The sequence below is a fragment of the Salinicola sp. CR57 genome (assembly GCF_003206585.1).
GTDB classification, from domain to species: domain Bacteria; phylum Pseudomonadota; class Gammaproteobacteria; order Pseudomonadales; family Halomonadaceae; genus Salinicola; species Salinicola lusitanus.
Genome location: NZ_PZJL01000004.1, coordinates 218,217 through 274,544, shown reverse-complemented (window position 1 = coordinate 274,544; position 56,328 = coordinate 218,217). Strand labels below are relative to the sequence as shown.

The window sequence follows — 56,328 nt, the reverse complement described above, 5'->3', positions numbered from 1 at the left end:
ATTCTTCCGGGAACGCCGGCGGGCTGACCCGTAGCCGTGACCCGGATCAACTGGCGTCGGTGAGGATCACGCGATTGCGTCCGCCCTGTTTGGCGCGATAGAGCGACTCGTCGGCGGCCTGGAAGAGTCGATCGCGACGGATCGGAGGCTCGTCGGTGATACTGACGCCGATGCTGAGCGTCACCGGCACGTTGCCCGGCAGGAGCAGGCCGCTCTCGGCCACCGCCCGGCGCAGCGCCTCGGCAATCTCTCCGGCGGCCTGGCGATCGCAGTTCGGCAGGCAGGCCACGAACTCCTCGCCGCCATAACGGGCGAACAGCCCGCCCGCCCGCTCGACCGGTAGCCGACAGCGCTGGGCGATCGTCTTGAGATAGCGGTCGCCCTCCAGGTGTCCGAAGTGGTCGTTGACGCTTTTGAAGTGGTCCAGATCGCAGATCAGCAGTGCCAGCGGTAGCGGGTCCCGATGATCGTCCATCCAGCGCAGCAGTTCGCGACGATTGGGCAGTTGGGTCAACTCGTCGTGGCGGGCGATCCATTCGATCTCCTGCTGCAGGCGCTCGCGCTCCTTCATCTCCTCGCGCAGAGAGGCGTTGGCCCCGTTCGCCAAGCGATGCTGATGGGCCAGTCTCCTGTAGATATAGAGCACCATGTGCAGCAGGTAGGCCAGCAGTATGCCGAAGGCGAGCGTGATCTCCGGCAGCCGACTCCGTTGGACTTGTAACCAGTGCAGCGATGGCGCCACGCTCAGGGTCAGCCGGTCGGTACCCAGGGTGACCGGCTGTTGATAGCGCCAGTCCGCGAGATTGCCCAGCGGACCGTAGTGAAAGTAGAGCTGGCGGTCGCCGCTGAGCGTCACCGCGCGATCCTGGTTGGACGTCTGCGCCAGTAGCGAGTTGAGCAGCTTGTCCACGCTCACCACCATTCCCACGGCACCGCGCAGGGTTCCATCCACGACATCGCGTACCGGGAGATAGCTGATCACGCCGCGCCCGCCCTGGATGAAATCGACGATCCCGGTCTGCCCCTCGATGCCGTAGACCAGCGGATGATCCAGTGCCTCCCGGCTCTGTGCATCCGATAGGTAAAGGTTGGTGCCGAGAACCTTCTGATTGCCGCGTAGCGGATAGACGCGGATGACGGTGCCGTCGACATCGATGAAAGCGATGTTGCGGAAGTAGCCGAAATCGTCGTGGTACAGCCTGGCCTGTTGCTCCCATTCGGAGCGGGACGGGACATAGCCCAGCATGTTCCAGAAACTGGTGAAGCGTCGCATCGCCTTGAGATGGGAGGCCGTCTCCGAAGCCATCCTGGTGGCGATGTCGTTGCCCTCGCTGGCGGCAAGGTCATACAGGCGCAGGTTGTCGGTCTGGCGTTGCTCCTGCCAGCTGATCATCGCCAGCAGTGCGATCAACCCGCCGACCGCCAAGGGCGGCAGGATCCGCCGCCAGTAGCGGCGGAGCGTGGGCAGAAGCGCAAGGCACTGGGCGGACCAGAACAGCCATAACGCCGCCAGGATCGCCAGGGGCACCGCCGTCGTGCTGGAGGCGTATTCCGGCGGTGGAGCCAACGAGCGGTAGCCGAGCCAGACGCCGCCCATGACGACCAGCAGCAGCAGAATCGGTGAGCCCAGACCCAGGCGCGACAGCAACAGCACGTTGAGGGTCAGCCCGAAGATCATGCAGAGCGAGAGAACCGGAGGCCGGCTGCGGAAGAGCTCCCAGTTGCCCGGCAGATGATCGAGCCAGCGCTGCCAGATATCGACGCTGAGCCAGGTCTCTGCCACCAGATAACTGGCAAGGATGGTCAGGGTGAAAAGCCCGGTAGGAATCAGCAGCCAGCGGCTGGCCCGGATCCATTGGTGCAATGCGGAGATCTGGCCTAGCCAGAGCGCCCCCAGCAGTGGTATCAGCAGCCAGCGTTGATCCGGTCCGCCGGCGGGCCAGAGGGCAATTAACGCGACCGGAAACGCCAGGTACAGCGACAGACGAGACACCACCATAGGCATAGGCGTTATGGTTCTCCACGGCGCGGTCGCCGATTACAGCAGCGGGGCGACGATTTCGAAGGGGGTGCTCTCATCGTCCAGCGCGCGCTCGCCCAGCTGGTTGAACTGTTGCTGGCTGCGATTGACGTACTTCAGTATCTCGTAATAACGACGGACGTTACGGACGTAGATTACCGGTTCGCCGCCACGAGCGTAACCATGGTGCACCCGGGAGTACCACTCGCGCTCCTGCAGCAGCGGCAGCGCCTCGCGGACGTCGGCCCAGCGCTCGGGATCGCCGCCGCGCATGCGGACGATTTCCTGGGCGTCGAACAGGTGTCCCAGGCCGACATTGTAGGCGGCGAGCGCCATCCAGGTTCGATCGGGCTCAGGTATGTTATCGGCCAGGCGCTGTTTGACTTGAAGCAGGTATCTGGCGCCACCGTCGATACTCTGTCGCGGGTCGAGACGATTGTCGATGCCGACCTCTTCGGCAGTGGGGTGCGTCAGCATCATCAGCCCGCGAACACCGGTCGGCGATTCGGCATCGGCCTCCCAGTGCGACTCCTGAAAACCGAGCGCGGCCAGAAGATGCCAATCGAAGCCGGTCTGCCGGGCGGCCTCCTTGAAGTAAGGCACGAAGCGCGGCAGCCGCGTCCCGACATGGTGAATGAACAGTCGGGCGCCGACGTATTCGAGATAATCGTCGTGGCCGAAGTAGCGTCCCACGAGTTCATCGAGCTTGCCGTTGCGACGCTGGTCTTGCAGGAAATCGTTGGCGGCGCTGAGCAGATCGATCGGCTGGTTCGCCGAGAAGGCCCAGGCCAGGCTCACGGGCTTGCCCAGTGGGAAGCCGCGCTCGACATTGGGAAAGAACAACCGGTTGAGCCTGAATTGCTGGGTGTAGACCACTGCAGCATCGAGATCGTCACGCTCGACCATCTCCATCAGATCGGCGATGGTCAGGCCTTCGGCTTCCTTCCAGCCCAGTCCCGGCAGATTTCGCTGCTGCGTGCGCAGCGCCGCGGCATTGCCGGAATCGGCAATGACGCCGATCCGCAACCCCGGAAGATCGTCCAGCGTGCGAACCGGAGGGAGACCGCGGCGGTAGACCACCAGCGGCTGAAGCGTCAGGATCGGCTGGCTGTAGCGGATGCCTTCCCGGTCCAGGTCGAGTGCCAGGGCTGCGGCCCCCACGTCCGCGTCGCCATGTCTCACCTTGCCGATGACGCCTCCGATACTGGCTTCGGTATCGACCGACAGGCTGACTCCCAGCGACGCCGAGAAACGGCGCATCAGCTCGTACTCGAAGCCGGTCGGGCCATGGCCTCCGGAATAGAAGGTGATCGGCCCGCCGCGTGTCGCCACCTGCAGGAAACCGCGCTTCTGGATCGGCTCGAGTCCGTCGCTGAAACGCGGTATCCATTGAGCGGGGCAGAGGACGATCGTCAGCGCCAACAGCAGTACCAGTGCGCGCCGCAGACGTGTCAGGAGCTTGGCCATGCAGTCGGGTCGGTGAGAGCGTGACGGCACACCATAGCCGGCCGCCGTCCCGCTGTCATCTATTGGCTACCACGCTAAACGTCCCGCAAGGCGGGGGCGCGGCTTCGGTGGAAGGGGCGGCCTGACGCCCTGCAGGAGCATCGGCCGGCGCCGGTTCCGTTGCCTTAGCGAGCGTCGTCGCTTTCCAGTATCATGTCGCCCTGATCCCGGCATTGCTGCCCGTCTCGCACGAGACAAATGCGATCCTCGACCGTCCTGGAGGCTTTCCACGCCATGCTCGAATTGCAAGGCGCCCCCGCGCTATCTGCATTCCGTCACGCCAAACTGCTCGCCGATCTTCGCGCCGCCGTTCCCGAAGTCGAGTCCCTCAAGGCGCACTACGTTCATTTCGTCGACCACCATGACGAGCTCGACGATGGGGCACGTCGGGTGCTGGAGCGGCTGCTGGACTATGGCCACGGCGCCGAACCCGGACGTGACACTCCGCCCGAGGGGCATCTGTTCCTGGTCGTGCCCCGTATCGGCACCATCTCGCCGTGGTCATCCAAGGCGACCGACATCGCCCACAATTGCGGGCTCGAGCAGGTAGCGCGCATCGAGCGCGGCATCGCCTATCGGCTGACGCTGAAAAGTGCGCCGACCGCCGATGCCTACGACCTCCTGGTCTCGCGTCTGCATGACCGCATGACGGAAACCGTGCTGTACGACGCCAGCGATGCCGCCAAGCTGTTCTCCCATCACCAGCCGGCACCGCTGGCGACCATCGACGTGATCGAGGGCGGACGCCCGGCGCTGGCGGATGCCAATAGCCAGCTCGGCCTGGCACTGGCGGAAGACGAGATCGACTACCTGGTCGAAGCGTTCGAGGCGCTGGGCCGCAATCCGACGGACGTCGAGTTGATGATGTTCGCCCAGGCCAATTCCGAGCACTGCCGCCACAAGATCTTCAACGCCGACTGGGTCATCGACGGCGAGCCGCAGAGCCGCTCGCTGTTCAAGATGATCAAGAACACCTTCGAGCAGTCCGGCGACAAGGTGCTCTCGGCCTACAGCGACAACGCCGCCATCATCGAAGGGTCGACGGCGGGGCGCTTCTTCCCCTCGCCTGACGATCAGGTCTACGGCGCGACTCGGGAACCGATCCACATCCTGATGAAGGTGGAGACCCACAACCACCCGACGGCCATCGCGCCGCATCCGGGGGCGGCCACCGGTGCCGGCGGCGAGATTCGCGACGAGGGCGCCACCGGGCGTGGCGGCAAGCCCAAGGCGGGCCTGACCGGCTTCACCGTCTCCAACCTGCGCATCCCCGAGTTCGTGCAGCCGTGGGAAGCGTTCGACTACGGCAAGCCCGAGCGGATTCAATCGGCCCTCGACATCATGCTCGAAGGGCCGATCGGCGGCGCGGCGTTCAACAACGAATTCGGCCGGCCCAATCTCAACGGTTTCTTCCGGACGTTCGAGCTCGACGCCGTCGGCGCCGATGGCATCGAGCGCCGGGGCTATCACAAGCCGGTGATGCTGGCCGGCGGCTACGGCAACGTGCGCGACGCTCACGTGCTCAAGGGCGAGATTCCCGTTGGCGCCAAGCTGATCGTGATGGGCGGCCCGGCGATGCTGATCGGCCTCGGCGGCGGCGCGGCGTCGTCGATGGCGTCGGGAGCCTCCAGCGAGGATCTCGACTTCGCCTCGGTGCAGCGCGACAACCCGGAGATGGAGCGCCGCGCCCAGGAAGTGATCGATCGCTGCTGGGCGTTGGGCGACGACAACCCCATCGCCTTCATCCATGACGTGGGCGCGGGCGGACTCTCCAACGCCCTGCCTGAGCTGGTCAAGGATGGCGGCCGCGGCGGCCTGTTCGATCTGCGCGCGGTGCCCAACGCCGAACCGGGCATGAGCCCGCTGGAGATCTGGTGCAACGAGGCCCAGGAGCGCTACGTGCTGGCGGTGACGCCGGCGCAGCTCGAGCGCTTCGATGCGCTGTGTGCCCGCGAGCGCTGCCCCTACGCGGTGGTCGGCGAGGCGACCGAGTCTCATCACCTGGCGGTTCGCGACGGTCATTTCGAGGCCGATCCGGTCGACCTGCCGATGAGCGTACTGTTCGGCAAGCCGCCCAAGATGCAGCGCAGCTTCGAACGTCACACCCTCAACCTGCCCGGCCTCGGGCTCGACAATCTCGACCTGCGGGAAGCGCTGGATCGCGTGCTGCGCCTCCCGACCGTGGCCTCGAAGAGCTTCCTGATCACCATCGGCGACCGCTCGATTACCGGTCAGGTCGCCCGCGACCAGATGGTCGGCCCGTGGCAGGTGCCCGTCGCCGACTGTGCGGTCACCACCGCCAGCTTCGATACCCATGCCGGCGAAGCGATGGCGATGGGCGAGCGTCCTCCGGTGGCCTTGATCGACCCGGCGGCGAGCGCGCGTCTGGCGGTGGCGGAAGCGATCACCAACCTCGCCGCCGCGCCGATCGAACAGCTCTCCGACATCAAGCTCTCCGCCAACTGGATGAGCGCCGCCGATCACGTCGGCGAGAACCAGGCGCTCTACGATGCCGTGCACGCGGTGGGCATGGAGCTGTGCCCTCAGCTTGGCATCGCCGTGCCGGTGGGCAAGGACTCGATGTCGATGCGCACCGCCTGGCAGACGGAAGCGGGTGACGAGAAAAGCATTACCGCACCGCTGACGCTCAATATCACCGGCTTTGCCCTGGTCACCGACGCGCTGCGCACGCTCACCCCGCAGCTGCGCCTCGACCAGGACGAGAGCGACCTGATCCTGATCGATCTCGGTCGCGGCCAGCATCGGCTCGGCGGCTCCGCCCTGGCGCAGGTCTACGGCCAGGTCGGCAACGTCTGCCCGGATCTGGACGAAGCCGAGGATCTGGTGGCGTTCTTCAGCGTCATTCAGGGACTCAACGCCGACGGCAAGCTGCTCGCCTACCACGACCGCAGCGACGGCGGCCTGATCGTGACCCTGCTGGAGATGGCCTTCGCCGGCCGCGGCGGGCTCGAGATCAAGCTCGACTGGCTCACCGACGATGCCGTCGGCGCGGTGGATGCACTGTTCGCCGAAGAACTCGGCGCGGTGATCCAGGTCAACCGCCAGGACACCGAGTTCGTGCTGGCGCAGTTCGCCGCGGCCGGCCTCGAGACCTGTGGCGTCATCGCCCGTCCGCGCTATGACGACCAGGTCCGGGTGACGCTGTTCGAAGAGCCGCTGCTGGAAACCACCCGGGCCATGACCCAGCGTGTCTGGTCGGAAACCAGCTATCGGATGCAGGCGCTGCGCGACAACCCGGAGTCCGCCAAGAGCGAATTCGACGGGCTGCTCAACCTGCGCGATCCGGGGCTGTCGGCCAGTCCGACCTTCGATGTCGACGACGACATCACCGCGCCTTACCTCCAGACCGGTGTACGGCCACGCGTGGCGATCCTGCGCGAGCAGGGGGTCAACGGGCACGTGGAAATGGCGGCGGCGTTTGATCATGCCGGCTTCGAGGCTGTCGATGTGCACATGAGCGACATTCTCGCCGGGCGCATCACCCTCGACGACATGAAGGGCCTGGTCGGCTGCGGCGGCTTCTCCTACGGCGACGTGCTCGGTGCCGGTGGCGGCTGGGCCAAGTCGGCGCTCTACAATGCCGCTGCGCGTGATCAGTTCGCGGCGTTCTTCGAACGTGAAGACACCTTCGGCCTCGGCGTCTGCAACGGCTGTCAGATGTTCTCGCAGTTGAAGGAGCTGATCCCCGGCGCCGAGCGCTGGCCGCGCTTCGTCCGCAACGGCTCGGAGCAGTTCGAGGCCCGCGTGTCGATGGTCCAGGTCGAGGAGAGCCCGTCGATCCTGCTCGCCGGCATGGCCGGTTCGACCTTGCCGATCGCCGTCGCCCACGGCGAGGGCCAGGCGCTGTTCGAGGATAGCGGCCACCTGCGCAGCATGCAGACCAGCGGCCAGATCGCGATGCGCTACATCGACAACGAAGGCCAGGTGACGGCGCGCTATCCGGCCAACCCCAACGGCTCGCCGGCCGGCATCACTGGCCTGACCACGCCGAACGGCCGCGTCACCATCATGATGCCCCACCCGGAGCGGGTCGCCCGCGCGGTGACCAACTCCTGGCGGCCGCCGGAGTGGAAGCAGGACGGCGCGTGGATGCGGATGTTCCGCAATGCCCGTGTCTGGGTCGGATGATGTAAGGGATTGACGCCAGCGTTGGCGTGATGACGAAAACCGGCTTGTCCTGGGTTTTATAACCTCGGGGCAGGCTGGTTTTTTTATGGGTGGTTGGCCGGATGGCTGGCTCTATGTTGGCGAGGCTACGACTGACGGCAAATTGACTGTCCTTGTGCGCGTCATTACGAGGGGCAAGCCCCTCGCGCTCCCCTTTTTGACGCCACAGAACGATGAAGTCCCGAACGCCTGAGCACCAAACTCGGGTCGGCGCCTAGGGACATCCCTGTCCCAACGCGCCTCGCGCGACATCCATGTCGCGCGCCCCGGTTTGGATGCTCATCGTTCGGCATCGTCCTGAATAGGCGTCATTGGGGTGGAGACCTTCAGCATCACCGATTCGCCCAGCCTCATCGCTATCATCAAGAAATGATGCTGAAACGCTTATCCATAAAGCGCCCAGTGTCGCGCCCGTATCCGCTCCAGACAGAGCCGCAGTTCACCATCCAGGGCGCGATCCTCGGCCACCGGGGCGAAATCCTCACGCAGGCGTTCGACCATCGCCGCCAGCGGCGCGGGCAGCGGATCGCCGCGCAGGTGCACGCCCTGCAGCGCCGCCAGCAGGGTGGCGGCGGCGACCTGCTCACTGAGTTCGAGCACGCGCAGGGCGTCACGGGCGGCGATGGTCCCCATGCTCACCTTGTCCTGATTGTGGCACTCGGTGGAGCGCGAGAAGACGCTGGCGGGCAGGGTGCCCTTGAGCGCCTCGGCGGCCCAGGCGGAGGCGCCGATCTGCACCGCCTTGAAGCCGTGATTGATCATCGCCTTCGCCGCCGGCGCGCCGGAGAGATTGCCCGGTAGCCCGTGGTTGTAGCGGCTGTCGACCAGTAGCGCGAGCTGGCGGTCGAGCAGGTCGGCGACATTGGCGGTGAGGGTCTTGAGGCTATCCATGGCGAAGGCGATATGGCCACCGTAGAAGTGGCCGCCGTGCATCACCTCGCCCGAGTCGGGGTCGATCAGCGGGTTGTCGTTGGCGCTGTTGAGTTCGGTCTCGATGAAACCGCGCAGCCAGCCGAGGCTGTCGGCCAGTACCCCCAACACGTGGGGCGCGCAGCGCAGCGAGTAGCGATCCTGCAGGCGCTGCTGCGGTGCGGCGGACTCGCTCTCCAGATCCGCGCGCAGCCAGGCGGCGACCTGGCCCTGACCGGGGTGCGGCTTGGCCGCGAACAGGCGCGCGCCGAAATGGTCCGGATTGCCGCGCAGTGCGGCCACATTGAGGGCGGTGATGCGGGTGGCGAGCATCAGCAGGTACTCGGCGCGGACGAAGGCCTGGCACGCCAGCGCGGTCATCACCGCGGTGCCGTTCATCAGCGCCAGTGCCTCCTTGGGGCGCAGGGTCAGCGGTTCCCAGCCCAGCTCCGCGTGGACATCGGCCGCCATTCGGACGTCGCCGCGCCAGATCACCTCGCGCTCGCCGCAGAGCATGGCGGCGACGTAGGAGAGCGGTGTCAGGTCGCCGCTGGCTCCCACCGAGCCCTCTTCGGGGATTCTTGGCAGCAGATCTTCCTGTAGACAGGCGTGAAGCCGCTCGAGCAGCTCGAATCGCACCCCGGAGACGCCATGACACAGCGACTGCAGGCGTGCCGCGAGCACCGCCCGTGCCGCCTCGGGCTCGAGAAAGCGGCCCAGGCCGCAGCCGTGAAAGGTGTAGAGCTGACGCGGCAGCGCCGCCACTTGGGCCAGGGGAATCGCGGTGACGCAGGAGTCGCCGTAGCCGGTGGTGATGCCGTAGATCTGCCCCTCGCGGTCGAGCAGGCCGTCGACGACCGCCGCCCCCCGGTCGATTCGCTCGCGCCATTGCGGATCGGCATCGAGGCACGATGTCACTCGATGCTTCGAGAGCGCGTCGATCGCATCGATGGAGAGCGGCTCGGGGCCGAAGACGACAGGAGAGGCGGGGAGTGACATGAAAGCGACATCCGGGGTTCGAGGATCGCCGAGTCTAGCCCGGCGATCGGGCCACGAACCAGCGGATGACGTACGACAAAGGTCGAATGCATCGGGCTGTCACGGCAGGCTGGCGCAACCGCAGGCCGGGCGGTGGTCCTCGCGATCAGCCTGGCCGTACCGCCGTGTAAAAGAACCGAACCGAGGGGTCGGCCGCGAGCAACGGCGCGGAGCCTTCCTTGAACGGCTTGTAGTGCGGCATCTGGGTGTGGTGCTCGAAGGCGGCGCGATCGCGGTAGACCTCGTGCAGCACGACGATGTCCTCGCTGCCTTCCGGGGTCAGCACGTCGAAGGCGAAGCAGCCCTCTTCGTTGGCCAGCGACTCGCTGGCATCGTTGTGCGCCAGCGCCAGAAAGGCCGGTACTTGCCCAGCCTTTATCTGGAACTCGGCGATGACCACGAAGTGAGTGGTGTCGGCCATGGGAACCTCCTTGTGGGAATGGATGCGTTGCAGGCAGTCTAGGCGCGCGACGGCAAGGGCGAAAGCCGCCGGCCAGGTCAGTGGACGCGCGGTGCCTCGCCCATGCCGAGACGCTCCTGGAATTCGGCCACTGCACTCTTGAGGAGTTCCAGCAATCCGGGGATCAGCGCAACGCCTTGATCCGGCCCCTCGACGAACTGCTCGACACTGACGTGCACGGCTTCGTTGTGTACGACGAGTTTGGCGGCCTTCAAGGTATTCATCACCTCGTTGGCGGTTTCCAGTAACAGCGTCCGGGTGGTGGTCTCCGCGGCCTGCCACACGCCGGGCAGCATCAGTTGGAAGAACGCCGGCTCGTCGGCGGCGACGACCAGCACGAACTCCAGTTGGTCCTGGCGTATGCGTGCCGCGTGGGTGTCCATCGCCTCGATGTCGATCTCCATGGCACGCAGCTGTTCGATGTAACGCGCGAGTGGCGCGTTGGATTCCTGTGATGTATCGGTTTGCATGGGGGCGCTCCGGGCAAAGTCGGTCTGGGGCGCGGCGGCGCCAATGACATTCATTGTAATGTAGGAAAGCGTGGAAGGCGGCCAGGTGACCCGAGTGAGATTCAGACTGGCGTCCCGAGCGGGTTGATAATAGTCGCGCCGAGTCTCTCGAAAGGTTCGACTCTCTCATCGGTAGCATCGGTGATCAGCGTCCAGCGGGGCGGAAAGGCGGTCCAGTGCTGCTGGCTCGCACGACCCAATTTGGTGGCATCCGCCATGACGTACACCTCCGCGGCGCGAGCCATCATGGCCTCTTTCAGCCACGCCTGCTCGGGACTGGCCTCGCATAGCCCGAGTTCGGTCACCCCGTCGGCGCTGAGAAAAAGCCGATCGACGGTCAGTCTCGCTAACGCGGCATGAGCCAGGGGCCCGTAGACCGTCATGCTCGAGGCGCGCAGGTCGCCGCCCAGCACGGTGGTGTGCCCCTCCGGCAGATTGGTCAGCCACGTCAGTGCCGCCATGTTGTTGGTGACCACATGCAGGCCGCGTCGCTCGTTGAGCCGAGCGGCCAGTGCAGCGGTCGTGGTGCCGCCGTCCAGCAGCACGGTGTCGTTGTCCTCGATGCAATCCAGCGCGCGGGCTGCCAGGCGAGCCTTGATGTCGCCTTGACGTGTGCGCCGCTGCTCCAGTGTCAGCTCAGGCTCTCGACGGCCAATGTGCGCTGCCGCACCACCATAGGTACGCACCAGCAATCCCTGGTCGGAGAGCGCGCCCAGATCGCGTCGCGCGGTCGCTTCGGAAATCTCGAAATGCTGGCAGAGGGCTTCGATGCTGGTGATGCCGGAAAGGACGGCATCCAGCATGGCCTGGCGGCGTTTGGCGACTTTCATTGACGAATCTGCACCTATGGTCGGTGGTTAGTATGGCAGACGCCGATCTCGCCTGCAGCGCCAACTCTTATTGATCGAAACAATCATTTTAATTAGACATTGGTATATGTCATTTTTGGGTTGTCTGTTTAAAATCCTTTAAAAACATCATTTTGATAAATCTTAAGTGTTCACTGATCCCGTGCTAGTCAAGAGTCGTATTGCGAAAAAAGATTGAATCAATCATTTTGGCGCCACAAAGTCTCTTTTTTGATCGATTTAGCCTCGCTCGGACGATACATGGCTGACGAGCGAAGCCCAAGGTACGAGAAGGAAGATCGACATGATATTACGCAAAGCCGACTGCTGGCTGGCTCTCCTAATGCTGGCTTTCTGTGCCTTTGCCACTTGGCGAACGTTGCTGATCCCATCTTCCGGGGCTGGTGGTCAGGCTGGACCCGATTTTTTCCCGTGGTTGGCCATTGTTGGTATCACAGCATTGTCGGTCGCACTTTTCATTCGTGGGCTGTGCTCGAAAGTCGATGATGTGTCTGCCGAGTCAACGGCTGGAGGCACTGCTGAGTCGGGTGCCGGGCGTTACGCCACGGTGGCGCTAATCCTGTTCGTGGCGCTGATGGTGGGATATGCCGCGGCTTTCGAACGGATCGGCTACCTGCCCAGTACCTTAGTGACTTTTGTCGTTGGCATGTTGCTGCTTCGCGAACGACGTGTCCTCCAGTTTCTGATCGTACCGACGTTGATCGTGGCGGGTGTCTACTTCGGTTTCACCCATTTGCTCGACGTCTATCTGCCCTGAGCAAAGTATCCGGCGACAGCCGGTATAGAACAGGCAACCAAAGGGAATCTCATGAAAAAGACACTCTCGACTCTGGCCGTCCTCAGCGCTGGCGTGATGCTCGCGACAACACCGGTCCAGGCAGCCGACTATCCGGTTCGGCCTATTCAGGTCATCGTGCCCTATTCTGCCGGCGGCGGCACCGATCTCTCGGCGCGCATCATGGCCGATGCCATGAAAAAGTACCTCGACAAGTCCATGGTCGTGCGTAATCAGCCTGGCGGCGGCGGTTCGATCGGTACCAGTGCGGTCGCCCATGCGCGCCCCGATGGATACACGCTTGGGATGGGCGCTCAAGGGCCATTGGCGATGCTGCCTCACTACGGGGGTGTCGACTACAGCCTCGACGACTTCGAGTTTCTGGCGCTAATGGGACGTAACCTGATGGTCGTCGCCGGCTGTCAGGGAGCGCCTTTCGACGACGCCCAAGGTTTCGTTGACTACGCCGAAGAACACCCCGGCGAAGTGCGAGTGGGCAACTCGGGTGCTGGTGGTGCCAATCACATCGCGATGGAGGGCTTCGCTGACGCTGCCGGCATCGAAGTCAACAGCATGCCGTTCGGGGGCTCGTCGGCAGCAGTCACCGCGTGCGTGGGAGGGCATATCGATGCCGTTGTCGCGTCTCCTGCGGAAGTCCTTCCGCAGGCTCAGTCCGGCAGTATTCATCCGCTGCTGGTAATGGAAGACGAGCGCATTGATGTGCTACCAGACACCCCCGTGCCAAAGGAGCTGGGCGTGGATTTCACATGGTCTTCCTGGAAGGGCGTGATCGCTCCCAAAGGGTTGCCCGATAACGTCAAGCAGACGCTGGCAGAAGCACTTGAGAAAACTTTTAACGATGAAGACTTCCGCTCTCGCATGAAAGAGCTGGGAGAATTCGTCGATTACCGCCCGGGCGATGCCTATCGCGAGCTGGCCGAAAAGGATTCGGCCACGGCGGAGAAGATCATTCGCCAGCTCGGCATGTATGGCGTCAACCAATAAACGGAACTCACTGACTTGCCCGTGTTTGCTGCGCGGGCAAGTCATATCCAGCGTTTCTTAGAGCGAGCAGGTCGCTATGGATATTTCGACTCACGTATTGGCGGTCTTCGACTTCCAGATTCTCTGGACCATCGCCCTGGGCACTCTGGGGGGCATGATCATTGGCGCGCTTCCGGGGCTGACGGCCACGATGGGCGTCGCTTTGCTGATTCCGCTGACCTTCGGCATGGCTCCCGTAATGGGCCTCAATATGCTCATCGGCATCTACATCGGTGGTATTTATGGCGGGTGTGTGTCAGCCATACTGCTGCGCACACCGGGTACGCCTTCTTCCGCGGCGACAGTTCTCGACGGTTATCCACTGGCACAGAAGGGCGAGGCGGGCAAGGCGCTGGGAATGGCCACTATTGCTTCCTTCGTTGGCGGTATCATTGCTGCCGTGGTTCTCGCGGCGCTGGCTCCTCAACTCGCGTCACTGGCACTGAAATTCGGACCGGCGGAGTATTTCGCGCTGGCGGTCTTTGGCTTGACGATCATCGCCAGTCTCTCCGGCGACATTCTCAAGGGCGCGCTTGCCGGTCTCTTTGGGGTGTTGATCGGCTGCGTCGGTGCGGATCCGATCAGTGGTATTTCACGCTACACCTTCGGTGTCACGGGTTTTGCATCGGGGTTCGCCTTCACTCCAGCGCTGATTGGGTTGTTTGCGCTCTCCGAAGTGTTCGTGCAGATAGAGAAAATCCTCGGCGATCGCATCGAACGGATGAAAGTCTCGGGTATTTGGCCGAGCCGGGAGGAGCTAAAGACGACCGGGATGCCAATGCTGCGAGGATCGCTGATCGGCACTTTCATCGGAATCGTTCCCGGCACGGGATCGGGAACGGCTGCCTGGATCAGCTACAACGAGGCCCGGCGCACGTCGAAGACACCGGAGAAATTCGGCACCGGCCATCTGCCGGGAGTCGCGGCCACGGAGAGTGCCAATAATGCCGTATGTGCTGCTGCATTGATTCCGCTACTGGCGCTGGGGATTCCTGGAGACGTGGTCACGGCCGTGCTTATGGGCGGACTGATGATTCAGGGATTGGCACCAGGCCCGATGCTGTTCCAGCAACACCCGGACGTGGTCGTCGGCATATTCACCGGTGTTTTTGTGGCTACCGTATTCATGCTGATTTTCGGGCTGCTGGGGATTCGCTTCTTCACCCAGATTTTACGCGTACCGCGGCGCCTGCTGACATTGGCGATCGTAGTGTTCTGCTTCGTCGGCTCGTGGGCGATCAATCTCAATGTGGTCGATCTCTACACCATGGTCGGATTTGGCGTGCTGGGATTCTTCATGCAGAAATACGGCTTTTCACAGGCTGCACTGTGTATCGCGCTGATCCTTGGGCCAATGGCGGAATCCAATCTGCGCCTTGGGCTGATGAGTGCTCGCGACGACATCGGAGTTTTCCTGTCGGGGCCGCTGACGCTGTTCTTCCTGGGATTGGCTGCGCTGTCCCTGCTGTTGCCGGCGCTGCGAAGCTGGCGTCAGAAGCGCCAGGCGATGGCGGTTTGATAGCAAAATCGGCGCTGAGGAGATGACATGAAGCCAAGCTACGCGAAACTCGTCGAGGGCGTGGCGCTGCCTCCCATGGCGCTGGTCCGTCAGCACTTCGATGCCGAAGATGCAGGTGACCCGGTGTCTGCCGTGGTAGCGGCGATGGCGCAGGCCACCGTGGTTGGCGATACGATTCGACCGGGGATGTCCGTGGCGCTGACGGTGGGCAGTCGCGGGCTGGCCAGTCTCCCTGAGCTCGTCAAGGCTATCGTTGACGATCTGCTCGCCCGCGGTGCCAAGCCGTTCATCGTACCTTCCATGGGCAGTCATGGCGGCGCCACCGCGGAAGGGCAAGTCAGCGTGCTGGCGCACCTTGGTGTGACCGAGAAGAGCGTTGGCTGCGCGATTCGCTCAAGCATGGAGACGGTCGAAATCGGCCGGCTCGACAATGGCATGTCGGTGCAGATCGATAAGCTTGCTTCCGAAGCCGATGGCATCGTGCTGTTCAATCGCATCAAACCCCACAGTGCTTTCCGTTCCGACAACGAGAGCGGGTTGGTCAAGATGCTGTCCATCGGGCTGGGCAAGCAGTCGGGGGCGGACAACTGCCACGCCTGGGGGTTTCACTATGTCGGCCGTTTCATCGTCGAAATGGCGCGCATGAAACTCGAAAAATGTCGTGTCCTGTTCGGGGTCGGCACAATCGAGAATGCCTACGACCGTCTTGCCCGGGTTGTCGTGCTGCCGCCGCAGACGCTGATCGAGGACGAGCGAGTCTATCTTGGCGAAGCGATGCGCAACATGCCGCGGCTACCGCTCGGACCTCCGGAGGCGCCGCTTGCCTCCGGTCCGCTGGACGTGCTGATCGTAGATCATGTCGGCAAGGAGTTTTCGGGCAGCGGCATGGACCCCAATATCACCGGTCGGCCATCTTCTACGGCGATCAGCGGCGGCCCTAATGTTTCCCGCATCGCGGTATTGGATGTCACCGACAAGAGCGAAGGTAACGCCAACGGCGTCGCCCGGGCGGATGTCATTACCGAACGGCTGTTCCAGCGCTTCGACCGTGAAAAGGTTTATACCAACTCGCTCACCTCTGGCGTGCTGATTGCCGCCTCCATTCCCTTGGCGATGCCCGACGACCGTAGTGCCATTCAAGCCGCGGTCAAGACCTGCGGCTCGCATACCCCGGAGGCGATTGGCATCATGCGCATTCCCAACACCCTTCACCTCGAATATCTCTATGCCTCCGAGGCGTTACTGCCGGCACTTTGCGATAGGGACGGCGTCGAGATTCTTCACGAACCAAGACCGATGCGTTTTGACGACGACGGCCGGCTGCTCGACGACTGGCCTCACTGAAGTCTCGTTCCAAAGGTCTGGATCGAGATTTTGACCTCGAAGATATCTATACCGGTCATGCTTGGTAACGCGCCATCCCTAACGGGTGGCGCGAATCCTGTGGGTAGCGCGAGTCAGTTCATCAACGTGGTAACGCAACCGGATGGCGAGGCTCTTCGCCGTGCAGGACGGCGATGACGTCCTCGACACAGCTGAGGCTTAAGGTCGTCAGGGCATTCTCCGTGTAGCCGGCGATGTGCGAACTGACGATGACGTTGTCGAGAGTGAACAACGGGCTGGTCTCGAGTGGTTCCTGCTCGAACGCATCCAGCGCGGCCCCGGCAAGGCGTTTGGTCTCTAGCGCATCGAACAGGGCTTTTTCGTCGACGATGCCGCCACGAGCGGCATTGATCAGCATGGCTGTCGGCTTCATCAGTGCCAGGCGCTTGGCATCGATCAGGTGGCGCGTTTGCTCGGACAGGCCCACGTGTAGCGTCAAAAAGTCCGCCTCACGACATAGGGTGTCCAGATCGACCAGTTCCACGCCAAGCGTGGCGGCCGCAGCGGGATCGGCGAAAGGGTCGTGAGCGATGACTCGCATTTCGAATCCGGCTGCGCGTTTGGCTACCGCCTGCCCAATACTGCCGATGCCCACGATACCCAGGGTCATGCCATGGACATCGCGACCGAAACAGCGGGGCCAGTCGCCGGCGCGCGTGCCAGTGTCCACTCGCGGTATATCGCGTGCCAGTGAAAGCAGCAGGGCAAAGGTGAAGTCGGCGACGGCGTGGCGGTTGGCAGCGGGAACGTTGGTGACACGAACGTCGTGGCGCGCGGCGGCGGCGAGATCGATGTTGTCCACGCCGACGCCGTGCTTGGCAACCACTTTCAAATTCGGCAGCGCGGCGAAGACCGCTTCGTTCATCGGGTTGAAAGCGACGATGGCTCCGTCGGCATCGGCGGCACGCTCGATGAAGCCGGCCTCATCGATGTCCGCCGGGAGGCTCTCGAACGTCATACTCGCGGCATCGATGATTTGATAGGGCCGCTCCGAGTACTTGGCGAAAGAGGGAGAGGTGCAGACGATTTTCACAGGAATTCCTCTGGTCGGCGAATTAGAACAGCGACAGCTGATGCCGGGCGGCGACGATATCGGACAGTTCCGGGACGAATTTCTCTCCCTCGCCTTGATCCAAGGCGCTGGCGTAAAGATCACTCACGGCGTGAGCGACGTCGGCCTTGACGTCCAGCGCATCGGCCAGAGCAGCCACATAGCGGATATCCTTGCCAGCATTGGCAAGGGTAAAACGATGGGCGTCGCGATCCCGTTCCAACACATATTGAAAGAACGTCTGATAGAAGCCGCTATCCATGCGCGAGCCGCGAATGACGCTGTCGAAGGTCTGCGGCGAAATACCGGCTTTGGCGCCGATGGTGAGAGCTTCGGAAAATACGGCACCATAGCTCATGGCCAGAAACTGGTTGAGCAGTTTCATGGTATGCCCGGCGCCGACCGCGCCGCAGTGCAGAATCTTGCCGGCCCAGGTCTCGAGTACCGGGCGTAATCGCGCCAGCGTCTCCTCGTCGCTGCCCACGATCGCCTGAAGCTGCCCTGCTTCTGCCTGGGTCGGCGTGCCGCCAAGTGCTGCGTCGACCAGGGTGATGCCGTCGGACTCGAGCGATGCTGCCAGCCGCCGTGTCACCGTGGGCTCGGAAGTCGAACAGTCGACGATGATCAGCTTGTGTCCCGCCGCCTTGGCGCCGGCCCGCAGGCCTTTCTCGCCTTCGACGACCATCTCGACGTGCTCGGAGGTTGGCACGCAGACGAACACGATGTCGCATTGGGAGGCGAGGGCGGCGGCATCATCTGCTTCGCTGGCGCCACGGGCCGTCAATGCGTCGACAGTCCCGCGATTGCGATGGGCGACAACTGTCAGCGGGTAGCCGCCCCCGAGAATGTTCTGCGCCATGTAGCCGCCCATCAGACCAAGACCGACAAAACCGATGCGTTCCATAGTGTTTTCCTTCTATATCATCCGAGCCGTTCATTCGAACGATCGGCGTTTTGACATGGGTGAATGAGCCGATGGCTTTACGCCTGGGCTTTCGCGGGGCGGCTGGCAAGCTCCACTGCCTGGCGAAGCGCCTCGATCAGGCTGCGTTCGTCAGCGATACCCTTGCCTGCGATGTCGAAGGCGGTGCCGTGATCGACCGAGGTACGCACCACCGGCAAACCGACGGTGACGTTGACGCCGGCTTCTAAGCCCATCACCTTGACCGGGCCATGGCCCTGGTCGTGATACATTGCCACTACGCAATCGAAGTCTCCGCGACCCGCGCGGAAGAACAGTGTATCGGCGGGCAGCGGGCCTTCGACGTTCCAGCCGCGCTCGCGCAAGGCCTTGATCGCGGGGACGATCTTTTCCTCTTCCTCGCCATAACCGAACAGACCGTTTTCGCCGGCGTGAGGATTGATGCCGCAGACCGCGATGCGCGGATCGTGTTGACCTGCGCGCGCCAGCGTCTCGTGAGCGCGCTCAATCGTGCGAGTGACCAGACCGGGTTCGATGCGCGCGATGGCATCGATGATGCCGATATGAGTGGTGACGTGTATGACCTTCATTTTCGGTGTCACCAGCATCATCGAGACTTCTTCCGTGCCGGTGAGATGAGCCAATAGCTCGGTGTGACCGGGGAAGATATGACCGCCTGCGTGTAGCGCTTCCTTGTTGAGCGGTGCGGTACAGATCGCGTTCAGCTCGCCGGACTCGATCAGTTCGACGGTCTTGGCGATGTACTGATAGGCGGCATCACCGGCGACGCTGGAGACGGCGCCCCAAGGTAGATCGTCGGGAATCAGTCCGAGATCGATACACTCGAGCGTACCGCGCTCGAAGCGCGCTTCATGGGGCGAGTCGACGCTATGCAACTTGAGCTTCGACTCGACGATGGCCATTGCCTTGCGCAGGCGCCCGGCGTCGCCAATGACCAGCGGACAGCAGATATCGTGAACCGCATCTTGGGCGAGCGCGCGGACGATGACTTCAGGGCCGATGCCGGCGGCATCGCCCATGGTGATACCGATGACGGGACGGTCAGTCATGACATGGTCCTCTGGGTGGGCGAATGTGTGGATGAGGAAGCGGTAGCAGTGGGCCAATCGCTCCATACCCTTCGAAAGGCTTGGGTATCGCCGAAACCGCCGGCCTTGGTCACGACCTCCAATTGACGATGGCCGTGTTGGCAGCGCAGCCGTGCCATACCGGTATCGGGAGCGTCCAGCAGCGAGAGTTCGGTGATGTCGGCCGCTATCAGCAGTGCTCGGGCGGTAGCGCCGCCCGTGGCGATCAGGCAATCGATGGCTTCGAAGTGTGGCGCCAGCAACGCTCCCAACGCGAGACTGAGCCGTGCCCCTTCAGAAGCGTTGCGATCCTGGCTCTGATGGAGGCGCACCATCACGTCTTTCCCCTCTGCTAAGGCCTGGGCAACGCGCAGATTCAACGCGTCGACGGCGCCTTGCGGGGCTGCCGGGCGCAGTGTGGCGACTCCGATTTCGATCACCTCCAGCCCTTCGGCGTGATCGACAAGCGCGTCGGCTTGCGCATGAGAGATAGCGCTCATGCTGCCGATGACGATCATGGTCGGGCGTGAGCGAGGAAACGGCGCAGGATGGCCGACCACGCTTCCGGCGAGCTTCAGCGCTTCGGGGAGCATGTCGCCAAGACCGGCGGAACCGACCCAGAAGACATTTTTCAGCTCGGCACTGAGGGTCGCGAGGCGTCGCAAGTCGTCATCGGTCTCGGCATCGCAGACAACGGCCTGAACGCCCAGCCGCTGATGGTCGTGCAGGGTGGCGAGCACATCCTCCTCGCGGCCTTTGAGCGCATCGAGATCGAGATGGGCGGTGCTCAGCGCCGCACCCTGAAGCATTGCCACCAGGTTGGCCTGGCCGGTAATGCCTTCGTTGGTCCAGACCTCAGTCTCTTCCACCGGCTGGCCATGAAGCCACTGACGACCGCCGCGCGTGGTGCGGCCGGTGGCGGGGTAAGCCGGGGCGACGATCGCCATGCCGGCAACGTCCACCAAGCTCGCGATCTCGGCGGCGACGTTGCCACGTAGCGTCGAATCCACTTTCTTGTAGAGATGGCGATAACGCCCCTGCCAGGTGGCGAGCGCCTGGCGATGGCGTCGGGCCGCTTCGTCGGCAGCGCAACCACGGGAATCCATGTCGACGGCCACGGCTTCAGCGGTCGCGATTCCGTCGGGATCCAGGGCCACTGTGGTTTCGAGTCCTGCGTGGACGCAGCCGATGGCCGAATCGGCAGTGCCGGTCAGATCGTCGGCTAAAATCAGTAGATGCGCCCGTGAGGACCCGGCACTGGCAGGTCCGCTGATCGATCCTGCGTCAGCGTTCGACACGATCGTAGACCTTGATGGCTTGCTTGAGTTTCTCCAACGCATCCGGCTCCAGCGCCTGCACCGGAGAGCGGGCCGGGCCGGCCGGCATGCCGAGGAGCGCGGCTGCCGTCTTCAGTACGCTCGGCATAGTCCCCAGCGCAAAGGCGCTACGCAGAGGGCGGAGCTTCTCCTGAGCTTCGCGAGCCGTTTCGAAATCGCCGGCCTGCCAGGCATTCCATATCGTCATCACGACATCGGGTACGGCATTGGTGGTTGCGGCAACGGCGCCATCACCGCCGGCCATCAACGTCCACAGGATCATCGAGTCGGTGCCGGTGAAGACGGCGAAGTCATCGCGGCGCAGGCGGATCAATTGCACCAGGCGGTCGAAGTCGCCCCCACTGTCCTTGATGGCACGGATATTGGGTATTTCAGAGAGTTTCGCCACGCTGGGTACGGTTAGTGTTACCCCCGCTTTGGCCGGGATGGTGTAGAGCAAGATCGGCAGGTCGGTGGCCTCCGCGATACGCTCGTAGTGCGTGATCAGTTCGGCTTGGGTGGCGCCATTGAAGTAGGGGGTGATGATCGATAGGCCATCGATACCGACGTCTTCCATGCGGCGGTTCAGTTCGATCACGCCACGAGTGGTGTAGCCGCCGGTGCCGGCAAAGACCGGTAAACGTCCCGCGGCCTGATCCTTGACGATCGAGGCAACGCGCACTTTTTCGTCATCGGTGAGCGAGAAGAACTCGCCGTTGGTGCCCAGCGCGAAGAGCCCGTGAACGCCCTTGTTGATCAGGGTTTCGGTCAGATCACGCAGCCCTTGTTCGTCGATTTCCTCATGCTCGTCTAGCGGGGTGATCATGGCCGGCACGATGCCTCGAAATTGCGTGTTACTCATGAGGTGTCCTCGAGTGGTCAAGTTAACTGGCGACTCTCTGGATGGCGTCGACCAGGTTGGTGAGAATGGCGTAGAGCGACCACAGCCCGATGACTGAGATGATGCTCAGGATGAGCGTCTCCCACCATTTGTTGGCGTAGTCGTCGAGCATGAAGCGCTTGCTAGTCGTCAGTATCAGGATGCCGATCAGGATCGGCGGCAATACCGTGGCCGTGACCACGCTGGTGCCGAAGACGCTCAGATAAACGAGATTGGGTGCAAAAGGTAGGGTGATGAATAGTGGTGCGACGATGAATAGACCGATGAGCGTCGGCCGGTAGCGTGGATCTTGCTCGGGACGCATCTCACCGTCTTTCTTGCCGGTGGCCAGGTGCAACCCGTTGAACATGAGTTTGGCGAGCCCATGCGCCTGTGCCGGGAAGCTGGTGAATGCCGCCATGAACAGGCTGATCCAGAGCAGCGTGGGCCCCCATTCACCAACTGCCATCTGCATCATCGTGGCGAGATCAGATTCACTGGAGACGGTCACGCCCGTCCCACGAAGTGTTTCCGCCGCCACGATCCAGAACAGCGCGTTGATGATCAGCAGTGGCAGCATTCCGCCGATCAGATCGAGTCGCTGGATCTTACGATGAGCTGGTCGGTTCCAGCCGCGATCATCCATGAAGTAGGGATAGAGCAAATTGATCGCTGAGCCGCCGATGGTGCCGATCGTCGCCACGGCGATAAACAGTGCGTCGAACGGGCCGTTATCCTGCGGCACCGCAAACGTCAGCCCGCTGAGTAGAGCGGGGAAATCGATATGGCCGATCCGAAACAGGGCATAGACGAACGAGCCAATGATGACTACGGACGCAACTCGAGCCAGCCGTTCGAGCCAACGAAAGGCGTTGTGGCCTGACAGCATGACCAGTGAAAGCACCATGACGATGAGCCCCATCAGCGAAAGACCGATGTCGTCGGGCAGTGGTACGCCGGTGGACTCGACCAGATGAGCGAGGGCAACCGCGCAGGCGCGCATGAAACTCATCTGAATGATAAGGCCATAGATCAGCATCAGAATGGCGAAAAATGCTGGAAAACCCTTCCACAGGCGTTGATAGCCTGCCATCAGCGATGAGTCTTCGAATCGATTGGCCAGTTTGTATTTGGCGATGGCTGAAATCATGAAGTAGCGAGCGGTCAAGGCGACCACCAGTGTCCACATCAGCGCGTAGCCGTAATTGGCACCCGAAACGGTTGAGCTGACCAGATCGCCGGTGCCGAGAAACGCCATTGCCAGCACGAGCCCTGGGCCCACGCTACGCACGTAGTCGCCCACAGTCCGTGGGAGTTTGGGCGGGGGCGATCCTGAGGCGGCATCGATGTCTTTCGCGGACATGCTGCTGATCTCGATATGATGAATGTGATCAATAAAATGATCGAATCAATCATATTGAACAACATATACCATCGTCTAGCGATACTCCTTAGGTCGTAATTTGCAGGAGCTCTCTTTGATCAGAGCGCGCTAGGTACAGAGTAACGGTCGCGATCACGAACTGACCGAAATGATCAGTTCGTGATGCGGGCCGGGCCATTTCCATGGCGAGAGCTGCTTCCCTGAGTAGACAAGCCCGGAGCGGGAGTCGTCAGTCGTTGGCGGTTTGCCGATGCCAGGCCTCAAGCACGAGTCGTTGGGACTCATCCAACGTTTTGGTGCGTTCGCGAGCGAAACGAGCTATGTCTTCATACTCCGGCGCGACGCGGATCTCTTCGCCGTCCAGGCTGCCGATCTTGAAGCGCACGTTGATGCCGTCGATTTCCACAGACTCTATGCGGCGCTCGAGGATGCGTCGCGTGGTGTGGTGACGGCGTACGCCGAACGTCGGCGAGTGGCGCAGCATGAGCGTCTCCAGGCGATCGGCTTCGTGGCAGGGGGCCAGTACCGTGACCAGCGTTCCCGGGCGCGACTTCTTCATCGTCACCGGGGTGTAGAACACGTCGAGCGCCCGGGCGTCCAGCAGTACGCCCATCAGGTGGCCCAGTTGCTCGCCAGTGACGTCGTCGAGCTGGCAGGCCAGCACGGCAATGGTCTCTCTACCCTGACCGGGTGCGACCGTTTCCAGTGAGATCACGCGCAGTACGTTGGGGTGGGGGAAGTCGCGGTTGCCGGCACCGTAGCCGATCTCGACCGGGGTCCCCGCCGGGGCGGGGTGGAACGACTCCACCAGCGTTGCCAGGAACGCGGCACCGGTGGGGGTGGTCAGTTCGCCCGCGACATCGGGCTCGAAGGGGGACAGCGGTACGCCCTTGAGCAGTTCCAGCGTGGCCGGCGCGGGGATCGGGAAGCGGCCATGGGCCATGCTGACCACGCCGTACCCCACCGGCACCGGGGTCGCGGTGATCGTCTCGATATCGAGGGCTTCCAGTGCCAGGCAGACGCCGAGGATATCGATGATCGAATCCATCGCCCCCACTTCATGCAGATGCACCTCTGCCGGGTCGATGCCGTGGATTCTCCCCTCGGCCTCGGCGATCGCGGTGAAGATCGCCGTCGCTCGGCGCCCCACGCGAGGGGGCAGATCGGCATCGGCGACCATCGCCAGAATGTCACCGGCCCGGCGGTGTCCATGCGCATGCTCGTGGTCGTGGTCGTGATGGCCATGGCCGTGGGAGTGATCGTGACCCTCGGGTTCGAGCGCGATCCTGAGCAGTCGCGCGCGGATACCGCAACGATCCACCGGCCGGGTCTCGAGTGCGAACGGATCGATCGGCAAGCGCCGCAACGCCACGGCGATCTGATCCAGATCGGCGCCGAGGTCCACCAGCGCCGCCAGCAGCATGTCGCCGGCGATACCGAAGGTGCAGTCGATATGAAGCGTCTTCATGAGGTCCGGGGCTCGGTGGAGGCTGGGGTTTGAGAGGTCGGCGCGGTGGACGCGCTGCCCTCGAAGCTGGCGGGGCGCGGGTCGGGGCCGCGTTCGAGCAGCGAAAGGATGCTGGCGGCCTGCCAGGCGGCGCCGAAACCGTTGTCGATGTTGACCACGCTCATGCCGGTGGCACACGCCGAGAGCATGCCGAGCAGGGCGGTGATGCCCTGCAGGCTGGCGCCGTAGCCCACCGAGGTCGGCACCGCGATCACCGGGTTGCGGACCAGCCCGGTGACCACGCTGGGTAGCGCACCCTCCATGCCGGCGATCACGATCAGCACGTCGGCCCGGGTCAGTGCCTCGCGGTGGGCCAGCAGTCGATCGATCCCGGCCACGCCGACATCGTTGAGTCGGGCGACGTCGGCCCCCAGCCATTCGAGGGTGCCCGCGCTCTCTTCCGCCACCGGCAGGTCGGAGGTGCCGGCACAGATCACCGCCACGGTCCCGGGAAGGCGTCTGGGGGGAGCGCCCCAGCAAAGCAAGCGGCTCATCGGATCGTAGTGGCCGTGGGGATGGTCCCGTAGTACCCGCTCGGCGCGTTCGGCGTCGAGGCGCGTGACCAGCGCGCGCTGGTGCCGAGCGATCAGGCGCCCGACGATGGCGCTGATCTGGTCGGCCTGCTTGCCTTCGCCGAACACGACTTCGGGGACACCGTTGCGGGCTTCACGATCATGGTCGACGCGGGCGAATCCCAGGTCGGAGATGGAGCTTTCGGTCATGCCTTATCCTGTCGATCCGGATTCAAGACAGCAGCCGATTCATGCTGCCGCTGCGATAGCCGGCCAGATCCAGCGTCACCCAGGCATAACCCAGTGCCGTGAGCTCCGCGACCAGCCGGTCGTGGTGTGCGAGCACCGTCGTCATGTCCTGGGGCTCGACTTCGATTCGGGCCAGTTCGCCATGATGACGCACCCGGAGCTGTCCGATGTTCAGGGCTCTGACGCGGCGCTCGGCTTCGGCGATCCGCTCCAGCTTCTCCAGCGTGATGCGCTCGCCGTAGGCGACCCGCGACGACAGGCAGGCCAGCGACGGCTTGTTCCAGGTCGGCAGGCCCATGGCCTGAGAGAGTTCGCGAATCTCGGCCTTGTAGAGCCCGACTTCGTGCAGCGGGCCGCGGACGCCATACTCGCGGGCGGCCTGGGTACCGGGCCGGTGCTCACCGTCATCGTCGGCGATCAGACCGAACACGATATTGTGGAATCCGGCATCGACCATGATCGGCGCCAGGTGGGTGAACAGGCCGGACTTGCAGTAGTAGCAGCGGTTGGCGTCGTTGTCGGCGTAACCGGGAATGGCGATCTCCGAGGTCTCGATGACCCGGTGCGGCGCCTCCAGGCGCCGGGCCAGGTCGCGGGCGGCATCGAGTTCCTCGAACGGATAGGATTCCGAATCGGCGGTCACCGCCAGGACGCGTTCGCGGCCCAGCGTCTCCAGCGCGATGGCCAGCAGGAAGGTACTGTCGACGCCGCCGGAGAATGCCACCACCACGTCGCCCATCTCGCGCAGCACCTGGCGCAGCCGTTCGAGCTTGGCGTCGAGCTCGGCGCCCTGGGCCACATCGGCTGTCAGCGGCACGCCAGGCGAGTGCGACGGCGCCGCGTCCACGGCCAAGGCGTCGATCCGTTCGGTTCGGGCCAGCGAGGTCATGGGTTCCCTCCCGTCAGATGTTGGTCGCCGCTCATTCATCGACATAGGGCACGGTCAGCGGCCCCAGCGGCATCACGGCAATGGTCATCTCCTCGCCGTAACGCGTCTTCAACGTCTGCAGCGTCTCGGCGATATCGCGGACCGGCTCCATCAGGGCGGCGCGCGCCTGGGCATCGCTCAGCGTGGAGTAGAGCATGACGTCGGCCCAGCTCTGGATGACCGCCTGCTTCTGAACCTGCCACTGATCGAGCATGGCGAACCCCGGCTCCTCGATCATCTCGAGCAGGGCCTGGGGCGAATCGGCCATGGCCAGGATCTCGGCGAACTTGCCGTGATCGGGAATGCCGTCCGAGCACTCGCAGGCCATCAGGATGGTGCCGCCGCGCTTGACGATCTTGTGCGCGGCGCTCATTCCCTTGACCGCCTGATAGAGGTTCTGGTCCAGCGGGTAGCCGGAGTTGCCGGTGATCACGACGTCGAAGCGCCGATCGGCCTTCACCATCGCGTGTTCGAGTTCGTGCTCGCAGCCCTGGCGGTGGGCCTCGGCCAGGTCGCCGGCGAACACCCGGGTGATCGCCTTGTCGCGATTGAGCGTGACGTTGAGCATGAAATGCGGCGGGCACAGCGCGTTGATCTCGCGGGTCATCGCCTGCAGCGGGTTGTCGTCCATGTTGCCCCAGGTCGACCGCGGGTCGCCGATCATGCGGGCATTATGGAAGGTCATGATCGTCTCGAGACCGGCGATGCCGGGCATCACGCCCTTGGGGCCACCGGAAAAGCCGGCGAAGAAGTGCGGTTCGATGAAGCCGGTGACGATGCGAAAATCGGCCTCGACCCAGCGCCGGTTGAGCCACGACGGGCAGCCGAAGCTGTTGTCGCCGACGTTGACCAGTTCGTCGTAGTTGTCGCAGTGGTTGTTGATGATCTCGATGTGGTCCACCACCCAGTCGCCCAGCATGCCACGGAGCTCCTCGACCGTCTGGTCGCGGTGGGTACCGGTGCCGTTGATGATGACGAAATTCTCGTGCGGCACGTGATCGAGCGTTTCGATCAACAGTGGCACCAGCAGGTGGTTGGGCGTGGGCCGGGTGATATCGCTGATCACGATCGCGACCGTATCGCTGGCCTTGACCATCTCCTTGAGCGGGGGCGTGCCGATCGGCGAGTCGAGCGCTTCGCGGACCCCGGCCGCGGGATCCATCATGGCGTGTTGCGTCGGCGGTTCGACGACGAAGGCGTCGTCCGGCAAGTCGAGTGCCAGCTCACCCTTGCCGTAGAGCAGAGAGGTTTTCATGAGAGCTCCAGGTTGACGGCGCTGGCGCGCCGTCGGGGAATCGCGTGGTTTTCAGCATGCCACGATATCGACGTGGCGTCGCTCAGCCCTCGCGCGCCGTGCCCAGCTCCTCGCCGGCACGAAGGTGCGGTTCGTCTTCGAGGGTGCCGTCGATACCGCGTTTCTTCTGCCAGCGGTCGACCAGCATCACGGCGATCGGCCCCAGGATGGCGGTCGTCAGCGTGGCTATCGAGATTTGCGACGTGGCGATATTGACCAGGTCATGATAGCTCTGCGCCTCGGCCACACTCATCATGCCCGAGTTGGCGGCAACCGCTGCCGCGGCGGCGATGGCGGCCGGTGTTCCGGCAGCGTTGCCGGCCGTGGTCGCTTCCGATACCGGCGCGATGACACTGGGCTCGCGGAACAGCCGGAAGACCAGGATACCGACGCCACCGGTCAGTATCGTCGTCATGACGCCCAGCAGCAGGCCGGCCCCCACGACCTCGGGATTGAAGAAGACCGCCAGGTTCATGTTGGCGCCCAGGGCAAACGCAAAGAACGGGACCGGCAGGATCTCGCCGGGCTTGAGAAAGGCGCGAATGTCGCGATCGAGATTGCCCAGCAGCATTCCCAGCGCGATCGGCAGCAGCACGGCGATGAAGGCGATCACCGGGAACTGGGAGCCCAGCAGGCCCAGCGACATCAGCGTGAAGAACGGGCCATCGTTGAGTGACAGGATCGCCACCGCGCCGGTGTCGGAGCGGTTGCCGTACTGGCTGGTCAGGGCCGCATACATGCCGCCGTTGCCGTTGGTCATGGCGGCGATGATCGCCACGGTCGAAAGACCCAGCAGGCCGTCGATCGGATCGAACATCAAGCCCAGGCCCACACCCACCGCCAGCCCGGTCAGATATTTGGCGGTGACCAGCAGGGCGCCTTTCTTGAGCGCCTTGCCCCCCACGCGCAGGTTCATCTGGCTGCCCGAGCAGAACAGGAACAGCGCGATCAGTACCAGTGCGCCGTCCTTGAACAGCTCCTGGGAAAAACCGCCGATACGCAGGAATTCGTACTGGCCGCTGTCGGTCTGCCCGGCACCCAGCCACTGCAGGATCGCGGTGATCCAGGGCAGGTGGAGCTGATCGATGGTATTGAGCGCAGCGCCGAAGATGAGGGGGACCACCATCAGGCCTCCGGGGACCTTCTGGATCGTGGCGAGCAGTTTCATGGGGTTGACTCCCGTGCGCCATGCGTGGCGAGTGGTTCGCTAGGGAAACGCTGCATAAATGCCGGGGCGGGCAGGTCGCTTCGTTGTGCGGTGCTGGCACGCCAGCCCGGACGGAATTTTTGCCTGTACCGCTTGGGCTCCGGTTTCTGAGCCCTGACGCGTCGTGCTTCACGCCGCTCGTCGACTTATGCAGGGTATCAGTTGATTGGAACGGTAGTTAATTTGATCGAACCGATCATTATTGGCAATTCAACTAAAGATGTAGTGGGTCGGCATGGATGCCGTTGAGCGCTGCGCTCAAAGCGTGGCGGCCACGCCTTGACCGGGCCGTTTCCTCGGCCGCGCGACCTGAGTACCATGCCGCTCATGCCTAGATCCTCCGCCACCAGCGCCGCCCCTCGACTCCGTCCCTATCAGACGCAAGCGGTCGATAATGTCATCGCCCACTTTCGCGGCAGCGACGAGCCGGCCGTGGTGGTGCTGCCCACCGGTAGCGGCAAGTCCCTGGTCATTGCCGAACTGGCAAGGCTCGCCCGCGGTCGCGTGCTGGTGCTGGCCCATGTGCGCGAGCTGGTCGAGCAGAACCATGCCAAATATCTCGCCTACGGCTTGGAGGCGGACATCTACAGCGCCGGCCTCAAGCGCAAGGAGAGCGGGCGGCAGGTGGTGTTCGGCTCGGTGCAGTCGGTGGTCAACGGGCTGGATGATTTCGCCACCGGCGACTTCACCCTGCTGGTGATCGACGAGTGCCACCGCGTCTCGATATCGAAAGAGGCGCTGGCTCGCGGCGCCGACGACACCGAGGACGACCGTCGGCGCAGCGCCTCGACCTACGCGAGGGTGATCGCGCGACTGCGCGAAGCACGGCCCAATCTCAAGATCCTGGGGCTGACCGCGACGCCCTACCGGCTGGGGGAGGGTTTTCTCTATCACCGCCACTACCACGGCATGGTGAAGGGGCCGGAGGACGCCTTCTTCCGCGACTGCGTGTTCGAACAGCCGCTACGGGTGATGGTGCGTCAGGGCTACCTCGCCGAGCCCAGGCGCATCGATGGCGCCCTGGCGTTCTACGACTTCTCCCGGCTGACGCCTCAGCGCAACGGCCAGTTCGCCGAGCGTGATCTCGACGGCGTGGTTCGGGGCAATCGCGCCACGCCACGGATCGTCGATGACGTGATCGAGCGCGCCCGCGACCGGCAGGGCGTGATGATCTTCGCCGCCACCGTCGCCCACGCCGAGGAGGTACTGGGGCTTTTACCATCAGCCGAATGTGCGCTAGTGACCGGGGCGACGCCGGGGCCGGAGCGGGAGCGCCTGATTGCGGCGTTCAAGGCCCGCGAACTCAAGTACCTGGTCAACGTGGCGGTATTGACGACCGGTTTCGACGCGCCGCACGTGGATGTGATCGCCATTCTGCGCCCGACGGAATCGGTGGGGCTCTATCAGCAGATCGTCGGCCGCGGCTTGCGGCTATCGCCCGGCAAGCGCGACTGTCTGGTGCTCGACTATGCCGGCAACCCATGGGATCTCTACGCCCCCGAGATCGACCAGGCGCGCCCGGACAGCGAGAGCGAGCCGGTCCAGGTCGAATGCCCCGAGTGCGGCTTCGCCAACACCTTCTGGGGCAAGCGCGACGGTGATCTGGTGATCGAACACCACGGCCGCCGCTGCCAGGGGCTGCTATCCACACGCGACGCTGTCGATCGCATCCAACCCGGCGCGCAAGACGACAGGTCGAACCCGGAAGCGTCAGCCAGTGCCGGCGTGGGGTCGGTCACCAATGAAAGCCGGGGCGCTGCTTCGGGCACCAATAAAGGCAAGGGCGCGGCTTCGGGCGCCAATGAAGCCAAGGGCGCGGCTTCGGGCGCCAATGAAGCCAAGGGCGCGGCTGCGGGCGCCAATAAAGCCAAGGGCGCGGCTTCGGGCGCCAGTAATAAGGTGCAGTGCACCTTCCGCTTTCGCTTCAAGGTGTGCGAGCAGTGCGGCGGCGAAAACGATATCGCCGCCCGCGCCTGCGGCCACTGCGGTGAACGGCTGGTCGATCCCGATGACAAGCTGCGCGATGCGCTCAAGCTGCGCCATGCCAAGGTACTCAGGGTCAGCGGCATGCAGTTGGCGGCCACCACCAACGGGCGCGGCGTGCCGCGGCTCAAGGTGACCTACCACGACGAGGATGGCGAGACGCTGGACGAGTGGTTCGGCCTCGAGACCCGGGGGCAGCGCCATGTCTTCGCGCGGCTCTTCCTGCGCCGGCATCTGCGCGCCCCGGGTAGCGGCTGGCAGCCTCGCTCGGCCGAGGAGGCGGCCGAGCAAGCGGCACGCCTGCGCGCACCGGACTTCGTCATCGGTCGCAGGACCGGACGTCACTGGCGGGTCGACGAGAAGCTGTTCGACTATGTCGGGCGCTATCGTACCGCCGAAGCGGCGGGTGGCTGAGCGGTGATAACCCGGGGGTCACCGTTTACCCGCTAATTGTTTCACGGAGATTGCGCCGAATTGGCTAGAATGCAAAGGCGCTCGTTGGAGCGCCACGCCACTCGACTCAAGGAGCTCGCCATGAGCTGGACGACCCCGGAAGTGAAGGAAATCTGCGTCGGCATGGAAATCAACGACTACATGCCCGCCGAGTTTTGAGCCCGGCAGCAGGTGCACGCGAAGCCGCAGGCCTGCGGCTTCGCGTGCTGGGGGCAGCCGCCGGTGGCGGCTCCCCGCAGTGGAACTGTCGTTGCGAGGTGTGTCGCCTGGCCTGGGCCGGCGACCCGCGCATCACCCCGCGCACGCAATCCTCGATTGCCATCAGCCGCGACGGCGAGCAGTGGGCGCTGATCAACTGCGCGCCCGAGATTCTCGCCCAGATTCGTCAAAACCCGGTGCTGCAGCCGCAGCACGGTGACCGCCATACCCCGATTCGCAGCGTGCTGCTGACCAACGCCGACGTCGATCATATCGGCGGGCTGCTCAATCTGCGCGAGCGTTCGCCGTTCCGGCTGCTGGCGACACCGTCGATCCAGGCGGTGCTCAAGGCCAATCCGATTTTCGAAGTGCTCAACGCCGAGTGCGTGACGCGCGAGCCGGTGGCACTCGAAACCACCTTCGAACTGCTCGACGGTTTGAGCGCACGGCTGTTCGCGGTGCCGGGCAAGACTGCGCTCTATCTCGAGGGTGACCAGGTCGAGATCGGCGTCGAGGGCGAGGATACCGTGGGCGTGGAGTTCATCGGCGCCGGCTCGCGGGTGTACTACATCCCCGGCTGTGCAGCGATGACGCCGAGTCTTGCCGCGCGCCTGGAGGGCGCCGATCTGGTGCTATTCGACGGCACCCTGTGGCGCGACGACGAGATGGTCGCCGCCGGCGTCGGGGTCAAGACCGGTGCGCGCATGGGGCACATGTCGATGTCGGGCGAGGCGGGCAGTATTGCAGCCTTCGCCGGGTTGGCGGTGCGCCGACGCGTCTTCGTCCATATCAACAACACCAACCCGGTGCTGATCGAGGGCTCGCGGGAGCGCGCCCAGGCCGAGCGCGCGGGTTGGGAGATCGCCCATGACGGCATGGAGCTGAGCTGTTGAGCCTCTCTTTCGAGAATTATCCGGATCTCGTCGAGCCGCTGAGCATGGTGGCGCTGGAGGCGCGCCTGCGCGAGGTGGGCGAGACCCGTTATCACCATCGCCATCCGTTCCAGCTGATGCTGCAGAACGGCGAGCTGGACAAGCGCCAGGTGCAGGCCTGGGCGCTCAACCGCTACTACTACCAGGCGATGATCCCGATCAAGGATGCCTCGCTGATGGCGAGGCTCGACGATCCCGAGCTGCGTCGAACCTGGCGCTCGCGACTGGTCGACCATGACGGTGAAGCGCCGGGCGAGGGTGGCATCGAACGCTGGCTGAAGCTGACCGATGGTCTCGGGCTGTCGCGGGAACTGGTCGTTTCGACCCGCGGCATCCTGCCGGCGACGCGCTTTGCCGTCGAGGCCTATACCCACTTCGTGCGCGACCGGACACTGCTGGAGGCGATCGCCTCGTCGCTCACCGAGTTGTTCTCGCCGATGGTGATCGGCCAGCGGGTGCGCGGCATGCTCGAACACTACGATTTCGTCTCCCGCGAGACGCTCGCCTACTTCGAGCCGCGGCTGACCCAGGCACCGCGCGACGCCGAGATGGCGCTGGATTACGTCAAGCGCCACGCGGTGCGCGCCGACCAGCAGCAGGCGGTGATCGATGCGCTGCGCTTCAAGTGCAGCGTACTGTGGGCGATGCTCGATGCGCTCCAGCACGCCTACGTGACGCCTGGTCAAGTCCCGCTAGGGGCCTGGAACGGCGAGCCGGAAAGGGGAGGGCAGCCGACATGAGTCCATCAGCGCCAGCGCTCGCCGAAGAGGCGATCGTGCGTCTGCCGCGCGGCGTGCGGCTGCGCGAGGACAAGGCTCGCGGTGGCTGGGTGCTGCTGGCACCGGAGCGGGTGTTCCAGCTCGACCCCATCGCCCAGCAGGTGCTGATGCGCGTCGACGGCGAGCGAGACATCGCTGCTATCGTCGATGATCTGGCCGCCACCTTCGATGCCCCTCGCGAGCGCATTCTCGGCGACGTGCGCCTCATGCTCGCCGACCTGATCACCAAGAACGTTCTGGAAGTGACATGAATACCCGGCCGGAAGCGCACCAGTCGCCCCCGATGCAGCCGCCGCCTATTGGCATGCTGGCGGAGCTGACCCACCGCTGCCCGCTGCAGTGCCCGTACTGTTCCAACCCGCTCGAACTGACCCGCAAGCGCGAGGAACTCGAGACCGGGGCCTGGCAGCGGGTCTTCGCCGAGGCCGCCGAGCTCGGGGTGCTGCAAGTGCATCTCTCCGGCGGCGAGCCGGCGTTGCGTCAGGATCTCGAAGCGCTGGTGGCGAGCTGCGCCGAACAGGGCCTCTACTCGAACCTGATCACCGCCGGCGTCAACATCGATCGCGCGCGTCTCGAGGCCCTGGCAGAAGCGGGGCTGGATCATGTCCAGCTCTCGGTGCAGGGCGCGACCGCCCCGATCAACGACCATATCGCCAACCTTCCCGGTGCCTTCGACAAAAAGCTTGCCTTCGCCCGGGAGGTGACCGACGTCGGGCTGCCGTTGACGCTCAACAGCGTGATCCATCGCGCCAACCTGCATCAGATCCCCGATCTGGTCGAACTGGCGCTGACGCTGGGCGCACGGCGACTCGAGATCGCCCATGCGCAGTACTACGGCTGGGCGTTGAAGAACCGGGGCGCGCTGATGCCGCCACGAGAGCACGTCATGGAAGCGCTTGCGCTGGTCGAAGCGGCCCGCGAGCGGCTCGAGGGCAAGCTGGTGATCGACGCCGTGGTGCCGGATTACTATGCGCGGCTACCCAAGCCGTGCATGAACGGCTGGGGGCGCCAGTCACTCAATGTGACGCCCGCGGGCAAGGTACTGCCGTGCCACGCCGCCGAGACGATTCCCGGCCTCGAGTTCTGGAATGTGAACGAACATTCTCTTGGGGGTATCTGGCAGCATAGCCCCGCCTTCAACGCCTATCGCGGCACCGACTGGATGCCCGACGCCTGCCAGAGCTGCGACCGGCGCGAGATCGACTGGGGCGGCTGCCGCTGCCAGGCCTTGATGTTGACCGGTGACGCCACCCAGATGGACCCGGTCTGCGAGCTCTCTCCCTATCACGACGAGATCCAGACGCTGGCGATCGTCGATTCGAAGCGTGACGACGACTTCACCTACCGGCGATTTTCGCGCCAGCCCGCTTGATATCCGGCCGGGGCGTTATGGCCATCGCCGCGCCGTCGACGTCGTGCCGATAGGCCAGCGTCGCCTGCCTTGTTAGACTGCGTTCACTATCCATCAGTGATCCGGGAGGCGGCGTGAGCGTGATCGAATCCGAACAGCCCGATGCCGCCGAGGCGTCGCCATCAGGGCAGTTGCCACTCGACTTCGTGGTCCGGGTCAACGGCGAACGCCTGACCGAGCTGCCGCAGGATCTCTATATCCCGCCGGAAGCGCTCAAGGTCTTCCTCGAGACCTTCGAGGGACCGCTCGACCTGCTGCTCTATCTGATCCGGCGCCAGAACCTCGACATCCTGGCCATCGACGTCGCCGCCATTACCCACCAGTATGTCGAGTACGTGGATCTGATGCAGGCGATGGAGATCGACCTGGCCGGCGAGTATCTGGTCATGGCCGCGATGCTGGCGGAGATCAAGTCGCGTACGCTGCTGCCCCGGCCGCCGAAGGGCGACGAAGACGACGAGGAAGCCGACCCGCGGGCCGAACTGATTCGCCGGCTGCAGGAGTACGAACAGCTCAAGCTCTCCGCCGAGGAGCTCGACTCGCTGCCACGCATGGGGCGGGACTGGTATCCGGCCCAGGCGGCGCTGCCGGAACTCGAGCCGCGGGTTGTCCATCCCGACGTCTCGCTGAACGACCTGCTCGGGGCCCTCGGCGGCATGCTCAAGCGGGCCGATCTGCGCCAGACCCACCGGATCCGTCGCGAGGTCCTCTCGACTCGCGAGCGGATGCTGTCGATCATGGCCAGACTGAAGGCGGATCGCTACACGCCGTTCGAGGCGCTGTTCGACCTTTCCGAGGGGCGCGCGGGGGTCATCGTCACCTTCATGGCGATTCTCGAATTAGCGCGTGAGTCGATGATCGAAATCGTGCAGAATGCGCCGCTCTCGCCGATACACCTGCGGGCCAGGCTGGCGATCGAGGACGGCGCCGCAGGCGACGATGGCGACATCCCGGGCGAGCCGGCTTTCGAGAGCGGGACGTCCGCCTCGACGAGTGGCATCGAGGTATCCGATAACGGCGACGGCGAGATCCGGGCATGAACCGCCTGACCGACCCTTACGTGACCCCGGCGCTGGACGAGATTCTGGAAGCGGTACTGCTGGCCGCCGGCGAGCCGCTCTCGCTGGAGCGCATCGAGGGGCTGTTCGACGACGGCCCGCTCGGCTCGGGGCAGCCGCCGTCCCGTGCCGCCATCCGGGAGTCGCTGAACAAGCTCGGTGACCGGTTGATGGCGGGCGGGGCGCTGGAGTTGCAGGAGTCCGCCTCGGGTTATCAGGTCAGGATCCGTCAGCGCTACTCGCCGTGGGTATCGCGGCTGTGGGACGAGAAGCCGCAGCGATACTCGCGGGCGCTGCTCGAGACGCTGGCGCTGATCGCCTACCGCCAGCCGGTGACCCGCGGGGACATCGAGGAAGTGCGCGGCGTGGCGGTCAGCAGCTCGATCATGCGCACGCTGGTGGAGCGGGGCTGGATCCGGGTCGTCGGTCATCGCGACGTGCCGGGACGACCGGCGGTCTACGCGACCACCCGGGCGTTTCTCGATGACCTGGGGCTGCAGACGCTGGATTCGTTGCCGCCGATGCATGAACTCAAGTCCTTCGAGACGTTCGAAACGGCCATGCACCAGCCGTTCGCCGATCTGCCCGGCGGGGTCGCCCCCGATGCCGGGCCCGGCGCCGACGAGACGGATGGGAGCGATGACGAAGCCGGCGTCGATGACACCGCATCGTTCGACGACACACCGACCGGCAGGGAAGATTCATCGGCAACGTCGGAACCTGCTTCCGACAATGACGAACACGCCGAGATGGCGTCCCCCGGCGAGTCGCTGAGTTTTGCCGAGCTCGAGGCGCGACTGGCCGAACGTGCTCGCCAACGTCGAGATGAACCGGAGGTGCCGGGTAGCGGCACCGATTCGGACTCCGATGGAACGGACACGGACACATGACAGTCGCCGCCTCGAACCGGGCTGCCGATGGCCCGGGCGGAATCTGGCGACTAGCCGAAGAGGCAATGAAGCATCATGACGGATACCAACACCGAGAAACTGCAGAAAGTGCTGGCGCGCGCCGGATATGGCTCGCGACGCGAAATGGAAGCCGCGATCAGCGCCGGTCGGATCAAGGTCAATGGCCAGGTCGCCAAGCTGGGCGATCGCGTCGGCTCGCGCGACCGCGTGGCGCTGGACGACCGGGCCATCAACCTGCGCGCCGTCGAGGAGGTACCCCGCCGGGTCATCATGTACAACAAGCCGGAAGGCGAACTGTGCACGCGCAAGGATCCGGAGGGGCGGCGGACCGTGTTCGAACGCCTGCCGCGACTGAAGGGCGAGCGCTGGATCGCGATCGGCCGTCTCGACATCAACACCAGCGGGCTGCTGCTGTTCACCACCGACGGGGAGCTGGCCAACCGGCTGATGCACCCCTCGCACCAGATCGAGCGCGAATATGCCGTTCGGGTCATGGGTGAAGTGAAGCGCGAACACGTGGTCGCCATGGTCGAGGGCGTGATGCTCGAGGATGGCCCGGCGCGCTTCTCCGATGTCCAGGAGTTCGGCGGCGAGGGCATCAACACCTGGTTCCACGTGGTGATCCTGGAGGGCCGCAATCGGGAAGTTCGGCGGCTGTGGGAGTCCCAGGGGCTGACCGTGAGCCGGCTGAAGCGGGTTCGCTACGGCAATATCTTCCTCGACAAGCGGGCCAAGGCCGGCGAGTGGACCGAGATGACCCAGGACGAGATCGACGAGCTGTCGAACCTGGCAGGCCTCGAACCGCGCAAGGTGCCCGAGCTGACGCCGGACGAGAAGAACCGCTGGAGCCGCGACAAGAACAAGCGGCGCCCGGTGACGGCGATGAAGAAACCGCGTCGCACGCGTCGTCAGGACTCCTGATTCCGGCGTTGAGCCATCGGCCTCGGGGCGGGAAAAAACGCTTGCCTGCTCCGAGGCTTATGAGTAATATGTGCGCCCAGTCGGAAGGGGTCGTTAGCTCAGTTGGTAGAGCAGTTGGCTTTTAACCAATTGGTCGTAGGTTCGAATCCTACACGACCCACCACTTTCCGACGGGTCGCACGATGGGTCGTTAGCTCAGTTGGTAGAGCAGTTGGCTTTTAACCAATTGGTCGTAGGTTCGAATCCTACACGACCCACCATCGATCACTTCCCCGCCGTTTCGGCAGCACTGCACAGCGCCCGCTGTCAGTGGCACGTCTCGGGTCGTTAGCTCAGTTGGTAGAGCAGTTGGCTTTTAACCAATTGGTCGTAGGTTCGAATCCTACACGACCCACCATTTCGATGGTCTCCCGCTTCGCCGACAAATCGATGCACCTCTTCGCGTGGCTGTGTTACTGATTGAGGATTCCCTCAGGAGACCCCTCATGACGTCCTGTTCGCCCCAGCCAGATCTCGCTGCCGATACGTCTCGCCGCGAACCCTCCCGTTCGAGCGCCATCTACCGCCATGCCGACGAGCCGATCGGTGACATCGAGCAGGCCTACAGCGGCCGCCTGACACCCGATCTGGCGGTGAATACCTTCCGCAATATCGACCGCTTGTTTCCCTCGCGGATCATCGCCGCTGGCGCTTCCCCGCGTCCGCTCGGGCAGGCGCCGACGTGCCTCGATGGGGTGGTCGCCAGCGTCAACGGCGAGGCCTACGATCTCTACGACTACCTGGCGTTGAACAGTGTCACCGGCCTGCTGGTGCTACGACACGGCGACATCGTCCATGAGACCTACCAGCGCGGCAATCATCGCGATACCCGCTGGATGTCGATGTCGGTGGCCAAGTCCGTCTGTTCGACGCTGGCCGGCATGGCCATCCGGGACGGGCTGATCCGCGAGGGCCTGGCCGCACAGGTGACCGACTACGTACCGGCGCTGGCGGGAAGCGCCTACCAGGGCGTCAGCCTGCGCGACCTGCTGATGATGGCGTCCGGCGTCGCCTGGAACGAGACCTATATCGACCCCCGGTCCGATCGTCGCGCGCTGCTGAGGGCGCAGATCGCCCAGCGGCCGGGCGGGGCGATGAAGGTGATGGCGGCACTGCCCCGCGCCGCCAAACCGGGCACGCGCCATAATTACAGTACCGGCGAGACGCAGATTCTTGCCGAACTGGTTCGGCGGGCCGTGGGCCGACCGCTGGCCGAATACCTGGCGTTGAAACTGTGGCAGCCCTACGGCATGGAGAGCGACGCGAGCTGGTGGCTGGAGTCCGCCGATGGCGTCGAGATCGGCGGCAGTGGCATCGCGGCAACCTTGAGAGACTACGCACGCCTCGGTCAATTCATGCTCGATGGTGGCCGGGTCGAGGGTCGATCGCTGCTACCCGACGGCTGGATCGACGCCGCCACACGCCCCACGACACTCGCCGGCGGCGATTGGCTGGAATACGGCTACATGTGGTGGACCGCGTGGACGCCATCGTCGCGCCGGGATCGCGCCTTCGCCGCGAAGGGCATTCACGGCCAGTTCATCTACGTCAATCCAACGCGTGACATCGTGATCGCACAGAACGCCGCCGCGCCGAAACCGCTCGGCAGATTGGTGATCGACCCGATGGTGTTCTGCGATGCGGTCGCGGCACATCTCGAGGGGCAGGCCGGCGCGCCAGCCTGAGACCACGCGGTCAGAAACTCTGCATCGTCTCCCGGTAGCCGAGGAAATCCTTGCGTCGTTGCTCGATGCGGCTGGCCATGGCGTAGTCGCCACTCCGTTTGGCGACATCCTCGGCGGAGTCGATCTGACGGATGGCGGTATCGATGCGACCCTCGAGCTGGAGCTGTTCGGCGCGAGCCAGCTGGCCCCAGGCATCACGGCCGGTGCGGCCGGCCGCCTCGGACAGCAGGCCGAATACGTTGGGGTCCTCCGGATACTGCTCGCTCATGTCTCGCAGCACGTCGAACGCCTGCGCCGGCGCCGTCTGCACCAGCGCCTCCGCCTGCACCCACTGCGCCGGGTAGTAGCTGGGAGAGAGCCGCAGGATGCGTCGTGCTCGCGCCAGCGCGTCCTCATGGCGCCCGGCGTCATAGGCGACCTGGGCGGCGGTGGCGGGGATCATCGAAAGGTCGGGATAATCGCCGGCAAGCTCGTCGAGCGTCTTCAGCGCCGCGTCGGGACGCGCCTGCTCTGCATCGGTGAGCGCTCGAAGGTAACTGACGGCAGCCGCTGGCGGATCGTCCTGCTCGAGTATGGTCATCGCCTGGGTCGGGTTATCCCGGTTGAGCATCAGCAGGGCTCGCCCGCGGATCATGGCGTAGGTCGGGTCGTCCCGGTGGGGCGGAGAGGGCAACTGGTCGGCACGGGCCTGGGTGTCGCTGATCCGCGATTCGGTGACCGGGTGGGTCAGCAGGAATTCGGGGGGATTGCCGCCCTGAAGCGCGGCAAGTTTCTGCAGCGTGCGGAACATCTCCGGCATCGCCTGCGGGTCGTATCCGGCCTTGGCCATGGCGCTGAGGCCGACGCGATCGGCCTCCTGTTCGAACCGGCGGGAGTAGGCGAGCTGATCCTGCATGAACGCCGCCTGGGAGCCCATCATCGCGGCGATACCCGCGCCACCACCGCCGCCAGCCGCGAAGATCATCCCGGCCAGCATGGCCGCCATGGTCGGCAACTGCGTCTCCTCGACCCGCTCCATGCGCCGGGCGTAATGGCGCTGGGCCAGGTGGCCCAGCTCGTGCGCCAGCACCGAGGCGAATTCATCCTCGTCGGGCGCGGTGGCGAACAGGCCGGCGTTGACCCCGACCACGCCGCCCGGCACGGCGAACGCGTTCAGCAGGCGGCTGTCGACCATCGTTACCACGAGATTCTCGTTGACCCCGCTGTAGGGCACCAGCTTGGCCAGCATCGACCGCACATAGGTCTGCGTGATCGGGTCCTGCCACGGGTCGGTCTGGGCGCGAAATTGACGCAGCCAGGCCCGTCCCAGACGATATTCGTCGTTGGACGTGACGGCAGCGCTGGTACTGCCGAGATCCGGGAGCTGATAGCCTTGCTGGGCGTGCGTGAGCGGCATGGTGCCGGCCAGCCCCGCGGCGAGCAGTGAAACGGCCAGCAGGCGCCGCTGGAATGATGTCAGTCGTTGACGGTTCATGCTGACGATCTCGTTCCTCATTCAGGCTGAAGCCGGGGTGGCCGATGGTGGTCTGCGCTATCATGCGTTCGACCGCGGCTTGTGGCAGACGTTGCCTAGAAAATCCGGGCGTTGCAACAGCCGTCATGCCGGGCTTGTCGCGCTAGCGGGCCTCTTTCCAATCAACCTGGGGTGTGTCATGTCTCAACAGCCGGATCGTCGACTGGATGCCTCCGGTCTGAACTGCCCGTTGCCGCTGCTGAAAGCCAAGCAGGCGCTGGCGGACATGCAGGCCGGGCAATTGCTCGAAGTGATCGCGACGGATGCCGGTTCGTGGCGGGATTTCGAAAGTTTCGTCGAGCATAGCCGACATACGTTGGTCGGGCGCGAAGAGAATTCGGGTGTGTATCACTACTGGCTGCGTAAAGCCGATGGAGAGGCGCGAGCATGAGTTTGAAGGGCATCCTGCGTAACTGGTTCGAGCGATATCTGTCCGACGAAGAGGCCATCGTGCTGCTGGCGCTGCTGATCGGCGGTTTTGCCATCGTCATTTGGTTCGGCGGCGCGCTGGCCCCATTCTTTACCGCGTTGGTGGTCGCCTTCCTGCTGCAGGGCGTGGTGGCCTGGCTGGAACGCCGGGGGCTGCCGCGGCTGCTGGCGGTGGGGCTGGTCTTCCTGCTGTTCGTGGGCGCGCTGCTGGCGTTGGCGCTGATCGTGATGCCGCTGGTCTGGAACCAACTGGTCGAACTGGTGAGGGAGGCCCCCAACATGTTCGCCAGCAGCCAGCGCTGGCTGGGCGAAATGCAGGCCAGATACCCCACGATCGTCACCCCGGACCAGGTCCAGGGCTGGATCGCCACGGCCGGTCACCAGGCGTCGCAGCTTGGCCAGCGTGCGCTGACCCTCTCGCTCGCCTCGCTGGGCAGTCTGATGGCGCTGATCATCTATCTGGTGCTGGTGCCGATCCTGGTCTTCTTCATGCTCAAGGATCGCGAGCGGCTGGTCGCCTTTCTGCTTTCGCTGCTGCCGCGCCAGCGCACCCTGATGACCCGTGTATGGCAGGAGATGGACGACCAGATCGCCAACTACGTGCGTGGCAAGACCATCGAGATCATCATCGTCGGCAGTGTCGCCTTCATCACCTTCTGGGCCTTCGGGCTGCCCTATGCGGCGCTGCTCGGTCTGATGGTGGGGCTGTCGGTGCTGGTGCCCTACATCGGCGCCGCGGTGGCCACGCTACCGGTCGCTGCGGTAGCGGGCTTTCACTTCGGCATGGGCGAGCAGTTCTTCTACGTACTGCTGGCCTACGCCATCCTGCAGGCGCTGGATGGCAACGTGCTGGTGCCGATCCTGTTCTCGGAAGCGGTCGACCTGCATCCGGTCTCGATCATCCTGGCGGTGCTGTTCTTCGGCGGGCTGTGGGGCTTCTGGGGCATCTTCTTCGCCATCCCCCTGGCAACCCTGATCAAGGCGCTGGTGCAGGCCTGGCCACGAGGGGAGTCGGACCAGGCCGTGATCACGGAAGAGAGCTGACCGCCGTCATGGGTGTGTTCAGCCGTTCAGTTCCCGCGCCGCCTCCAGCACCTCGTCGACGTGGCCGGGAACCTTGACCCCGCGCCACTCGCGGGCGAGCTTGCCATCGGCGTCGATCAGGAAGGTGCTGCGCTCGACGCCCAGGTGCTCCTTGCCGTACATCTTCTTGAGCTTGATCACGTCGAACTGGCGGCAGACCGCCTCGTCGCGATCCGAGATCAGCTCGAACGGGAAATCCTGCTTGGCCTTGAAGTTCTCGTGGGACTTGAGACCGTCCCGCGAGACGCCGAAGACGACCGTGTTGGCGGCCTCGAACTCGCCGATCCTGTCGCGGAAGTCGCCACCCTCCGTGGTGCATCCGGGCGTGCTGTCCTTGGGATAGAAGTAGATCACCACCTGTTTGCCACGATAGTCGCCAAGCCGAAAGGGCGTGTCGCCGGTCGCTTCGGCGGAGAAGTCTTCTACGGGTTGTCCAACGCTGAGAGTCATGAGGCGCTCCGAAACCGGGAAGTGAATGGCGAACGATAGCCGATCCTGACGGTCAATGCTCGGGAGCCGAGGCCTTGCGGATCTCCGGCAGTCGCGCCGATCGCGGCGACTGCCGGCCTGGCGGCTGTACACGCTGAGGCTGCCTGAGTACCATCTGGGGGGCGTGAAATCGCGCCTGGGCAGGCGCCACGACCGCATCGACTTCATGTCTGACGTGCTGGAGCCCGAAATCGGGAAGCGTTGGCCTGGCCCGCGCAGGGCCCGCCAGCGGTTCCGGTGTCGGGTTTCATCCGGCCGGCAACTCGGTTTTCGGCCGTTCGATATCGATTGGACAAGGCGGCCGGCCGCCCATCCGGTCACAGTAGAGAGAGCTGCAAGATGATCACAGGCAGTATCGTTGCCATGGCGACGCCGATGAAAGCCGGTGGCGAGATCGATTGGGAGGCGCTGCGCCGCCTGGTCAACTTCCATCTCGAACACGGCACGGACGCCATCGTCGCCGCCGGTACCACCGGCGAGCCGACCACGATGTCGTTTGCCGAGCATTTCGACGTCATCCGCACGGTGGTCGAAGAGGTCAACGGCCGGATCCCCGTCATCGCCGGCACGGGAGCCAACAACACCGCGGAAGCGGTCGAGCTGGCTCGCTACGCCAGTGAAGTGGGCGCCGACTGCTGTCTTTCGGTGGCGCCCTATTACAACAAGCCGACCCAGGAAGGCTTGTATCAGCATTTCAAGGCGGTCGCCGAGGCGAGCGAGCTGCCGATCATTCTCTACAACGTTCCCGGACGGACCTGTTCCGATATCTACAACGAGACGGTTTTCCGGCTGGCGGAGCTAGAGCGGATCATCGGCCTGAAGGATGCCACCGGCAACCTGGAGCGTGCCGAGGAGCTGATCGACCGCCTCGAGGGCAGCGGCTTCGCTCTCTACTCCGGCGACGATGCCACCGCCTGCGATTTCATGCTGATGGGCGGCCATGGCGACATTTCGGTCACCGCCAACGTCGCGCCGAAGTCGATGCACGATCTCTGCGTCGCGGCGACCAGCGGCCAGCGTGAAAAGGCGCACCAGATCAACGCGCGCCTGGCACCGCTGCACACGGCGCTGGGGATCGAATCCAATCCGATTCCGGTCAAGTGGGCACTCAATCGCATGGGATATGCCGAGACCGGCATCCGGCTGCCGCTGACCTGGCTTTCCGAGCGCTATCACGGCAACGTCGGCGAGGCGCTGCAGCTCGCCAATATCGAAACGAATTGAAATCTGCCGACGTGGTTCGAATCGCCAACCAGCCCATTGCTTCAAACAAAGGTGGATGCATGAAGCCCATCCTCAAATGGATGCCTCTGATGTTGTGCTCGTCGCTGGCCCTGTCCGGCTGCGGACTTTTCCAGGACGGTTACTATTACGACCGCAATGCCGAGTATCAGACGGCGGAGATGGCCAAGCCGCTGGAGCTGCCGGCTTCGCGCAATCAGGTGCGTTACCAGGATTCGATGCCCGTGCCCCAGGCCGACAGCGACTTCTCCACGCCGGACGCCGTCGACGATGCACCTCGTCCGCAGCCGCTGGCATCGGGACAGAGCGACGAGCAGCCCTATGCCGAGCTGCGCCAGGCCGGTAGCGAGCATTGGCTTCTGGTCGATGCCGCGCCGGCCAGCGTGTGGCCTCGGCTGCAGGGCTTCGCCGTCGATCACGGCGTCAACCCGACGGCGATCAATGCCGCTAGCGGTCGCATCGAGACGGCGCAGGGCAGTGTGAGTCTGCGCCAGGGTCTTCGTAGCGGCACCAGTGAGGTCCGCTGCGACATCGGCGGCAGCGCCCAGTGCCTGAGCTCGATCAAGGCCTATCTGGACAGCAACCACACCGCGGATAGCGGCGTCTCGCTGGCCGCCCAGCCGCTCGATCAGAGCGAGCGCGTGAAGCTGCGCAATCGCGGTGGCAACTGGGAGCTCGACCTGGCGCTGGATGGCGAGCGCGCCTGGTCCGAACTCTACTATCAGTTGCAGAATGGCTTCGACAAAAACCGCCTGACGGTGACCGACCAGAACCGAAGCGCAGGCCAGTTCTTCATCGACTACCTGCCGCTGGATGCCGATGACGGTGGCTGGTTCAGTTGGTTCGGCAGCGACCCGCAGCCCAGCCACTATCGTCTCCAGCTCGACTCGAACGCCGGCAACAGCGTGGTGACGGTGGCCGGCGCCGATGGTCAGCCGATCGAGCCGGCCGCGGCCCGGGAGCTGCTGGATGCGATTGCGTCCACGCTGCGGTGATGTCACTGCCGTCGATGCCCGGCCAGCGCGCTCTACCGGGTGGGGCCTCCGAACCGGGGCTCAGCTTCGCCTCGCTGGGCAGCGGTAGCAAGGGCAACGCGACCCTGGTCAGCGACGGCGAGACCCTGGTACTGGTGGACTGCGGATTTGGCGTGCGCGAGGCGGAGAAACGCCTCGCCCGTTTCGGTGTCCATCCGCGCCAGCTGGCCGCCATACTGGTCACTCACGAGCACAGCGACCATATCACCGGGGTCGGCGCGTTGGCGCGTCGCCATCAGTTGCCGGTCTATCTCAGTGCCGGCAGCTGGCTCTCCGGCAAGCTCGGCGACGTACCCTGCCATCAGCTTCTGGTGCCGCAGGCACGCTTCGCCATCGGCGGGCTCGAGATCGACCCGGTCACCGTGCCCCACGATGCCCGCGAGCCGATCCAGTTCTGCTTTCGCGCCCACGGTCGCCGCCTCGGCGTGCTGACCGATCTCGGTCACCCGACATCCCATGTGGTCGACGCCTTCAGCGGCTGCGATGCGCTGTTCCTGGAGTGCAATCACGATCCGCGGATGCTGGCCGAGGGGCCTTACCCGCCGCATCTCAAGCGACGGGTCGCCGGTCGCTGGGGGCATCTGGCCAACGCCCAGGCGTCGGACCTGTTGCGGCGGCTGGGACTCGACCGGCTGCAGCGGATTGTCTGCTCGCACCTGTCGGCGCAAAATAACCACCCCGAGCGGGTACTGGAGGCGCTGGTGCCATTGCTCGACGGCGATGAATCGCGTCTGCTGGTCTCGACCCAGGATCGGGGTATCGACTGGCAGCAGGTGGCGTGACCTTGGCTCCCGCCCACCCCGTCGCCACATCACGCTACACACCCTCTTCATGAACCTGCTGCCCTACGGGGCCGCGACGGAGACAGCTCCATGCAAAAACGCGATCTTCTCTACGCCGGCAAGGCCAAGTCGGTCTACCTGAGCGACGACCCGCAGCGGCTCGTCCTGCACTTCCGCGACGATACCAGCGCCTTCGACGGCAAGAAGAAAGAGGCGCTCGAGCGCAAGGGAATGGTCAACAACAAGTTCAACGCGTTCATCATGGAGAAACTCCAGGCGGCCGGCATCCCCACCCATTTCGAGCAGTTGCTGTCGGATACCGAGTGCGTGGTCAAGAAGATGGAGATGATCCCGGTGGAGTGCGTGGTGCGTAACCTGGCTGCCGGTGGTCTGGTGCGCCGTCTCGGCGTCGAGGAGGGTATCGCCCTGAACCCGCCGACCTTCGAGCTGTTTCTGAAGAACGACGAGAAGGGCGATCCGATGATCAACGAGTCGCTGGCGGAGACGTTCGGTTGGGCGACGCCCGAGCAGCTGGCGACCATGAAGTCGCTGACGTTCCGAGTCAACGATGTGCTCAAGCAGCTGTTTCTCGACGGTGGCATGCTGCTGGTGGACTACAAGCTCGAGTTCGGTCTCTTCGAGGGCGAGATCGTGCTGGGCGACGAGTTTTCGCCGGACGGTTGCCGACTGTGGGATGCCGAGACGCGCGAGAAGCTGGACAAGGATCGCTTCCGCCAGGGCCTCGGCGGTGTGATCGAGGCCTACGAAGAGGTGGGGCGCCGTCTGGGCATGACATTCGATTGAGCCTTCGCCTGCCGTTTGATCGACGAAGCCCCGGCGTCACCACGCCGGGGCTTCGTCGTGTCGGGCGCGTGATGCCGGTGCGCCTTGGCGGGAGAGCGACGCCTCGGGGGCGTCGCCGGGATCAGTCGAGGCGCTCGGCGCCGGTGATCGTGATCGGGGTCCTGGGCACGTCGGCGTGCGGTCCCTGGCGTCCGGTAGGCGCTTCGGCGATCTTGTCGACCACGTCCATGCCGGACACGACATGACCGAACACCGTGTAGCCCGGGTTGTAGAGGTCGCGATAATTCAGCGCACTGTTGTCGACCAGGTTGATGAAGAACTGGCTGGTGGCGGAATCCGGATTGGCGGTGCGCGCCATGGCGATGGTGCCGCGGGTGTTGTCGAGACCGCTCTTCTCCAGTGCGATCGGCGGGTGAGTCTGTTTGGGCTCGAGGTCTGCCGTCATGCCGCCGCCCTGGATCATGAAATCCTGCATGACACGGTGAAAGACCGTGCCTGCATAGAAGTCCTCGTCGACGTAGCGCAGGAAGTTCTCCACCGTCTTGGGCGCTGCCTGGGCGTCGAGTTCCACCTCGATGGGGCCCTGGCTCGTCTCCAGGCGCACATGGGGATGATCGGCATCGGCGAGCGCCGGCAGCGAGAACAGGGGCAGGGCGGACAGGCACAGCGGGATCAGCGACTTTCGCATCGAAGGCACTCCAGTCTTTCATCGAAGCTCGCCAGCCTAGCCGCATCTGGGCAGGCTTGCCAGCGCCGGCCGGGGCGTCCACACCGCCAACGGACCAATGACGAGGTGAACCATGACACGCCATGAGACCGACCGACTGGTCCTGAGGAAGCCGGATAGCGCCGATGGACCGCGACTGTTCGCGATCTACGGCGATCCCGAGACCCACCGCTTCAATCCGGCCGGCCCCCATACCGACGCCGCCGTATCGATGGCGGTGCTGAGTGGGTGGCTCGACCACTGGCAGCGCCACGGCTTCGGGATATGGGCCATCGAGGAGAAGGCGAATCCGGGCGGCGTCATCGGCTTTGGCGGCCTGGGCTGGACGAAAGAGGCGGGATGGGGCTGGATTCTCAACCTGGGATATCGCTTCTCCCCCGCTGCGTGGGGCAAGGGGTATGCCACCGAGATGGGCCAGGGTGCGATCGACTATGCGGCCGAGCGACTGGCGGTGGACAGGGTGCACGGCCTGGTTCGTCCGCAACACGCGAAGTCGGTTCGGGTCCTGCACAAGCTGGGCTTCCGCGACGTCGGCACGCTGGAAGACACGCCGGGCGAGCCGGCCAGCCTGGTGCTCGAGCGACTGCTGCGCTGAGCCAGTCAGCGCGGCTCGATCGCCGCTACCCGAATTTCGGTGTCGCCGTCGCGCTCGTCGACCAGAAAGCGAACGTTGACGTCGCGCAGCAGAACGCCATAGGGCTTCGAGGCGCCCTGCCGGGCCGTGGCGCTGCCGTGGTAGGCGGGGCGCGGATCCTGCGCCAGTACCTCCTCGATCAGCCGAGCCAGCGACTCGCCGTCGGCGTGCCGACGAAGTGCTTCGCCGGCAGCAGCATCGAAGACGACGCGGCAGCGGGGCGGCGAGGCGGGCGCGAAACCGGCATTGGCGTCGGGGCGGGACTCCGCCCAAGGGAGGTACGGCTTGATGTCGAGGATCGGGGTGGCATCGCATAGATCGTGCCCCCGCAGGTGCAGCTTGACCCGGCTCTCGTGCCCGGCCAGACGCGAACCGGCGATCGGCGAGCGAGCTCGCGAAGGGCGCGGGCTGCACTCCACCTCGACCAGTTCAACCAGCGACTGACCAAGCCGATTGGGACGGTGAGTGCTTCGACTGGCGAACACGCCGACACGACGATTGCCGCCCAGCCGCGGTGGCCGAACCCGTGGCTTCCACGTCAGCGGGCTGCGATCGAAGAGGAACGTCAGCCAGAGATGGCTCATCGCCTCGACGCCCTCGACGGCAAGTGGGTCGTCGAAAGGCGGCGCCAGATAGAGAATCGCCCGCGCCGACGGCGCCAGCCCGGGTTGCCGGGGGACTCCGAACTTGTCGGGATAGTCGCTGGCCACGTGACCGATCGCCTCCAGCGTGAAGGTGTCATCGGGAGAAGGGGGGCCAAGGCGAGACGCTGGTGTCATCGAATCACGCTTCTCAGGGTGAAATTGGGTATTGGTGCCATACTACAGTGACGTCAGGGCTGTCGACGTATCCTCGCGAGCCGCGTTGCGGTGCCGGTGCGGCCGTGGATGAAACGTCGAGAGCCCCTAAGCTCACCGGGCACGAGAGTTAAGGCTCCCATGATACCAAGGAGAGGTGTTGGATGAGTTTCTTGTACGTGTATCACGAGGCGGACGGTGATCAGCCGCTACTGAGCAGCCACGATGCCTATCGTATCTCTCTCGAACTCAGCTCCATCGAGGTCTATTTCGATCGGCGCGAGTTGACGGAGCTACCGGTCGGTGTCGATCGTAGCCAGCTCATGGTGCTGAACAACGATGCGGCGGAGGAGATCCAGCAGCTCAGCGGCCGCCGTTACTGCGACCTGCGCGGCATGAGCCCGCAATATCCCGACCTCGAGCTTAGGCGGGAGTTGTTGTGCACCGAGTCGGCGAGCGATGAGGAGGCCTGGCATCTGTTTTTGAGGGGGCAGGCGATCTTCTATTTTCACCTCGACCATCGGGTGTATGTCGTCGGCTGCGAACGGGGTGATCTGATCTCGGTGCCGGCAGGGCTGCCGCACTGGTTGGATATCGGCCCGGAGCCCGATTTCCTGGTGCTGACGATGTGCAATGTCCCGTCCCATGACGTGATCGCGACGGCGAGCGATATCGCTCTCCGGTTTCCACGCTTCGAGACGTTGGTCGACGCTGTAACGGCTTGAGACGGCTGCCATGCCGTCCCCGATGGCAGGAGAGAGATCGCCATGCTCGAACGAATCCGCTTTCGCCAGGCCCTGCCCAGAGACGCCTCGGATCAGGCCGAGGTCTTTCACCATGCGATCATGGAGGGGGCCGCGGGCCACTACACGCTGGCCCAGCGCGAGGCCTGGGCCAGCTCGCTGCCGCGCACCGCGGAGGCGTGGGCGGCACGTCAGGTCCTCTATCCGACGCTGGTCGCCGAGTGTGATGGCCACTGCATCGGCTTCTGCGAGCGCGATGCCACGGCTGGCCGCATCGAGACGCTCTATGTCTGGCCATCGGTTGCCCGCCAGGGGATAGGCGCACGCCTATTGGCGCTGTCCATCAAGGCGGTGCGGGAATCAGGCATCGCTGAGGTGTCGATCGAAGCCAGCCTGATGCTGGCGTCTTCGCTCTCCGGGCGCGGCTGGGAGACCCTCGGCGAGGAGTGGGTCGAGCGCCGTGGCGAACGGCTGCCGAGGGTGGGAATGCGTCTTCCGCCCGAGTCGTCCGGCGAATAGCGGGGTTTTCGTGATGGCGGCCCTGGTCGGGATTCCCTTGCCGCGGAAAATTCGGTAGAGTCGCTTCCATAATGAAAGTGACCGATGATAGTTCACCCCTCTGCCCGGTAGCCCGCGCGCTGACGTGCGTCGGCGACAGCTGGACCCTGTTGATCCTGCGCGACGCCATGCAGGGCGCGCGTCGCTTCGACGAGTTCCAGCGCGGCCTGGGTATCGCTTCCAGCATGCTGACGCGACGGCTGGAGCGCATGGTCTCCAACGAACTGCTCGAGAAACGCTGCTATCAGCGGCATCCGCCGCGTTACGAGTATCACCTGACGGCCAAGGGCAACGATCTCGCTCCGGTCATCCTGACACTCTACCGCTGGGGCGAGCAGCATCTGCCGATCGAGGCCGATGGTTTTCGGCTCGTCGATCGACGGACCCAGGGCCCTGTCGAACCAATCCTCTACGACCGATGCCACGATCGACCACTGTCGCCCGGGAACGTGTGTCTGGCCCCGGGGCCCGATGCCGATCCGGCGGTCCATGCCCGTGTCGAACGTATGCGCAACGCCCTCGAACGAGGCGATTTTCCCGACTCGCAGCCAGTGGCGGCTCGCGCCGACTGCCGGGCCGCCATGGCGGCGAGTGACTCGATCAATGAATGAAAGGACATCGTCATGCGACGTATCGTAGTGACCGGTATGGGGCTTCTCACGCCATTGGGTTGTGGCGTCGAAACGGTATGGCAGCGTCTGCTGTCAGGCGCTTCCGGTCTGCGCAAGCTGCCGGCGGAAGTCGTCGAGGGGCTGGCGGCCGGCGTCGGCGGGCCGGTGCCGACGATCGCCGAGGACAGCGCGGGGTTCGACCCCGACGCCACCATGGACCCGAAGGAGCGGCGCAAGATGGACCGCTTCATCCAGATGGCCGTCGCGGCGGCGGAAGAGGCGCTGGCCCAGGCCAACTGGTATCCGAAGACGGAAGCGGAACAGGAGCGCACCGCGACCCTGATCGGCTCGGGCATCGGCGGCTTCCCGGCGATTGCCGATGCCGTGCGTACCACCGACAGCCGTGGCCCCCGCCGCTTGTCGCCGTTCACGATTCCTTCGTTTCTGGCCAACCTGGCTTGCGGCCAGGTGTCGATTCGCCATGGCTTCAAGGGCCCGCTCGGGGCCCCGGTGACCGCCTGCGCCGCCGGCCTGCAGGCGATCGGCGACGCTGCGCGGATGATTCACGTAGGCGAAGCCGATGTCGCGCTCTGCGGCGGCAGTGAAGCCTGTATCGATCGTGTCAGCCTCGGTGGCTTCGCCGCCGCCAAGGCGCTGTCGAGCCATTTCAACGACACCCCCGAGCAGGCTTCCCGCCCCTTCGATCAGGCGCGGGACGGCTTCGTCATGGGCGAGGGTGCCGGGCTGATCGTGATCGAGACGCTCGAGCACGCGCTGGCGCGTGGTGCCACGCCGATCGCGGAGCTGGTCGGCTATGGCACCACGTCCGACGCCTACCACATGACCGCCGGTCCGGAGGACGGCTCTGGCGCGGCACGGGCGATGAAGATTGCGCTGCGCCAGGCCGGGCTGGAAGCGAGCGATATCCAGCACCTCAACGCCCACGCCACCTCGACCCCGGTGGGCGATCGTGGGGAATTGGCGGCGATCCATGGCCTGTTCGGCGATCACTCGCCGGCGATCAGCGCCACCAAGGCGACCACGGGCCACCTGCTGGGTGCTGCCGGCGGGGTGGAGGCGATCTTCACCGTGATGGCGCTCCACGACCAGGTGGCACCGCTGACCCGCAACTACACCGATCCCGACCCGATGGCAGCGGATCTGGACGTGGTTCACGGCGAGTCGCGCAAGATGCCGATGGAGCATGCGATCTGTAACGGCTTCGGATTTGGTGGGGTGAACGCCAGCGCTATCTTCAAGCGCTACGAGGGCTGAAACGGGCAGCGTGGCTACGAGCTACGAGCTACGAGCTACGAGCTACGAGCTACGAGCTACGAGCTACGAGCTACGAGCTACGAAGAAAGCCAGCGACAGATGTCGCTGGCTTTCTGCTTTACGGCAAACCGCGGCTCGCGGCTTCAGGCCATGGTATCGACGATGCCGCCTTCCACTCGCATTGCGGCGCCGGTAGTGGCGCTGGCCTGGGGCGAGGCGAGGTAGACACTGAGATTGGCGACTTCCTCGACTTCGGCCACGCGCTGGATGATCGACGACGGGCGGTTCTCCTTGACGAAGTTGGCTTCCGCCTCGGCCTCGCTGATGCCCTGCTGGCGGGCGATATCGGCGATCATCTTGCCCACGCCTTCCGATTTGGTCGGTCCGGGAAGCACGGCGTTGACGGTGACCTGGGTGCCGGCGAGCACCTTGGCCAGACCTCTTGAGATCGACTGCACCGCGCTCTTGGTCATGCCGTAGTGGACCATCTCGGCGGGGATGTTGAGCGCGGATTCGCTCGACAGGAACTGGATACGCCCCCAGTCGCGCTCTTTCATTCCCTTGGCGTAGTGGCGCGACAGCCGCACCGCGCTCATCACGTTGACGTCGAAGAACTGCTGCCACTCCTCATCCGGGATCTCGAAGAAATCCTTGGGCCCGAAGATGCCGACGTTGTTGATCAGGATGTCGCAGGAGGGCTTCTGATCGATGAGTGTGCGGCAACCCTCGGCCGTTCCCAGGTCCGCCGCGACCCCGTCCACGGTTGCGTCCGGGCGCTTGCGCTCGAGCTGGGCGATGGCGTCGTCGACCCGCGTCTGGGTTCGCCCGGTGATGGTGACGGCCGCACCGGCGCCGGCCAGTCCCTCGGCGATGGCCAGCCCGATGCCGGCGGTGGAGCCGGTGACGATGGCGGTCTTGCCTGTCAGATCGATTTTCATCAGGTCTCTCCTTTTTCCTGCGCTGTGGTCTGCGTTTCGCGCGAGTCCCGCCTTCTCGAGAGCGAGGGTGATGGCTCCGACGAAAGTCGCGGGGGTACACTTCGACATCGGGGCATTGGCAGCGAACACAACCCCGTGGGGTCTTTCAGCGTAGGACGCTTTTCGCAATTCGCCGTCCCATTGCTGAAAGCCGCCTGACTGCCGCCTCCTTATACTCAACTGAAACAACCCTAAGGAAACGCTGAATAGATCGACGAGCAGGATGAAGCGCAAGACGCACGGAGCGCAGGAGCCGCAGCCTATGGGGTATAGGTGAGGATTCCGAGCACCGCGCAACGCAGCGATTCGCCTGCGCAGGCATTTATGCAGTGCTTCTCTAAACCTCCAGGGAGAGAGACATGGCCGCGAGCCCGACACGTGACGATTTCGACCACTACATGACCCCCAACTATTCGCCGCAGCAGTCGATTCCGGTGCGCGGCGAAGGTAGCCGGCTGTGGGATCAGGCGGGCAAGGAGTACATCGATTTCGCCGGCGGTATTGCGGTCAATGCGCTGGGGCATTGCCATCCGGCGCTGGTCGGCGCGCTGACCGAGCAGGCCAACAAGCTGTGGCATCTCTCCAACGTCTACACCAACGAGCCAGCACTGGCGCTGGCCAAGCAGATGGTCGAGCGGACCTTCGCCGACAAGGCGTACTTCTGCTCTTCCGGCGGTGAAGCCAACGAAGCGGCGTTCAAGCTGGCACGGCGCTGGGCGTTCGACAACTTCGGCGAGCGCAAGCACAAGATCATCTCGTTCAAGCAGGCGTTCCACGGCCGCACACTGTTCACCGTCAGCGTCGGCGGTCAGCCCAAGTACTCCGAGGGCTTCGGTCCGATCCCGGGGGGCATCGTGCATGCCGAGTTCAACGATCTCGACAGCGTGCGCGCGCTGATCGACGACGATACCTGCGCCATCGTGGTCGAGCCGATCCAGGGCGAGGGCGGCGTGACGCCGGCGACGCCTGAGTTCATGCGCGGTCTGCGCGAGCTTTGCGACCAGCATCAGGCGCTACTGGTCCTCGACGAGGTGCAGTCCGGCGTCGGCCGCAGCGGCAAGCTCTACGCCTATATGCACTACGGCGTGACGCCGGACATTCTGACCACGGCCAAGGCGCTGGGCGGCGGTTTCCCGATCGGCGCCATGCTGACCACCGATCGGGTGGCGCCATCGCTGGCGGTGGGCACCCATGGTTCCACCTACGGCGGTAACGCGCTGGCCTGCGCGGTGGGTCTGGCAGCGCTGACCACCATCGATACGCCGGAGGTGCTGGCTGGCGTCGAGCGTCGCCATCAGCTCTTCCGCGAGCATCTCGAGGTGATCAATCGCAAATACGGCGTGTTCAAGGAGATCCGCGGCATGGGGCTGCTGATCGGCGCGGAGATGAGCGACGAATTCGAGGGTCGCGCGCGGGACATCCTGCCGCTGGCCATCGAACAGAGCCTGATGGTGCTGGTCGCCGGCCCCAACGTGCTGCGCATGGCGCCGTCACTGGTGATCCCGGAGGCGGATATCCAGGAGGGCATGGCGCGTCTCGAGATTGCCATCGGGCAACTCGTCGAGCCGTCATGATCGATGCCGACGTGGTTTCAGGTGCGATGGAGCAGGCCGCGTCGCGTGGCGTCGGCCACCTGCTGGTTCGCCCGGCCCGGCCGGGCGATCTGGCCGCGATCGAGCGGCTTGCCGGCGGTTCTACCCCCAGGCTGACCAACCTGCCTGCCCATCGCGACCGGCTGGAGGAGCGAATCGCCCGCTCGAGCCGCGCACTCTCCCATAACGTCGATTTTCCCGGCGACGAGCTCTACACCTTCGTGCTCGAGGATCGGGATCTGGGCGAGATCGTCGGTACCGCCAGCATTCGGGCCCAGGCGGGAGCGCAGGACGCCTATTACACCTACCGCCAGGAAACCCTGATCCACGCCTCGCAGCAGCTCAACCTGCGCCATGAAGTGCAGACGCTGTCGCTCTCCCACGAGATGTCGGAAGTGTCGCTGCTGTGTGCGCTATCGCTGGACGCGCGCTACCGCGGCACCAGTGCGGCAACCCTGCTGCGACGGGCCCGGCTGATGTTCATCGCCCAGTATCCCGAGCGCTTCGCGGAAACGCTGGGCGTCGCTTTTCCGGGCTATCTGGACGAGGAGGGCGGATCGCCGTTCTGGAACAGTGTCGGCCGCCACTTCTTCGAGCAGGGCTACCACGAGATCAACCTGCTGGCGGGCGTGCGCTCCAAGAGCTTCATTGCCGAGGTGATGCCGCAGTTTCCGCTCTACCTGCCGCTGCTGACGCCGCAGGCCCGGGCCGCGATCGGCCGCGAGCACCCGGCCCACGAGCAGGCGTTGCAGGAGATGCTGGCCGAAGGCTTCGTACGGTCGCGGCATGTCGATATCTTCGACGCGGGGCCGGTGGTCAGGGGAGAGCGCCAGCGACTGCATACGCTGACCCACTGTGGCTGGCACCCGGTACGGATCCGCCCGGCCGCCTCGCTGCCGGACGCGGAGCCGGCGATGGTGGCCAACCAGCAGTTGGCGGACTTCCGCTGCACCGTGGCGCGCTACGCGCTCACCCCGACCGGCCAACTGCTGCTATCCGAGGAGCAGGCGGCCCTGCTTGACGTCGAGGAGGGGCGTGCGGTACTGGTCGCGCCGCTGGCGTTACCCGATGTCGAAGACGCGTTGGACGAGGGAGAACTGTAATGCGCCTGCGACCCATTGGGCACCACGATATCGACGAGCTGCAGGCACTGGCCCAGGAGACCGGGGTCGGTTTCACCTCGCTGCCCAACAGCCGAGAATTCCTGGCCGCCAAGATCGCCAACGCGGTGGCGGCTTTCGAGGGCCGTGTCCCCGAGTCGGAGCGGCTCTATTTCTTCGTGCTCGAGGATGAGCAGAACGGCGAGCTGGCCGGATGCTGCGCGATCGAGGCCGAGGTTGGCCGCGAGACACCGTTCTATCACTACCGTGTCGGCAAGCTGGCCCACTCGTCGGTTCAGCTCGACCTGCATCGCACCATCGACACGCTGTTTCTGAGTTCGGATCATACCGGCGACGCCGAGGTGGCCTCGCTGTTCCTGCGCCCAGCCTATCGCCGCGATCGCAACGGCACGCTGCTCTCCAAGGCGCGCTGGCTGTTCATGGCGGAGTTCCGCGAATGTTTTCCGGCCAAAGTGCTGGCGGAAATGCGCGGCGTATTCAGCCCCGACGGCGTCAGCCCGTTCTGGGAGAGCCTCGGCAGCCACTTCTTCCCGATGGAGTTCAAGCAGGCCGACCAACTCACCGGCCTGGGTCAGAAGAGCTTCATCGGCGAACTGATGCCGAAGTACCCGATCTACACGCCGTTTCTGCCGCAGGCAGCGCGAGAGTGCATCGGCCAGGTCCACGAGCATACCCGCCCCGCGCTGGAGATGCTCAAGAAGGAGGGGCTGCGCTGGGAAGGCTACATCGACATCTTCGACGGCGGCCCCACGGTCGAGGCCTATATCGACGACGTTCGTGCCATTCGTCACTCCTCCTGCGTCACGGTGGAAGTCGGCGGTGACTCTCTCGCCCAGTCCGAACGCCCCGGTTGGCTGGCTGCGACCACCGGCATGAGTGACTTCCGCTGCAGCTGGATCGGGCGTGGACCCAGCGAGGACCGGGTGATCACGCTCACCGCCGCGGAAGCGGAGCGGCTGAGCGTGACCAGTGGCGATGCGCTGCGGGTG

At 64.5% G+C, this 56,328-nt stretch carries 52 protein-coding genes and 3 tRNA genes (1 of these 55 cut by a window edge); 33 read left to right on the top strand and 22 right to left on the bottom strand.

The genetic code is table 11. The features are described from left to right. Positions 1-34 carry the final stretch of a tRNA adenosine(34) deaminase TadA gene (gene tadA / locus DOM56_RS05950; protein ID WP_110708065.1) on the top strand. Its footprint begins 431 nt before the window's first position, so only the last 34 of its 465 coding nucleotides appear in the window; its start codon lies off the left edge, out of view; its stop codon occupies positions 32-34. A gap of 12 nt (positions 35-46) precedes the next feature. On the opposite strand, the gene DOM56_RS05945 is transcribed toward tadA, so the two are convergent. Both DOM56_RS05945 and mltF read right to left on the bottom strand, forming a co-directional pair. Further along, a complete protein-coding gene (locus DOM56_RS05945; protein WP_110707943.1) occupies positions 47-2,005 on the bottom strand; it encodes a diguanylate cyclase in 1,959 nt (652 codons plus the stop codon). A gap of 33 nt (positions 2,006-2,038) precedes the next feature. Beyond that, a complete protein-coding gene (mltF, locus tag DOM56_RS05940; RefSeq protein ID WP_110707942.1) occupies positions 2,039-3,487 on the bottom strand; it encodes a membrane-bound lytic murein transglycosylase MltF in 1,449 nt (482 codons plus the stop codon). Positions 3,488-3,760: 273 nt separating this feature from the next. Between mltF and purL the strand changes: the two genes are divergently transcribed. Continuing rightward, positions 3,761-7,675: a phosphoribosylformylglycinamidine synthase gene (gene purL / locus DOM56_RS05935; protein WP_110708064.1), complete on the top strand. Its 3,915-nt coding sequence runs from the start codon at positions 3,761-3,763 to the stop codon at positions 7,673-7,675. 423 nt (positions 7,676-8,098) lie between these two features. Here the strand turns inward: purL and DOM56_RS05930 are convergent, their stop codons facing one another. The 4 genes from DOM56_RS05930 to DOM56_RS05915 form a co-directional block, all read right to left on the bottom strand. After that, complete coding sequence (locus DOM56_RS05930) at positions 8,099-9,622, bottom strand: aromatic amino acid ammonia-lyase (protein WP_110707941.1); 1,524 nt, start codon at positions 9,620-9,622, stop codon at positions 8,099-8,101. A gap of 145 nt (positions 9,623-9,767) precedes the next feature. After that, positions 9,768-10,082 (bottom strand): putative quinol monooxygenase, encoded by a 315-nt coding sequence (locus tag DOM56_RS05925; RefSeq protein WP_110707940.1) that lies wholly within the window; start codon positions 10,080-10,082, stop codon positions 9,768-9,770. Between the two features lie 77 nt (positions 10,083-10,159). Continuing rightward, complete coding sequence (locus tag DOM56_RS05920) at positions 10,160-10,591, bottom strand: hypothetical protein (RefSeq protein WP_110707939.1); 432 nt, start codon at positions 10,589-10,591, stop codon at positions 10,160-10,162. 101 nt (positions 10,592-10,692) lie between these two features. Further along, the gene (locus DOM56_RS05915; RefSeq protein WP_110707938.1) at positions 10,693-11,460 is read right to left on the bottom strand and encodes a DeoR/GlpR family DNA-binding transcription regulator; all 768 of its coding nucleotides are present in this window, start codon (positions 11,458-11,460) and stop codon (positions 10,693-10,695) included. Between the two features lie 322 nt (positions 11,461-11,782). On the opposite strand from DOM56_RS05915, the gene DOM56_RS05910 reads away from it, so the two are divergent. The 4 genes from DOM56_RS05910 (at position 11,783) to DOM56_RS05895 (ending at position 16,181) form a co-directional block, all read left to right on the top strand. After that, a complete protein-coding gene (locus DOM56_RS05910) occupies positions 11,783-12,256 on the top strand; it encodes a tripartite tricarboxylate transporter TctB family protein (RefSeq protein ID WP_198655693.1) in 474 nt (157 codons plus the stop codon). Positions 12,257-12,307: 51 nt separating this feature from the next. Beyond that, positions 12,308-13,279, top strand: coding sequence for a tripartite tricarboxylate transporter substrate binding protein (locus DOM56_RS05905; protein ID WP_110707937.1), 972 nt, complete (start codon positions 12,308-12,310; stop codon positions 13,277-13,279). Positions 13,280-13,355: 76 nt separating this feature from the next. Further along, positions 13,356-14,837: a tripartite tricarboxylate transporter permease gene (locus DOM56_RS05900; protein WP_110707936.1), complete on the top strand. Its 1,482-nt coding sequence runs from the start codon at positions 13,356-13,358 to the stop codon at positions 14,835-14,837. Between the two features lie 27 nt (positions 14,838-14,864). After that, positions 14,865-16,181 (top strand): lactate racemase domain-containing protein, encoded by a 1,317-nt coding sequence (locus DOM56_RS05895; protein WP_110707935.1) that lies wholly within the window; start codon positions 14,865-14,867, stop codon positions 16,179-16,181. Between the two features lie 121 nt (positions 16,182-16,302). Here the strand turns inward: DOM56_RS05895 and DOM56_RS05890 are convergent, their stop codons facing one another. The 11 genes from DOM56_RS05890 to DOM56_RS05840 form a co-directional block, all read right to left on the bottom strand. After that, entirely contained in the window at positions 16,303-17,253 is a 951-nt protein-coding gene (locus DOM56_RS05890) for a phosphoglycerate dehydrogenase (protein ID WP_110707934.1), read from the bottom strand. 22 nt (positions 17,254-17,275) lie between these two features. Further along, positions 17,276-18,175 (bottom strand): NAD(P)-dependent oxidoreductase, encoded by a 900-nt coding sequence (locus DOM56_RS05885; RefSeq protein ID WP_110707933.1) that lies wholly within the window; start codon positions 18,173-18,175, stop codon positions 17,276-17,278. 77 nt (positions 18,176-18,252) lie between these two features. Next, a complete protein-coding gene (pdxA, locus tag DOM56_RS05880) occupies positions 18,253-19,263 on the bottom strand; it encodes a 4-hydroxythreonine-4-phosphate dehydrogenase PdxA (protein WP_110707932.1) in 1,011 nt (336 codons plus the stop codon). Beyond that, on the bottom strand, positions 19,260-20,621 hold the full coding sequence (locus tag DOM56_RS05875) for a four-carbon acid sugar kinase family protein (RefSeq protein WP_110707931.1): 1,362 nt from the start codon (positions 20,619-20,621) through the stop codon (positions 19,260-19,262). Before DOM56_RS05875 ends, pdxA begins: the two co-directional genes overlap by 4 nt. Then, complete coding sequence (gene dapA, locus DOM56_RS05870) at positions 20,566-21,459, bottom strand: 4-hydroxy-tetrahydrodipicolinate synthase (RefSeq protein WP_110707930.1); 894 nt, start codon at positions 21,457-21,459, stop codon at positions 20,566-20,568. Before dapA (DOM56_RS05870) ends, DOM56_RS05875 begins: the two co-directional genes overlap by 56 nt. A gap of 22 nt (positions 21,460-21,481) precedes the next feature. After that, positions 21,482-22,840: an Nramp family divalent metal transporter gene (locus DOM56_RS05865; RefSeq protein WP_110707929.1), complete on the bottom strand. Its 1,359-nt coding sequence runs from the start codon at positions 22,838-22,840 to the stop codon at positions 21,482-21,484. Positions 22,841-23,090: 250 nt separating this feature from the next. Continuing rightward, positions 23,091-24,329 (bottom strand): nickel pincer cofactor biosynthesis protein LarC, encoded by a 1,239-nt coding sequence (gene larC, locus DOM56_RS05860; protein WP_110707928.1) that lies wholly within the window; start codon positions 24,327-24,329, stop codon positions 23,091-23,093. After that, positions 24,326-25,090, bottom strand: a complete 765-nt coding sequence (gene larB, locus DOM56_RS05855) for a nickel pincer cofactor biosynthesis protein LarB (protein ID WP_110707927.1) — start codon at positions 25,088-25,090, stop codon at positions 24,326-24,328. Before larB ends, larC begins: the two co-directional genes overlap by 4 nt. 22 nt (positions 25,091-25,112) lie before the next feature. After that, positions 25,113-26,018: an ATP-dependent sacrificial sulfur transferase LarE gene (gene larE / locus DOM56_RS05850; protein ID WP_110707926.1), complete on the bottom strand. Its 906-nt coding sequence runs from the start codon at positions 26,016-26,018 to the stop codon at positions 25,113-25,115. A 31-nt stretch (positions 26,019-26,049) separates the two neighbouring features. Next, positions 26,050-27,312 carry a nickel-dependent lactate racemase gene (gene larA / locus DOM56_RS05845; RefSeq protein WP_110707925.1) on the bottom strand — a complete coding sequence of 421 codons (1,263 nt, stop codon included), beginning with the start codon at positions 27,310-27,312 and terminating at the stop codon, positions 26,050-26,052. An 82-nt stretch (positions 27,313-27,394) separates the two neighbouring features. Further along, a complete protein-coding gene (locus tag DOM56_RS05840) occupies positions 27,395-28,519 on the bottom strand; it encodes a 2-keto-3-deoxygluconate permease (RefSeq protein ID WP_110707924.1) in 1,125 nt (374 codons plus the stop codon). Positions 28,520-28,885: 366 nt separating this feature from the next. Between DOM56_RS05840 and DOM56_RS05835 the strand changes: the two genes are divergently transcribed. The 13 genes from DOM56_RS05835 to DOM56_RS05775 all read left to right on the top strand — a co-directional run bounded on the left by DOM56_RS05835 (position 28,886) and on the right by DOM56_RS05775 (position 38,928). Continuing rightward, entirely contained in the window at positions 28,886-30,955 is a 2,070-nt protein-coding gene (locus DOM56_RS05835; protein ID WP_110708062.1) for a DEAD/DEAH box helicase, read from the top strand. A 69-nt stretch (positions 30,956-31,024) separates the two neighbouring features. Further along, positions 31,025-31,153: a pyrroloquinoline quinone precursor peptide PqqA gene (gene pqqA, locus DOM56_RS19825; protein WP_232822207.1), complete on the top strand. Its 129-nt coding sequence runs from the start codon at positions 31,025-31,027 to the stop codon at positions 31,151-31,153. A 44-nt stretch (positions 31,154-31,197) separates the two neighbouring features. Then, positions 31,198-32,085, top strand: coding sequence for a pyrroloquinoline quinone biosynthesis protein PqqB (gene pqqB / locus DOM56_RS05825; protein WP_232822193.1), 888 nt, complete (start codon positions 31,198-31,200; stop codon positions 32,083-32,085). Further along, positions 32,082-32,864: a pyrroloquinoline-quinone synthase PqqC gene (pqqC, locus tag DOM56_RS05820; RefSeq protein ID WP_232822192.1), complete on the top strand. Its 783-nt coding sequence runs from the start codon at positions 32,082-32,084 to the stop codon at positions 32,862-32,864. Before pqqB ends, pqqC begins: the two co-directional genes overlap by 4 nt. After that, on the top strand, positions 32,861-33,154 hold the full coding sequence (gene pqqD, locus DOM56_RS05815) for a pyrroloquinoline quinone biosynthesis peptide chaperone PqqD (RefSeq protein WP_110707923.1): 294 nt from the start codon (positions 32,861-32,863) through the stop codon (positions 33,152-33,154). The genes pqqC and pqqD overlap by 4 nt, the downstream gene beginning before the upstream one ends. After that, entirely contained in the window at positions 33,151-34,275 is a 1,125-nt protein-coding gene (gene pqqE, locus DOM56_RS05810) for a pyrroloquinoline quinone biosynthesis protein PqqE (protein ID WP_110707922.1), read from the top strand. The genes pqqD and pqqE overlap by 4 nt, the downstream gene beginning before the upstream one ends. A gap of 170 nt (positions 34,276-34,445) precedes the next feature. Beyond that, the gene (locus tag DOM56_RS05805) at positions 34,446-35,354 is read left to right on the top strand and encodes a ScpA family protein (protein ID WP_232822206.1); all 909 of its coding nucleotides are present in this window, start codon (positions 34,446-34,448) and stop codon (positions 35,352-35,354) included. Continuing rightward, positions 35,351-36,262, top strand: a complete 912-nt coding sequence (gene scpB, locus DOM56_RS05800; RefSeq protein WP_110707920.1) for an SMC-Scp complex subunit ScpB — start codon at positions 35,351-35,353, stop codon at positions 36,260-36,262. The genes DOM56_RS05805 and scpB overlap by 4 nt, the downstream gene beginning before the upstream one ends. 75 nt (positions 36,263-36,337) lie before the next feature. After that, complete coding sequence (rluB, locus tag DOM56_RS05795; protein ID WP_110707919.1) at positions 36,338-37,204, top strand: 23S rRNA pseudouridine(2605) synthase RluB; 867 nt, start codon at positions 36,338-36,340, stop codon at positions 37,202-37,204. A gap of 87 nt (positions 37,205-37,291) precedes the next feature. Beyond that, positions 37,292-37,367, top strand: a tRNA-Lys gene (locus DOM56_RS05790). Positions 37,368-37,388: 21 nt separating this feature from the next. Beyond that, positions 37,389-37,464 (top strand) — tRNA-Lys (locus tag DOM56_RS05785). A gap of 61 nt (positions 37,465-37,525) precedes the next feature. Beyond that, positions 37,526-37,601 (top strand) — tRNA-Lys (locus DOM56_RS05780). 88 nt (positions 37,602-37,689) lie between these two features. Then, positions 37,690-38,928, top strand: coding sequence for a serine hydrolase (locus DOM56_RS05775; RefSeq protein ID WP_110707918.1), 1,239 nt, complete (start codon positions 37,690-37,692; stop codon positions 38,926-38,928). 10 nt (positions 38,929-38,938) lie between these two features. On the opposite strand, the gene DOM56_RS05770 is transcribed toward DOM56_RS05775, so the two are convergent. Beyond that, positions 38,939-40,402, bottom strand: a complete 1,464-nt coding sequence (locus tag DOM56_RS05770; protein ID WP_110707917.1) for a M48 family metalloprotease — start codon at positions 40,400-40,402, stop codon at positions 38,939-38,941. Between DOM56_RS05770 and DOM56_RS20080 the strand changes: the two genes are divergently transcribed. Beyond that, positions 40,401-40,832, top strand: coding sequence for a sulfurtransferase TusA family protein (locus DOM56_RS20080; RefSeq protein ID WP_348627100.1), 432 nt, complete (start codon positions 40,401-40,403; stop codon positions 40,830-40,832). The genes DOM56_RS05770 and DOM56_RS20080 overlap by 2 nt on opposite strands. After that, positions 40,829-41,914 (top strand): AI-2E family transporter, encoded by a 1,086-nt coding sequence (locus DOM56_RS05760; protein ID WP_110707916.1) that lies wholly within the window; start codon positions 40,829-40,831, stop codon positions 41,912-41,914. Before DOM56_RS20080 ends, DOM56_RS05760 begins: the two co-directional genes overlap by 4 nt. A gap of 18 nt (positions 41,915-41,932) precedes the next feature. Here the strand turns inward: DOM56_RS05760 and DOM56_RS05755 are convergent, their stop codons facing one another. Further along, positions 41,933-42,403 carry a peroxiredoxin gene (locus DOM56_RS05755; RefSeq protein WP_110707915.1) on the bottom strand — a complete coding sequence of 157 codons (471 nt, stop codon included), beginning with the start codon at positions 42,401-42,403 and terminating at the stop codon, positions 41,933-41,935. A 378-nt stretch (positions 42,404-42,781) separates the two neighbouring features. On the opposite strand from DOM56_RS05755, the gene dapA (DOM56_RS05750) reads away from it, so the two are divergent. The 4 genes from dapA (DOM56_RS05750) (at position 42,782) to purC (ending at position 46,304) form a co-directional block, all read left to right on the top strand. Next, the gene (gene dapA / locus DOM56_RS05750) at positions 42,782-43,666 is read left to right on the top strand and encodes a 4-hydroxy-tetrahydrodipicolinate synthase (RefSeq protein ID WP_110707914.1); all 885 of its coding nucleotides are present in this window, start codon (positions 42,782-42,784) and stop codon (positions 43,664-43,666) included. 59 nt (positions 43,667-43,725) lie between these two features. Then, the gene (gene bamC, locus DOM56_RS05745) at positions 43,726-44,679 is read left to right on the top strand and encodes an outer membrane protein assembly factor BamC (protein ID WP_110707913.1); all 954 of its coding nucleotides are present in this window, start codon (positions 43,726-43,728) and stop codon (positions 44,677-44,679) included. Beyond that, positions 44,679-45,500, top strand: a complete 822-nt coding sequence (locus tag DOM56_RS05740; RefSeq protein WP_232822191.1) for an MBL fold metallo-hydrolase — start codon at positions 44,679-44,681, stop codon at positions 45,498-45,500. Before bamC ends, DOM56_RS05740 begins: the two co-directional genes overlap by 1 nt. Before the next feature lie 90 nt (positions 45,501-45,590). Next, on the top strand, positions 45,591-46,304 hold the full coding sequence (purC, locus tag DOM56_RS05735; protein WP_110597997.1) for a phosphoribosylaminoimidazolesuccinocarboxamide synthase: 714 nt from the start codon (positions 45,591-45,593) through the stop codon (positions 46,302-46,304). A gap of 121 nt (positions 46,305-46,425) precedes the next feature. On the opposite strand, the gene DOM56_RS05730 is transcribed toward purC, so the two are convergent. Next, positions 46,426-46,992 carry a peptidylprolyl isomerase gene (locus DOM56_RS05730; RefSeq protein ID WP_110707912.1) on the bottom strand — a complete coding sequence of 189 codons (567 nt, stop codon included), beginning with the start codon at positions 46,990-46,992 and terminating at the stop codon, positions 46,426-46,428. Between the two features lie 112 nt (positions 46,993-47,104). Between DOM56_RS05730 and DOM56_RS05725 the strand changes: the two genes are divergently transcribed. Continuing rightward, positions 47,105-47,626 carry a GNAT family N-acetyltransferase gene (locus DOM56_RS05725; RefSeq protein WP_110707911.1) on the top strand — a complete coding sequence of 174 codons (522 nt, stop codon included), beginning with the start codon at positions 47,105-47,107 and terminating at the stop codon, positions 47,624-47,626. Between the two features lie 5 nt (positions 47,627-47,631). Here the strand turns inward: DOM56_RS05725 and tsaA are convergent, their stop codons facing one another. Continuing rightward, positions 47,632-48,444 carry a tRNA (N6-threonylcarbamoyladenosine(37)-N6)-methyltransferase TrmO gene (gene tsaA, locus DOM56_RS05720; protein ID WP_110707910.1) on the bottom strand — a complete coding sequence of 271 codons (813 nt, stop codon included), beginning with the start codon at positions 48,442-48,444 and terminating at the stop codon, positions 47,632-47,634. A 182-nt stretch (positions 48,445-48,626) separates the two neighbouring features. On the opposite strand from tsaA, the gene DOM56_RS05715 reads away from it, so the two are divergent. The 4 genes from DOM56_RS05715 to fabF all read left to right on the top strand — a co-directional run bounded on the left by DOM56_RS05715 (position 48,627) and on the right by fabF (position 51,649). Beyond that, complete coding sequence (locus DOM56_RS05715; protein WP_110707909.1) at positions 48,627-49,187, top strand: cupin; 561 nt, start codon at positions 48,627-48,629, stop codon at positions 49,185-49,187. Between the two features lie 42 nt (positions 49,188-49,229). Beyond that, the gene (locus tag DOM56_RS05710) at positions 49,230-49,724 is read left to right on the top strand and encodes a GNAT family N-acetyltransferase (protein ID WP_110707908.1); all 495 of its coding nucleotides are present in this window, start codon (positions 49,230-49,232) and stop codon (positions 49,722-49,724) included. Positions 49,725-49,795: 71 nt separating this feature from the next. Further along, the gene (locus DOM56_RS05705) at positions 49,796-50,374 is read left to right on the top strand and encodes a helix-turn-helix domain-containing protein (RefSeq protein ID WP_110707907.1); all 579 of its coding nucleotides are present in this window, start codon (positions 49,796-49,798) and stop codon (positions 50,372-50,374) included. 12 nt (positions 50,375-50,386) lie between these two features. Continuing rightward, positions 50,387-51,649, top strand: coding sequence for a beta-ketoacyl-ACP synthase II (gene fabF / locus DOM56_RS05700; RefSeq protein WP_110707906.1), 1,263 nt, complete (start codon positions 50,387-50,389; stop codon positions 51,647-51,649). A 143-nt stretch (positions 51,650-51,792) separates the two neighbouring features. Here the strand turns inward: fabF and DOM56_RS05695 are convergent, their stop codons facing one another. Next, positions 51,793-52,587 carry an SDR family oxidoreductase gene (locus DOM56_RS05695; RefSeq protein ID WP_110707905.1) on the bottom strand — a complete coding sequence of 265 codons (795 nt, stop codon included), beginning with the start codon at positions 52,585-52,587 and terminating at the stop codon, positions 51,793-51,795. A gap of 398 nt (positions 52,588-52,985) precedes the next feature. Between DOM56_RS05695 and DOM56_RS05690 the strand changes: the two genes are divergently transcribed. The 3 genes from DOM56_RS05690 to astA form a co-directional block, all read left to right on the top strand. Continuing rightward, entirely contained in the window at positions 52,986-54,200 is a 1,215-nt protein-coding gene (locus DOM56_RS05690; protein WP_110707904.1) for an aspartate aminotransferase family protein, read from the top strand. Between the two features lie 26 nt (positions 54,201-54,226). Beyond that, entirely contained in the window at positions 54,227-55,321 is a 1,095-nt protein-coding gene (locus DOM56_RS05685; RefSeq protein WP_110708057.1) for an arginine N-succinyltransferase, read from the top strand. Continuing rightward, positions 55,321-56,328, top strand: a 1,008-nt coding sequence (astA, locus tag DOM56_RS05680) for an arginine N-succinyltransferase (RefSeq protein WP_110707903.1), incomplete at its 3' end; no start/stop codon positions are given. The genes DOM56_RS05685 and astA, both read left to right, overlap by 1 nt.

What these genes read in the sequence shown, in the direction of transcription:
- DOM56_RS05945 (WP_110707943.1), bottom strand. Translation starts at nt 2,005, where the DNA reads ATGCCTATGGTGGTGTCTCGTCTGTCGCTGTACCTGGCGTTTCCGGTC.
- mltF (WP_110707942.1), bottom strand. Translation starts at nt 3,487, where the DNA reads ATGGCCAAGCTCCTGACACGTCTGCGGCGCGCACTGGTACTGCTGTTG.
- purL (WP_110708064.1), top strand. Translation starts at nt 3,761, where the DNA reads ATGCTCGAATTGCAAGGCGCCCCCGCGCTATCTGCATTCCGTCACGCC.
- DOM56_RS05930 (WP_110707941.1), bottom strand. Translation starts at nt 9,622, where the DNA reads ATGTCACTCCCCGCCTCTCCTGTCGTCTTCGGCCCCGAGCCGCTCTCC.
- DOM56_RS05925 (WP_110707940.1), bottom strand. Translation starts at nt 10,082, where the DNA reads ATGGCCGACACCACTCACTTCGTGGTCATCGCCGAGTTCCAGATAAAG.
- DOM56_RS05920 (WP_110707939.1), bottom strand. Translation starts at nt 10,591, where the DNA reads ATGCAAACCGATACATCACAGGAATCCAACGCGCCACTCGCGCGTTAC.
- DOM56_RS05915 (WP_110707938.1), bottom strand. Translation starts at nt 11,460, where the DNA reads ATGAAAGTCGCCAAACGCCGCCAGGCCATGCTGGATGCCGTCCTTTCC.
- DOM56_RS05910 (WP_198655693.1), top strand. Translation starts at nt 11,783, where the DNA reads ATGATATTACGCAAAGCCGACTGCTGGCTGGCTCTCCTAATGCTGGCT.
- DOM56_RS05905 (WP_110707937.1), top strand. Translation starts at nt 12,308, where the DNA reads ATGAAAAAGACACTCTCGACTCTGGCCGTCCTCAGCGCTGGCGTGATG.
- DOM56_RS05900 (WP_110707936.1), top strand. Translation starts at nt 13,356, where the DNA reads ATGGATATTTCGACTCACGTATTGGCGGTCTTCGACTTCCAGATTCTC.
- DOM56_RS05895 (WP_110707935.1), top strand. Translation starts at nt 14,865, where the DNA reads ATGAAGCCAAGCTACGCGAAACTCGTCGAGGGCGTGGCGCTGCCTCCC.
- DOM56_RS05885 (WP_110707933.1), bottom strand. Translation starts at nt 18,175, where the DNA reads ATGGAACGCATCGGTTTTGTCGGTCTTGGTCTGATGGGCGGCTACATG.
- pdxA (WP_110707932.1), bottom strand. Translation starts at nt 19,263, where the DNA reads ATGACTGACCGTCCCGTCATCGGTATCACCATGGGCGATGCCGCCGGC.
- DOM56_RS05875 (WP_110707931.1), bottom strand. Translation starts at nt 20,621, where the DNA reads ATGCGTTGGAGAAACTCAAGCAAGCCATCAAGGTCTACGATCGTGTCG.
- dapA (WP_110707930.1), bottom strand. Translation starts at nt 21,459, where the DNA reads ATGAGTAACACGCAATTTCGAGGCATCGTGCCGGCCATGATCACCCCG.
- DOM56_RS05865 (WP_110707929.1), bottom strand. Translation starts at nt 22,840, where the DNA reads ATGTCCGCGAAAGACATCGATGCCGCCTCAGGATCGCCCCCGCCCAAA.
- larC (WP_110707928.1), bottom strand. Translation starts at nt 24,329, where the DNA reads ATGAAGACGCTTCATATCGACTGCACCTTCGGTATCGCCGGCGACATG.
- larB (WP_110707927.1), bottom strand. Translation starts at nt 25,090, where the DNA reads ATGACCGAAAGCTCCATCTCCGACCTGGGATTCGCCCGCGTCGACCAT.
- larE (WP_110707926.1), bottom strand. Translation starts at nt 26,018, where the DNA reads ATGACCTCGCTGGCCCGAACCGAACGGATCGACGCCTTGGCCGTGGAC.
- larA (WP_110707925.1), bottom strand. Translation starts at nt 27,312, where the DNA reads ATGAAAACCTCTCTGCTCTACGGCAAGGGTGAGCTGGCACTCGACTTG.
- DOM56_RS05840 (WP_110707924.1), bottom strand. Translation starts at nt 28,519, where the DNA reads ATGAAACTGCTCGCCACGATCCAGAAGGTCCCCGGAGGCCTGATGGTG.
- DOM56_RS05835 (WP_110708062.1), top strand. Translation starts at nt 28,886, where the DNA reads ATGCCTAGATCCTCCGCCACCAGCGCCGCCCCTCGACTCCGTCCCTAT.
- pqqA (WP_232822207.1), top strand. Translation starts at nt 31,025, where the DNA reads ATGCAAAGGCGCTCGTTGGAGCGCCACGCCACTCGACTCAAGGAGCTC.
- pqqD (WP_110707923.1), top strand. Translation starts at nt 32,861, where the DNA reads ATGAGTCCATCAGCGCCAGCGCTCGCCGAAGAGGCGATCGTGCGTCTG.
- pqqE (WP_110707922.1), top strand. Translation starts at nt 33,151, where the DNA reads ATGAATACCCGGCCGGAAGCGCACCAGTCGCCCCCGATGCAGCCGCCG.
- scpB (WP_110707920.1), top strand. Translation starts at nt 35,351, where the DNA reads ATGAACCGCCTGACCGACCCTTACGTGACCCCGGCGCTGGACGAGATT.
- rluB (WP_110707919.1), top strand. Translation starts at nt 36,338, where the DNA reads ATGACGGATACCAACACCGAGAAACTGCAGAAAGTGCTGGCGCGCGCC.
- DOM56_RS05775 (WP_110707918.1), top strand. Translation starts at nt 37,690, where the DNA reads ATGACGTCCTGTTCGCCCCAGCCAGATCTCGCTGCCGATACGTCTCGC.
- DOM56_RS20080 (WP_348627100.1), top strand. Translation starts at nt 40,401, where the DNA reads ATGCTGACGATCTCGTTCCTCATTCAGGCTGAAGCCGGGGTGGCCGAT.
- DOM56_RS05770 (WP_110707917.1), bottom strand. Translation starts at nt 40,402, where the DNA reads ATGAACCGTCAACGACTGACATCATTCCAGCGGCGCCTGCTGGCCGTT.
- DOM56_RS05760 (WP_110707916.1), top strand. Translation starts at nt 40,829, where the DNA reads ATGAGTTTGAAGGGCATCCTGCGTAACTGGTTCGAGCGATATCTGTCC.
- DOM56_RS05755 (WP_110707915.1), bottom strand. Translation starts at nt 42,403, where the DNA reads ATGACTCTCAGCGTTGGACAACCCGTAGAAGACTTCTCCGCCGAAGCG.
- dapA (WP_110707914.1), top strand. Translation starts at nt 42,782, where the DNA reads ATGATCACAGGCAGTATCGTTGCCATGGCGACGCCGATGAAAGCCGGT.
- bamC (WP_110707913.1), top strand. Translation starts at nt 43,726, where the DNA reads ATGAAGCCCATCCTCAAATGGATGCCTCTGATGTTGTGCTCGTCGCTG.
- DOM56_RS05740 (WP_232822191.1), top strand. Translation starts at nt 44,679, where the DNA reads ATGTCACTGCCGTCGATGCCCGGCCAGCGCGCTCTACCGGGTGGGGCC.
- purC (WP_110597997.1), top strand. Translation starts at nt 45,591, where the DNA reads ATGCAAAAACGCGATCTTCTCTACGCCGGCAAGGCCAAGTCGGTCTAC.
- DOM56_RS05730 (WP_110707912.1), bottom strand. Translation starts at nt 46,992, where the DNA reads ATGCGAAAGTCGCTGATCCCGCTGTGCCTGTCCGCCCTGCCCCTGTTC.
- DOM56_RS05725 (WP_110707911.1), top strand. Translation starts at nt 47,105, where the DNA reads ATGACACGCCATGAGACCGACCGACTGGTCCTGAGGAAGCCGGATAGC.
- tsaA (WP_110707910.1), bottom strand. Translation starts at nt 48,444, where the DNA reads ATGACACCAGCGTCTCGCCTTGGCCCCCCTTCTCCCGATGACACCTTC.
- DOM56_RS05715 (WP_110707909.1), top strand. Translation starts at nt 48,627, where the DNA reads ATGAGTTTCTTGTACGTGTATCACGAGGCGGACGGTGATCAGCCGCTA.
- DOM56_RS05710 (WP_110707908.1), top strand. Translation starts at nt 49,230, where the DNA reads ATGCTCGAACGAATCCGCTTTCGCCAGGCCCTGCCCAGAGACGCCTCG.
- DOM56_RS05705 (WP_110707907.1), top strand. Translation starts at nt 49,796, where the DNA reads ATGAAAGTGACCGATGATAGTTCACCCCTCTGCCCGGTAGCCCGCGCG.
- fabF (WP_110707906.1), top strand. Translation starts at nt 50,387, where the DNA reads ATGCGACGTATCGTAGTGACCGGTATGGGGCTTCTCACGCCATTGGGT.
- DOM56_RS05695 (WP_110707905.1), bottom strand. Translation starts at nt 52,587, where the DNA reads ATGAAAATCGATCTGACAGGCAAGACCGCCATCGTCACCGGCTCCACC.
- DOM56_RS05690 (WP_110707904.1), top strand. Translation starts at nt 52,986, where the DNA reads ATGGCCGCGAGCCCGACACGTGACGATTTCGACCACTACATGACCCCC.
- DOM56_RS05685 (WP_110708057.1), top strand. Translation starts at nt 54,227, where the DNA reads ATGGAGCAGGCCGCGTCGCGTGGCGTCGGCCACCTGCTGGTTCGCCCG.